The sequence below is a fragment of the Sphingomonas mali NBRC 15500 genome (assembly GCF_001598415.1).
In the GTDB taxonomy this organism is placed as follows: domain Bacteria; phylum Pseudomonadota; class Alphaproteobacteria; order Sphingomonadales; family Sphingomonadaceae; genus Sphingomonas; species Sphingomonas mali.
In genome coordinates this window covers 56,179-113,233 of the sequence record NZ_BCYX01000003.1, presented here as the reverse complement: position 1 = coordinate 113,233, position 57,055 = coordinate 56,179, and the positions used below count along the sequence as shown (strand labels likewise).

The window sequence follows — 57,055 nt, the reverse complement described above, 5'->3', positions numbered from 1 at the left end:
CCGCTGCCGCGCCATCCGGGTATCACCTTGTACCTGAAGGATGAGAGTAGCCACCCGACCGGCAGCCTGAAACACCGTCTGGCGCGCTCGCTCTTCCTGTACGCCCTCTGCAATGAGTGGATCGGTCCAGACACTTGCGTGATCGAGGCATCGTCCGGCTCCACCGCGGTCAGTGAGGCGTATTTCGCTAAAATGCTCGGACTGCGGTTCATCGCGGTCGTGCCTTCCGCGACCGCGGCGCCGAAGCTGGACGCGATCCGCTTCCATGGCGGAGAGATCCACTCTGTCGACGACCCGCGTACCGTCTATGACGTCGCGCACCGGCTAGCGAGGGAAACGGGTGGCCATTATCTCGACCAGTTCACCTTCGCGGAGCGCGCAACCGACTGGCGCGGCAACAACAATATCGCCGAGAGCATTTTCGCGCAGATGGCGCATGAGGAGCATCCCGTGCCGGCCTGGATCATCTGCGGAGCAGGAACAGGCGGTACCTCGGCAACTGTCGGTCGGTACATCCGCTATCAGCGACATACGACGCGGCTGTGTGTAGCAGATCCCGAGAATTCCGTTTTCCACCGTCATTATGCCAACCCCGCCGTTACCGAGCTTCCCGAAGGTTGCTCGAGCCGGATCGAGGGCATCGGTCGTCCGCGTGTGGAGCCAAGCTTCGTTCGCGGTGTAATTGATCGGATGATTGCCGTTAGCGACGCCGACTCGATCGGTGCGATGCGTGCGGTCTCACGGATGTTAGGGCGGCAGGTTGGCGGGTCGACCGGAACCAATATGGTGGGTTGCCTTGCGATCGCTGATGAAATGGTCGCGGCACGGGAGGAGGGCAGTATCGTCACGCTGTTGTGCGACAGCGGCGATCGCTATGCGTGCACCTATTATGACGACGCCTGGTTGGCAGAAAGATCGGTCGATTGGGGGCCGATGGCGGAGCGCATCACGTCATTCTTGCACGGCTGATCGGAGATAATCCTTTTCAGGTTTGCTGATCAGTTGAACGCGAACGCTCACGTTTGGGCAATCTGGATCGCGGTACGACTGCGGGCATAGTCCTGCGTGCCGTTGGTCAGCACTTCATCGTCGGGCAAGATTTCGGCGATCCTGATATCAGGCTGCGCCTTCAGCTGCTCATAAAGCGGCGCGAAGTCGGTCTCGACCGTCACGCGGAGCAATTCGTCGAAGCTGGGGATGACGAAATAATTCTGCTGGAAATCGTCGATCCGATATTCGGTCCGCATCACCCGCGCGAGGTCGAAGCCGATACGGTTGGGGCTGGGGTCGTCGAGCGCGAACTGGCTTTCGGCATAGCTCGACACGATCCCTGAGCCATAGATGCGCAGGCCCTCGGGCTCGGCGATCAGGCCGAATTCGACCGAATACCAATAGAGCCGTCCGAGATATTTCAGCGCGTCCAGCCCCAGGGCGCGCTGACCGCCCTGGCCATAGGCGACCAGATAATCGGCGAATACCGGGTCGGCGAGCATCGGCACATGGCCGAACACGTCGTGGAAGACGTCGGGCTCCTGGAGATAATCGAGCTGGTCGGGACGGCGGATGAAATTGCCGGCGACGAAACGACGATTGGCCATATGGTCGAAGAACGCGTCATCGGGGACGAGGCCAGGGACGGCGACGACCTGCCAACCGGTGAGCTTCATCAGCCGCTCCGACAGTTCCTCGAAATCGGGGATGCCGGGCTTGGACAGCTTGAGCACGTCGAGCCCGCGCAGATAGGCTTCGGACGCGCGGCCGGGCAGCAATTTTGCCTGGCGCGCGAACAGAGTATCCCAGGTGGCATGCTCTTCGGCCGTGTAGTGTGCCCAATCCTGGGGAATCGTCCAGTCGGGCGCGGCACCGGGCGACGGAGCATTGGCGACATGCGGTTCTGGTGGGCTCACTCGTCTTGATCCTTTTAGTGGCTCAGGCGTCCAGGTTCGGCTGCGTGTTGGCGCATTCCAGCCAGACCGCTCGCCTGACCGACATGTCAGCCGTAATCTTCTCGAGAAGAGCTGTCGCAGCCATGTCCGGCAGTGCCTCGATCTCGACACGAAAATGCTGTCCGGGAGGCTGTCGCTCGGCGCAAATGAAAAAGGGAACCCTGCCATGCCGGGCGATGAGGCCAAGCACTCTCATTAGGCTGTGCGGACATGCCTTGGCTATCACGTGCATCGTCGCGATATGTTCGCGGTCTACTTTTCTAAGTGCGGCTTCGTGCGCGCGTTTGGCGCGATAGGGTTCATTCATTTGACGTCTCGCGATTTCAAAGGAGCGGGCACCGACATGCGGTGTGCCCGACGCGCCGATGCAGCGAAGCCGGCGGCTGGTATTTGGAATCGCCGCGCCCGCGATTCCATGTGATCGCTGCGCTGGACTTACGTCGCTCCAACGACCCCGTCGCGGGAAAAGGCAGCTCCTTTGTCATGAGTTTCCACTTTCTGTCCTAAGGGAGACGCACGAGGCTCGGTTTTCCGTAAAAAAAGCTCGTGCCAAGGTGCTGGGTTCATCACCCAACTTGAGCGGGAGGACGTGCCGTCGCACAGCCTGAATTGAACCGGCCTCCGTCGCCGCCGCCCATAACCTCGGTCGCGGGTCAAGATCGCTAAAGCCCTTGGCGCTGCGCGTTCTGTAGATGTCGCCGGGATGCATTTCTTCTCGCCGCCGCACAGCCCCACCGAGGGTTACCGCCACGGGTATTACGCGGGTCGCGTTTTCGATCATAAATTCACGGTGGCGTCGTACCGGTTGCGCTCGCCGCTTGTCATGCTACTCCGGCGTCGTTCGTCGCCAAGTTCGAAAAGCAGTGGTTTGCGCGCACGCAAACCACTGCTTCGCCGCTAGGGATGCGGCGCGTCCCGATATTGGATAGACGATCGTTTGTGTCGCGGCCCCATTGCCAAGGCGCGTGCTTATCGTCGAAGACTGAGTGTGAAGCCAAAAGTACGCGGCGGCTGCAAAGCGAAGTCACCGCCCGTCGGGGTGTTCGCCTTCAGCGTGACAATCCAGCTATTCTCGACATTCTTCACAAACGCGCCAAGCGACCAGGCATCGTTCTTGCCGAAAAAGGTCAGGCTGAGATCGGTCTTCGTATAGCCCGGTCGCCGGCTGAACGCCGCGTGCGAGAACTCGCTCCAGTAAGACGTCGAGAAGAAGGTATCTGCCCGTGCCGCCAGGCGGCCACCGCCGAACCGCCAGTTATGCTCGTAGGACGCGGTACCGCTCAGGCCGGGGGCGGAAGGGACTTCCTCGCCCGTGACGTCGATCTCGGGTGCCAATACGATTGGCCCCCCTGGTGTGGGGATCGTCGTCGCTGGGATGATGAACCGTCCAAAGCGGGAATGGAGTGGCGAGAGCGTCAGGTCGAATTGATCGTCTCGAGTCGGCCGGTAGCTCATCTGCAGCTCCAGACCATAGACCGTGGTCTTGCCTTGGCTGTTGAACACGAGCGCGCTCAACCCGCCATAATGGGCGAAGCCGAGCGATGACACCTGGTAGTTGTCGTAGCTGTAGTGAAAGCCCGACACGTTGAACTGAAGTTTGTTGTCGAACAGCCGCGTCTTCACGCCGGCCTCGACCGCGCTGAGTCGCTCCGGTTTGAAGGTGTTGAACCCGGGTTCGTCGGGGGTGAAACCGCCCGCCTTATACCCGGTCGAGAAGGTCGCGTAGAGCAGGGCTGACGGTGCAAGGTCATATTGCGCGCCAACGCGGAAGTTGACCGCATCGGAATCGAGTACACCGCCGAACGGGCCGGAGGAGCCAGCGGGACTCGAAACAAACGTGTTGCGCTGCGTCTTATGATCCTTGGTGTACCGCACCCCGCCGATCAGGCGCAGTCCTTTAGTGACCGGCACGGTGGCATCGGCGAATGCGGCATAGGATTCGGTCTTCAGCTCGGGTTGGTCGTTGATGATGCCCTGGTTCGTCAGCACCGCGAGATTGGCGAGGTTCGTGTTGTAATAATACAGCCCGGCCACCCATTGCACCGGCGAGGCGGTGGGGGATGACAGGCGTAGCTCGGAGGTGAACTGGCGCTCGCGAACCCGCTGGCTGTTGACGAAGCCATAGGACTTGCCGCTCGAATCGAAGGTATAGTTGGAAAAGGTGGGGATGAAGGTCACCACCACGGGGCCGGTGTCGACCCGAACGGTCGAGAAGGCGGTGACGAACTTCTGGTTGAGTTGGCCGCGGATGCCATCGTCTACCGCATGACGCGAACCCTCGGGTTCGGACGCCGCGATCGACCCCGGGCCGACGCCACCGTCATGGGCATAGGATCCGCCGACAAGGATGCGGACCGCGCTGCTGGGGGTCCATAGCAGCTTCAACCGGCCGCCAAAGCGCTTCGCGTCGTCCTGGCCGGTGTCGTAGTAGCCGGTGTGCGATTCGCTGCCGAAAGCGGCGCGCATCGCGAACGTTTCCGACAAGGGCACATTGATCGCGGCATCGGTCCGGACCAGGCTGTAGTCACCGACTGTGACCTGGCCGCGATAGCCGAAGTCGTGCCCCGGATCGGCGGTCAGGATATTGGCGACCCCGCCAGTGGCATTGCGGCCGTAGAGCGTGCCCTGCGGCCCCTTTAGCACCTCGATACGATCGAGGTCGTAAAGCCCGCCGACGACGGCACTCGCCTGCCGAATATAGACGCCATCGATGTTGGTATTCACGCCCGGGTCCCCGGCCGCCGAATCTAGGCTCGTGCCGACCCCTCGAATGTTGATGTTGGCGCCCTTGTTATTGGCCTGAACAAAGACGCCCGAAACGTGGGAAAGCGCGTCATCGATCGTAGAGACGCCGCGGTCTCGCAGCTCATCGCCGCTGAGGACAGCGATCGTCGCCGGCGTACGTTGCGTGGTGTTCGAGCGGCGCTCGGCGGTTACGATGATATCGCGGACGCCTTGGTCGCTGTCAGTGGGCGCAGCCGCCGTCGTTGCCTGCGGCGGAGCGGCGTTGCTTGCCGGTACCTCGCTCTGGGCCTGGGCAGGCGTGTACATCAGGAGCGCGGCAAGGCCGGCGCTGCTCATCAAATATTGTCGGGTCATGTCCCCTCCTCCAATTCTGGTGCTCTTGCGGCAATCGTCACCATTGCTTGGCCAGGCGGCGAAACAAGACGGCGCTTTTCACGTGGCGATATCGAGGCGGCCAGATGGCGTCCTGGATCGGACGCGATCGCGCTCCTCGACGTACATTGCCGGCCGCAGCACATCGCGCTCCTCGTCCAGCCGCGCTTGTGGCGCCGGCGGGCCGTCCATACGGAAAGAACCGAGCAGTGCCTCCGATCGATCGCGAACCGCCGGTTCGAACTCCGGATGCGACAGGATGAACATGTCATTGTTCTGCACGCCGCGCAGTACCCAAGCGCCGGCCTCCAGCGGATCCATGCCGGGGCCATCCCTCTCGGGATCGGGGACGCGCCGGCGGAGGTCCTCGAGGAAATCCACTAGATCCTGCCCGGGCAAACGGGTGTCGCCGAGATGTGCCGGCCGGTTTCGGTTGGAATCGCGAATGTTGCTGTTGATCCCTCCCGGGCAATAGACAGAGACGCCGATATTGCTCTCGCGGAGTTCGGTGCGAAGCCCCTCCATCATACCGACGACGGCGAACTTGGTGGCCGAATAAACACCTGCTTTCGCAGCGACCAGGCCGCCCATCGAGGACACGCTGACAATATGGCCGCCTTCGCCGTGTGCGCGGATCAACGGCAGGAACGCGTAGATGCCATTGAACACGCCGTCGATGTTGACGCTGCGGGCCCAGTCCCAGTCGTCATAGGTCGCCTCCGCTAGCCCGGTGATGAGCCCGACCGCAGCATTGTTGACGAGGATGTGAACCTTGCCGAAGTGCGCTTTCACCTCTTCGGCGGCCGCTGCCATGCCGGGGCGATCGGCAACATCGACGCAGATCGGGTGCACGCGCTCCTCACGGCCCGCCAACAAGCGCATCGCGCGGTCGCGGTGTGAGGCGGTGCGGTAGGAAAAGGCGACCTTCATCCCGGCCTCGACAAAGGTGCGGACGATGCCCAATCCCAACCCGCTGCTGCCTCCCGTGACGAACGCGACCTTGCCGGTGACGTCGCGCATCGATTGCTGCATCGGACATTCTCCTTATGCGCAGACGCTCAGCTCGCGTCGGTCCATCCCGACGCGGCTCCCCTCGGCAAGATCTGGTGGATAGCGTCGATCATCCGTATCTCGCCATCGACCACCTTAAAAAGGTTCATGATGTAGAAGCAGCCGGTGTCGGGGCGCGGGTTCCGCGGGTCGTCGGCGAAATCGACCATCGCGATCGACACGGTGACTCCGCGTGCCTCGTCCTGGACCGGAAAACGCTTCTCGCGGACCTTGGGCCGTGCTGGACGCGTCCCGGTGATGATCGAGGCAATCGTGTGGACGGTCTTGTCGGGCGACAGCAGAATCTCGAGATTGTTGGTGGTCTTTTTGCCGTTGGCGTAGCGGTCGGCACGGTGATTGACGGCGACCAGGCTCCCGTCACTTTCCCCGAGAGCCACCCAATAAAGGTCGGCGGCCTCTCGCAGGCCTGTTCGTGTCGCACCGCGCTCGGGCGGGACCGGCGCCTCGTAGATCAAGTCCATGTTCACCAATTGGTCGACATCGGCGAAGAAACCGTGTGCGTTGGTGCTGACGATCGCTTCCGCCTCGGCGATCGCTCCGGCCTGGATACGCAGCCGCAGGGCGAGCGGTTGGAGGCCTTCGGTCTGGATCGCACCAATTACCACGACCTCGCCGCGCGCCTCGTCGCAGAGGATTGCCGGATGGCCGGGGATGGTGCGCGACGTCTGCCAAAGACCTTCGCCCGGGGCGACCGGTCGTGCATTTTCGGTAGCGTGATACCCGGCGGCGAGCGGCACGTCATCGGGCCGCCCGTCCACCAACGCACTGAGGTAGCAGCGCGCGAGCGACACCAGCGCTTCGCGCCCGGTACCGCTTGCCGGCGTCACCCTAAATACCCCCGTCGACGACTATGTTGGTACCGGTGATGAAGTCCGCGACCGGGCTCGCGAGGAAGGCGACGGTCGCGGCAATGTCGTCACCTCTGCCCACCCGGCCCGCAGACTGGCGGAAGATGTCGAGCGCCAGCGTGCGCTCGACATCCTGCCAGCGCTCGGCCAACTTCAGTTCCTGGACGATGCCTTGCAACTCGTTCTCCGAGCCCGGCGAGTGAATGATGCCGGCGCTGATCGAATTGGCGGTGACGCCCGTGCCCGCCATCGAGCGCGATAGGCTGCGCGACAAATTGATCTCCGCCGCTTTGGCCGCTTGATAATCGGGGAAGTTGGGCGGTTGGTGGAGCGCCACCGCACTAGCGATCTGGATGCAGCGGCCCCAACCGCGCTCGATCATGCCCGGCGCCAGGGTGTCGATCAGTCGCACCGTGGCGATCACATTGAGCTTGTAGGTATCGAGCCAGGCGTCCGATCCTTGGCCCAGCCAGCCGTCGCGCGCGAAGCCCTTCGGTCGGCCGCCGGCGTTGTTGACCAGGATATCGATGCCGCCAACCTCGCGCTCGATCGTGGCAACGAGTGCCGATACGGACGCGTCATCGGTCAAGTCGCCGGTCACCGCGTGGCTGATTCCTCCGGCATCGTTGATCGCAGCCGCCACGGCGCGCGTCCGCTCGGCGTTGCGGCCGTGAACGACTACGGTGGCGCCTTCCTTTGCCAGATAGTGGGCGATCGCCTCGCCAATGCCCGAGCTGCTGCCGGTCACCAACGCGCGCTTGCCGTCGAGCCTCAAATCCATGTGTTACCTCCGTTGGGCAGCACGCGCCGGCCGCCATTGCGATCATCGTCGAACCGCCGCCGTCAGGCCGCGCGGACGCCCTGTGCCGCCTTGTCGATTCCCGGTACCGCTGCAGCGAATCCGCCGAGCGGTGCGAGCCCCATGAGCAGCCGTCCGCTAATCTCCGCGGCCGGATCGAGACGAGTCGACCCGTGGGTGAGCGCTACGCGCGTGTCGCGGACGTAGCGCTGGATCGGGTTGGAAAGGCTGACGGTAAACGAGCCAAGGGCGATCTGGATCATATCGATCGCCTGACCGCATGCATTTCCGGCATGGACGAAATCCATCATGATCTCGGCCTCTTCGGCCGGGGTGAAGGGCTCGCCGGCCAGCGCCTTGCGGTCGATATAGTCCGCGCGGCCGAAGATCAGCGCCTCTGCCGCATTGATCATCGCGCGCGTCTTGCCAGCGACGACCTCGATCGACGGCGTGGCGGCGAGCGTCTCATAGGGCAGGTTGAACGGCTTCTTCTTCTCGCACTGCTGAACGAAGCAATCGAAGGCTCCGCGCGCCATCCCGAGCGGGATCGCCATCGTTTCCATCGCCACGATCAGCATCAGCCCGAGGCCATCGAGCTTGTAGCCGAGCCCGGCGAAGCGGCTCCGCAGCCCGTCCAGCCCCTTGGGCATGTTGGCGAGGTTGGCGACCCGGTGCTCGGGGACGAACACGTCTTCGGCCACGGTGATGCTGTTGCTGGAAGAGCCGCACAGGCCCATCACTTTCCAGTCGTCGACGATCTCGTATTGACCGCGCTCGAGCAAGACCATGCCACGGTCGTCATCGATTTGTGCGCCGACCACGACGAAGGCGGCGTGCTTGCAGCCGCTGCCGAAACCCCATTTGCCACCGGCTTCGACGATATAGCCGCCATCGACCTTGCGCGCCCGCTGGATTTTCTCGGAGAAGAGCGACGCGCTGGCGACTACCGGCCCCTTCCATTCGGGAACAAGGCCATAGACCTCCTTCACTGCCTGGTCGGGAAAGGTCAGCATGACGCGCGCGAAGCCCGACCCAATCATTGCGATCCAGGCCGCCGAGCCGTCGCCCCGCGCGATCTCGGCGACAATCTCGACCAAGTCGCGCGCGCCCAAAGCGAAGCCGCCATATTCGATCGGTACCGAAATGCGGAACACGCCGGCGTCGGCAAGGGCATTCAGCGTCGGCAACGGCAGGCAGCCGATCTTCTCGCCCTCCGTCGCGTGTTCGCGGATCAAGGGAACGAGACCCGCGACTCGGTCGCGAATTGCGCGGCCCTCGGGCGTGCCGAGGGGGGATTCATGAATGGAGGTCGGTCCGATGCCGCTCATCTGTGCCTCGCCTAATCGGTTGTCGTCTATCGCGATGGCCGGGAAATGCGCTTCGGCTGGAGCGCAAACCAGACGGCGTTATGGGGCGGTGTGTGTTGCCTTCGCGGGGGTAACGAGGAAGAGGATTCCCGCCGTCTGGTTTCCGGCGCCCGCTTGGCCGAACGTCATGGCGAAGAACTGCGGAGAAGAACTGCGGGTTCGCAACTAGGAGCAGGAAACATGACGAAGGCTTTCCCGGCGATCATGACGCAGGGAATCGATGAACCCTGTCGCTTCGAAGGCGAGGTGTTCGACCTGGAAGTGGTCGAAGGTACCGTCCCAACCGAACTGGACGGGCTTTTGGTGCAGGCGGTGCCGGACCAGGTCTTTCCGCCCGAAGTCGCGGTTATCCATCCGATGACCATAGCTGCCGGTGGCGACGGCTCGGTACGCGCGTTCCGCTTCAAGGACGGCCATGTCGACTTCCGCACCCGCTACGTCCGCACCGAACGGTATCTCCTGGAACGCGAGGCGCGGCGCTCGCTGTTCGGCAATTACCGTGATCCGTTCTCCGATGATCCCTCGGTCGCGGGCAAAAGCCGGACCACCGCGAATACCGCGCTTTTCTTCCATGCCGGCCGGTTGTTCTCCGCCAAGGAGGATGGCCTTGCCTATGAGATCGATCCCGATACGCTCGGCACGCGTGGCGCATGGACGGCAAACGGGGCGATCACCAGCAAGACCTTTACTGCCCATCCGAAGATCGACCCGCGCACCGGCGAGTTGTTCGCATTCGGTTATGCCGCCAAAGGCGAGACGACCCGCGACGTCGCTTATTATGTGTTCGATGCCGACGGCGCCTTGGCGCACGAGGCATGGTTCGAGGCGCCCCGATCGGCGATGATCCACGATTGTGCGGTGACAGACAATTACGTGCTGTTTCCGATGATGCCGATTACCAGCGACATGGCGCGGCTGCGCGCCGGTGGTCCGCATTTCATCTACGAAGCGGACATGCCGCAATATTTCGGCGTGATGCCGCGCAAGGGATGTGGCGATGAAATCCGCTGGTTCACCGCGCCGCCGGCTTTTCCCGGCCACACCGTCAATGCCTATGAGGAAGACGGCAAGATCGTCTTCGATCTTCTGGAGGCAGAAGGGAATGGTTTCGCGCCGGTCGTGGCCGATGCGGACGGCAACGCGCCGCCGCCCGGCAGCGTGCCCAATGCGCTGGTCCGCTGGCGGATCGATTATCATGCCAATTCGACTGAATTGACCGATCGTGAGGTCCTCGCGCCGGTCGGAGGGGAGGGCGCCCATATCGATCCAAGGCGCGACCTCCGGCCGTATCGCCACATGTTCGTACCGACGCTCGATCCCAAGCTGCTGACTACAGACGTCAATGGCCGTCCGGTGCCTGTAATGTTCAACCAGTTGAGCCATTTCGATCTTCACACGGGTGCGCGCACGAACTGGTACGCCGGCCCGGCGGCGACCTTGCAGGACCCGGTGTTCGTACCGCGGTCGGTGGATGCCGCGGAAGGAGATGGCTATCTTATCGCGCTGCTCAACCGTCCGCTCGAGCGGCGCAGCGAGTTGGTGATCGTGGAAAGCCTGAACCTCGCGGCCGGGCCCGTGGCACGGATCAGCCTGCCGCTCCGGATGCGGCTGGGTATCCACGCGACTTGGATCGACGGGTCATTGGTGCCCGAGTGGTTTTGATAAGGAGATAAGCGAATGACGCGGACCAGCCCCCTCGACCGCCAGGCAGCGATCGACCTGGTACAGAAATTCATGGGCCTGCTGATCGATCCAAACCGCTCGGACGAGGTTCGCCCCTTGGTGACCGAGGAATATATTCAGCACAATCCCAACATCGAATCGGGCGTCGAACCGGTGATCGCTTTCACCAAGTCCGACTATGCGCAACGCGCACGCACCGAGATGCGTCCCGCGCCGGAACCGCCGATGTTCGTTCACGAGCAGGACAAGATCGTGATGATCCTGCCGCGTGACCTGCCCGATCCAGAAGATCCGTCCAAAACCTATCGCACCTATTGGTTCGACATGTGGCGGATCGAGGATGGGAAGCTGGCCGAACATTGGGATGGCGCGCTGAAGGATCGCTGAGAGCGTAACGACGGACGAGCCCGACGTGGAACGGGCCGTGAGGAGAGAATAAGTGGCGGTACCGACCCGATGGCAAGCAACGGTGGCGAGCGCGTTGTGCATGGCGGTGGGCATGTCCGCCATCTTCATGGGCTCCTTTCCGGTCTTCCTTCAGCCGGTTTCGGCCGATCTCGGTTGGGGCCGGGCGGTTTTTCCGGAGGTGATCACTGTCTCCTCTATAGCCGCGGCGGTGCTCATGCCGTTTGGGGGGCGACTGGTCGACCGCATAGGCGTTCATCAACCGGTCGCCGTCGGGCTTGTCCTGGTGGCGCTGGCGATGCTGCTCTTCTCGATCGTCGAGAGCGTCGGCATCGCTTTTTGGGCGGGCGCTCTTGCGTTGGGCGCGGGCGCTGCGTTCGCCGGGCCGCCCGCCTTCGTCGGGCTGATATCGTCCTGGTATGACCGTAATCGCGCGCTCGCCATCGGAGTGGTGTTGTCGGTTGCCCCAGCTTGCTCGCAAGCGGTGGTCGCGCCGGTAACGCAGCACCTGATTGTGGCTCTCGGTTGGCGCGACAGTTATCGTGTGCTGGCTGCGCTGGTCGTCGCAATTGGCGTCCCGGTGAGTCTCGCCATGTTGCGTCGGCGCCCTTCCACCGACCATGCCGACGGGCCGGTCGCGTTGCCAGGGGCGAGTGCGCGCGACGCCGTCCGCACCCCTGCCTTCTGGCTGCTTGCGGTGGCAAGTTGCTTGTCCAGCGGAACCCTTCTCGGGCTCATTGTCCATATCGTTGCGTGGCTGACCGGTCGCGGCGTTGCCGGCGAAACGGCTGCGTTCGTTTTGTCTTCCGTGTTCTTGGCGGGCATGGCGGGCGCGTTCGTCGCGGGTTATGTCGCCGACCGCGCCCGCGGCATCCTTGCCCTGCAGGTCTTTTATGCGCTGCCGATCGCCGGATTGGGGCTGATGGCGGCAACGACCGCTCTACCCGTGCTCGTTGCGGGGGCGGTGCTGATCGGTCTCGGCACCGGTGCCACGACCGGTCTATCGCCCTATCTGACAACGCGCTATTTCGGCCTGCGTGCCTCGGCGGAAATCTTCGGTATGATCCTGGCAATGACGATGGTCGCTCTTGGGGTAGTCCCGGTGTTGATCGGCGCCGGCTACGATATCAGCGGAAGCTACGGTGCGCCGCTCGTGTGCGCGGCGATAGCGCTTGCCATCTCCACGATCAGCGTTGGGCTTGCCGACCGTGCCGGACGCCCGACGCGAGCGAACGGGCCGGTCGCGGAGACGCCTGTCGCATGACCGATCGGGATCCCGCCAAGCCGGACCGGCTCGCCGCATTGGTCGACAGTGTGGTCGGGCGCGCACCGATCAACAAGCGGCCGCTGCTGCTCGCTGACCAGTTGGAGGAACAGTTCCTGCAAGGTGGATGGCCGGAGGGATTGAGCCTTGGCGCCGAGCAGGCGATGGCCAACCGCTACGGCGTCGGACGTGATGTATTGCGCGAGGTCGTGCGGCTGCTAGAGGCGCGCAATCACGCCCGCATGCGGCGCGGCCCGAATGGGGGGCTGGAAGTCGTAAGGCCTGACCTGGAGGATCTGACCGCGCGCCTTGCCGGCTATGCTTATGTGTCACGCCTCGATCGAAACCAGGTTGTCGACGCATGGATCGCGCTGCAAGCGGCAGCGCTTAGGCATCTCGACGCCGCCTCCGCGGCAGAATGCCTGCGGTCGCTGCGCGGAGCGACGCTGCGCGTGCTCGGTGACGGGTTGATCAGCGCGGCCGACAGCGCCCTGTTGACGATCCTGGCCAGGATGGTCGGTGATCTCTTGCCGCCACTGCGCGACGAGACGGTCGATATCGCCGACGCCGCGCTCGCCGATTCAGAGTCGATATTGGATTGGATGCGGCAGGAGTGGGCAGGGGCGACCGCGCAAGTCGATGCCGGCCGCGCGGAGCCAGATTTCGTTCCGCCGCTGGCCCCGCACGCCTCGTGTTTCCAGCACCACGCAATGCTCCTGGTCCACAAGCTTATGACCACGATCTCGCCCGATGCATGGGCGCGCGGCGAACTGATCGGCAACGAATTCGACCTGGCGGACCAGTTCGGCGTCGATAAGAGCGTAGTGCGCCAGGCGATACGGCTGATGGAGGACGCCGAGACGGCAACCGCGCTGCCCGGCCGCGGTCGTGGGCTGATGACGCGCCTGCCCAGCACGGCCCCGCTCAGCCGTTTGCTTTGCGCATACCTGATCGCCCATCGCGTCGAGAGTGCCGATGGGGAGCGCGTGTTTGAGGCACTGCGCATCGAATCTGCCGGGCTCGCGAGCGACCGCGCCTCCCTTGAGGACCGGGCAACATTGCTGGCGATGGGCGATGATCTTGATCAGCTCTGCGCGCCGCTGCCGGTCGCCGCGCTCCAGGCGTTCGAGCGGCTGCAACAACACGCCGCCTACAATCGTCTGCTTGGCTTGTTTATTGACGGGGTGAAGGCGTTCCTTACCTGGCGGGGCGAAGCCTGGCCGTTGGCCTCGGATCTTATCGTCGAAACTTATCGGACACATACCAAGCGCGTCGTCGCCGCGATCTGTGCCGGGGATCGCATGGGTGCGCGGGGGGCCGAGGCGGCCAAGCTCGAAGCTTTGCGGAAGACGAGAGACGCACAGCTGACATGGTAGTAGCCCGCTCGCGTGCACTCAGGTCGCAGCACGCGCACAATCTCCTTGGATTTCGGATCGGGCAATGCGACCTGTCGCGCGGACGGTGCAAGGCGGGGATAGATGACGACTGCGGATCGCGTGCTCGCAGTGCTGGGCCTTTTCAGCCTGGAGCGCCCCGAATGGACGGTGGAGGCGATCGTCGCCGAATTGGGCCTGTCAGGGAGCACCGCTTATCAATATGTCCGGAGTCTCGCCCAAGCCGGACTGCTCGTGGCAAACAAGCCGGGCCGCTATACGATCGGCCCCGCCGCGCTCGAACTCGACCGGATCGCGCGCCATGTCGATCCTCTCGTTCGCCAGGCGCGCCCGGTCCTCGAGGAGCTTGTCGACGCCTGCGCACTGCCGGCAATCGGGCTCCTTTGCCGACTGTACCGGCGAGAAGTGATGTGCGTGGATCAGTATGTGCCGCACTCGCCGGGGCTCGACAGCAGCTACGAGCGCGGGCGGCCCATGCCGCTGACGCGTGGTTCGGCATCGCGCGTCATCCTCGCCAACCTGCCGCCGCGTGCCTTGCGCCGCTTCTATGAGAGCGCGGCTGCGGCGGTCGCTGCCGCCGGGCTCGGCGGCGATTGGGAAGAGTTTCGTCGGCGCGCGCAAGCGGCCCGCCGGGCGGGTGTTCTCACCGCCATCGGTGAACTCGACGCCGGCGCGCTCGGCATTTCGGCACCTGTTTTCGGTAACGACGCCTCTATCCTTGGCAGCATCAGCCTCGTGATTTCCGCCGCGCCAACGGCCGCGGACGCAGCACTCGTCACACATCTCGAACGATGCGTCCGTGCCGCCGGGACCACCATCAGCGAAGCCCTTCGCGGCGACTAACGAAGAACGGCGCGTCGACGTCGATGGCGATCGCGGCGTCTACCTTGCCCTCGGTGGCCCTCGGCGCCTGGAGCAAGTGATCGGCATTGTTGGCGACGATATCGAGATAAGGACGGTTGCTCCCCGCGAAACGCGTCCGCCGTCAAGCCGGCGGCGGCCGCCTGGCTGATTTGCCTGCTCGTTGACTGATCAATTTTCCGGATATATGGGAATTTTGTAAGTTTCGAGGCCAATCGGTACGGAGAGGGATCTGTTTCATGCCCATTTGCCTGGATCACTCAGGTCGCCCGCCAGATAGCCTCGTCGCGACCCTTCACTATCTCGAACTCGGCTGCTCGGATCCGCGTGCCAGTGGGGACTTCTACCGGCGTGCACTGGGCTATGCCTTGTCGAAGGAGGGCGACGCGGTCATCGCACGAGGGCCTGACCGGCAGCTGGCCCTCGTTACCGGCGTGCCACGATCGTTGGTTTCGGCCGGGTTCATGCTCCCCGATCGCGCCGAGCTCGACCGCCTGAGAGAGCGTATCGGTCGCGCCGGGTGGCCGGCCCGCGACGGCCCGACACGGTTCTTCGGCGATGCCGTCATCGTGCATGACCCTGACGGCAATTGCTTGGCGTTCGGCCTAGCCAATGGCGAGCCTTTGGCGGAAGCAGGCACGACCCTCGACGCCCGGCTGCAGCATGTGGTCGTGGCGAGCCGCGCGCCAGCGCGCATCGTTGCGTTTTTTCGCGATGTGCTCGGGTTCACGCTGTCCGACGATGTGCTGGCTGACGATGGCAGCGTGCGCACGTCCTTCCTGCGTTGCAGCCAGGAGCACCACAGCTTTGCGGTGTTTCTGGCATCGGAAGATCGCCTGGATCATCATTGCTACGAGACGCGGGACTGGAATGGCATCCGCGACTGGGCGGACCGTCTCGCGGACGAGCGGATACCGCTTCAATGGGGGCCGGGACGGCATGGACCCGGCAACAACCTGTTCATTTTTGTCCACGATCCGGACGGCAATTGGGTGGAGATTTCCGCCGAGCTCGAGCTCGTCGAGCACGCGCGTCCAGTCGGCCGATGGCCGCACGAAGAGCGAACCTTGAACAGCTGGGGACTCGGTCTGCTGCGCAGCTGACAGTCCAATCATCCGGGGAAGTTGCATGAAACTAGTCAGTCTTGCCGTGAACGGTCGCCACAGCGTGGGCGTGGTCGATGATGAAGAGATTGCCGACGTCGGAGCCGTGCTGGGCGGCGACCTGAAGTCGCTGCTGGCAGCCGACGGCTTGGCGCGGACACGCGACGCCGTTTCGCAAGCGGCGCGCATTCCGCTTGCCGACGCCGTGCTGCTCCCGGTGATCCCCAACCCGGGTAAGATCTTCTGCGTCGGGCACAATTATGAGACGCACCGCCAGGAGACAGGCCGCGACAAGACCGAGCATCCTTCGATCTTTGTCCGGTTCGCCGATAGCCAGATCGGCCACGGCGCGCCGCTGCTCTTGCCGGCGGTATCGACGATGTTCGACTACGAAGGCGAATTGGCGGTGGTGATCGGCCAGGGCGGCCGCGCGATCCCAGCGGAAAGGGCGTTGGAGCACGTCGCAGGGTATAGCTGTTACAACGACGCATCGGTGCGCGACTGGCAATGGCATACCCGCCAGTTCACCCCCGGAAAGAATTTTCCGGGAACGGGAGCGTTCGGTCCCTGGCTGGTAACGGCTGACGAGATCCCAGATCCCTCGCTCCTGTCCGTCACGACGCGCGTGAACGGCCGGGTGATGCAGTCGCAGCCGACGGCCGACATGATTTTCCCGATCCCGACCATCATCGCCTATTTGTCGCAGTTCACCGCGCTCTCCACTGGTGACGTCATTGTAACCGGCACGCCCGGCGGCGTCGGGGCCAAGCGGCAGCCGCCGGTCTGGCTCCAAGTCGGCGATCTCGTGGAAGTGGATATTCCGCAGGTCGGCCTGCTGACGAACCCTGTACAGGCTGAAAAAAGGGGGCAGGGCTGATGGACGAGTGCGTTTCCGCGGTTCTCGACCGACGGATAATCGATCCTGCTCGCTTCCGTCAGGTGCTGGGTGCCTATCCGACCGGTGTCTGCGTCGTAACCTCGGAAAGTAACGGCGTACGCCTGGGACTGGCGGTCGGCTCCTTCACCGCAATCTCGCTGCAACCGGCGCTGGTCGGCTTCTTTCCCGACAAGGGATCGACCACCTGGCGCAAGATTGCGGAGACCGGACGGTTCTGCGTGAATGTCCTCGCGGCCGACCAGACCGATCTATGCCGCCGTTTCGCGACTAGGGCCGACGACAAATATGGCGACCTGGTTCATGGTGAGAGCCCGGCCGGCCTGCCATTGATCGATGGCGCCGTCGCGTGGATCGACTGCCGCATCCACGATGTCGTCGATATCGGCGATCACTTCCTCGCGGTGGGAGAAGTACTCGATCTGCAGTCCGCCGAAAGCGGCGAGCCACTGATCTTTCTGCGCGGCGCCTATCACGGCGCGGTGCCGATCGCGGTTTCGTGATGCCGTCCGAGGAGCCGCTGTGCGAAGAGGCCGGGCTTGACCTCACGAGGCCTCGGCGGTCGATGCGCGACCGGTCGGCGCAGATCGCCATGCCCGAGGAGATCATCGAGGAAGCCAAGAACGGCCGCATGTTCATCCTGGTCGATGACGAAGATCGCGAGAACGAGGGCGATCTCGTCATTCCGGCGCAAATGGCGACACCGGAGAAGATCAACTTCATGGCGCGCCATGGGCGCGGTCTGATCTGCCTGGCGTTGACGAAGGCGCGCGTCGACCAGCTCGGACTCGAACCGATGAGCCGCAACAACGGTACGCGGCATGAGACGGCGTTCACCGTTTCGATCGAGGCGCGCGACGGCATCACGACCGGCATCTCCGCCGGCGATCGGGCGCGCACGATTGCGGTCGCGATCGATTCCGGCAAGGGTCGCGAGGAAATCGTTTCGCCTGGTCACGTGTTCCCGCTGGCGGCGCGCGACGGCGGCGTACTGGTGCGCGCCGGGCACACCGAAGCGGCGGTCGATGTATCGCGCCTGGCCGGTCTCAATCCGTCAGGCGTGATCTGCGAGGTCATGAACGATGACGGCACGATGGCACGGCTCGCGCAGCTCGTTGCCTTTGCCGGCGAGCACGGCCTCAAGATCGGCACGATCCGTGACCTGATCGCTTATCGCCGCCGCTTCGATCGCGTAGTCGACTGCGTTTCCAGCACGCCGTTCCAGTCGACCTATGGCGGCGAGTGGCGGCTCCTGACCTATCGTAATCGGTACGATGGGACCGATAATTTCGTGCTGCAAAAGGGCAATGTCGATCCTGGCAGGGAGACGCTCGTGAGGATGCACTCGGCGTCGCTCTTGTCCGACCTGCTCGGCGAAGCGGGCAAAAGGGTACGCGCGATCCCCCAGGCGATGGAGCAGATCGCCCGCGCCGGATCGGGTCTGATCGTCCTCATCGTACCGCGCAGCGCCAGCGGCACCAGCCTGCATACGGCTCCGCACGATGATCCCGACCTCGATCGGCGATCTTATGGGGTGGGCGCGCAGATTCTCGCCGACCTCGGCGTCCACGACATCGCGCTCCTGACGAGTTCGCATCACCCGCAACTTGTCGGTCTCGAAGCCTATGGCCTCAATATTGTCCGGCGGCAGCCGTTCGACGTGGCGGAGTAAAGAGCCGTCGTCACGGCCAGACAACGGGCTCCGGAATCATCGCCACTGGTTTCGATACCGCTTCTGCTCGATCACGGCGAACAACGCAGGCGAGGTGCCATGGCGATGCGACCTCGAGCGAGGTCCTCTCCGCAGCATCACGCGCACTGCGAGGACAAGGAGGGGAGTGATGGTGACAATACAGGCAGTCAATCGGAGCAATCGGGCGTGGTGCGCGTGCGGCGCGTCAGTGGCGGTCATCGCGCTTGCCTTATTTGCGGCCCCTGCCGTCGCTCAGGACGCCACCAACGCCCCCCGAAGCGAGACGACCAGTCAGCCGGCGCCCGCGAGCGACCAGAAAACGGGGCTCGAGGATATTATCGTCACGGCCGAGCGCCGTCCGAATGACGCACAGAAGACTGCCGCCTCGATCACGGTGCAAAACGGCGACGATCTCCTCGCTCGCGGCAAGTTCACGCTGCGCAACATTCTCGAAACCGTGCCCAACGTGTCCGGCGGCGAGTCCGAAGGCGCCACCAACGAGCCGACCGGAAGCGACAGCCCGGCATCCGGCATCACCATTCGTGGCGTCGCGTCCAACGGCGGGCCCGCGGGCGTCACGCTCTCCGGCATTCCCGCGACGGCGCTGTACGTCGATGACGTTTATAGCGGCATCGGCGGCAACTTCGATATCGACCGGGTGGAGGTGCTGCGCGGGCCGCAAGGGACCCTATATGGCCGCAGCGCCACCGCCGGGCTGGTCGCCATTCACACCCGCAACCCCGATCTGACCAGGTTCGGCGGTGACGCGACCGCCGAATACGGCAGCTACGATTTGTTGCACGTTTCCGGCGCGCTGAACGTGCCGATCGTCAGCGACAAGTTGGCGCTGCGTATCTCGGGCAATCGTTACCAGCGCGATGGTGTCGACGTGGAAACGGGATTCGGGCGGAGCCGCGTGACCGAGGGCAGGGCGAAGCTGCTCTTCCAACCCAATGAAGATGTGTCGCTGCTGATAGGCGCCGCCTTTCAGGACAAGCGACTCTATAATGGCGGCATCGCCGGTGTCCTGACGCAACCCGACCATATCGAGTATCAGCCGTTCGCGGTTGGCTCCGCCGATACCAAATATCGCCAGGTCTGGGGCGAACTCAATTGGAACCTCGGCGGCGTGCGGCTGACCTATCTGCCGTCCTACCGAACCTGGGATCAGGACGCCAAGGTCGTTGTGGTCGGACCCGGCGGCGGCGCGTTGAATTCGTTGGTGCGAACGCCGCACGACATTTTCATCACCCACGAATTGCGCTTGCGCTCGGACTCGGGCGCCCGCATCCAGTGGCAGACCGGTCTATTCTATTATTCCAACGACATACGTAACAGTAACCGCAATATCTGGCAGGAATCGAAAGGCCTGCTGTTCGAAGCCGATACCGCACGCCGTACCCGTGACATCGGCGTGTTCGCCGAAGCCACGATACCGCTGGCGAAGGGCCTGCGCCTGACGGGCGGCCTGCGCTACGACAAGACCATCGTACGCACGCAGGAGACGTATACGTCGAACCTCAACGTGTTTTGCAACACGCCGCTCGGCTTCATCACCGGCTGCACCATCGCGCCGCCCGATTCACCTTCGGCCGGGTTGCCCGAGGCGCTCACCAGCATCGCCGTGAGCGGCGACGCCGGGCGCCGCAAGTTCGAGAATGTGACCTACAAGGCGCGCCTCGAATATGACCTGTCGCCGACCAGCCTGCTTTACGCATCGGTGTCGACGGGCTTCCTTCCCGGCGACGTACAGATCGGCACCGGTGCCGGTAACCAACCCGTCGTCTATCCGTATAATTCCGAGCAACTGACCGCGTTCGAGCTGGGCAGCAAGAACCGCTTTTTCGATCGCCGGCTGCAAATCAATCTCGGTGTCTTCCACTATGACTATGCCGGCTACCAGGCGAGCATCCTGCTCGACCCGGCCAATCCGGGTTCGGCGGTCTTGTTCAACGTTCCCTTGCGGATGACGGGCGTCGAGGCCGAGGCGCTTTTCCAGGCGACGCCGGACGACCGGCTGGGGCTGAACTTCAGCTATATCGGCTCGCGCTTCCACGATTTGCCGGCCGGCTTCGCCAATGCCGTGGCTGAGCGCAAGCTGTGGGGATTTGCGCCGGCGAGCGCGACGGCGTCCTACGACCATGTTTTCCGCTTTGGCGGCTCGACCCTCGATTTCCGCGCCGAAGGCATCTGGCGGTCCGCTTATGACGCAAGCTCGACCTCGCCGGCGCTCGCGGCCCAGGGCGCGCTACCCTATGTTCGCCAGCATGCCTTCTTTCTCGGCAATCTGAGCCTGACCTGGGCGGCACCAAACGACCGTATCTCGGTGACCGGCTATGTCCGCAACGTGACCAACGAGCGGTACAAGACATATCTCAATCTGCAATCGATGGTCCCCCTTCAGGCGACCGGCACGCAATCCGACCCACGCACGTTCGGCGGTGTGATGACGGTGCGCTTCTGAACGCAAGGCGGATCGCCCCGAGTGCACGATCCGTATCAACGAAAAATCTCTTCTAGGTCGAGCAGCATGGATATGGATTTGTTTGCACCGGACGCGGTTCCGGCTGAGGTGCGCGCGTTCCTCGCGGCACAAGCCGAGCGCTTCGGCCACCTTCCCGGCCTGTGGGATTTGGGTATCGCGGCGGCGAGGAGCGGCGGCTTCATGCCGGGGGCCCCGCCGGCGCCGAACGCCTATGACATAGCGATCGGGGAGACGGTGTCGCTGCACGTCGTGCCGCATCCGGCGCCGCGCGCGGTGCTGCTCCATATCCATGGCGGCGGCTTCCTGCTGGGAGGGGCCGCCAACCAAGATCCTGCACTGACGCACGCCGCGACCAGCCTGGGCGTGACCTGTGTCAGCGTCGAATATCGTCTCGCGCCCGAGCATCCCTATCCTGCAGCCTGGGACGATTGCGAGAGGGCTGCGCTGTGGCTGGTCGAGCATGCTGCAGAGCGGTTCGGCGCGGACCTGCTCCTCGTCATGGGCGAATCCGCCGGCGCGCTGCTGGCGGTCGCTACGTTGGTGCGGCTGCGGGCACGTGGCTTATCGGGGCGGTTTGTCGGGGCGGCGCTGAGCTTCGGCGTGTATGATAGCGCGATGACGCCAAGTCAGCGCCTCGCCGAAACCGGCGTACTGAAAGGCCGCGACATCGCTCGGATCGCCGACGCCTACGCCCCCGATGGGGATCGGCGCCGCGATCCGGACGTGTCGCCGCTCTACGCCGACCTGTGCGACTTGCCGCCGGCGCTGTTCACGGTCGGCACGCTCGACGCCATGCTCGATGACTCGATGTTCATGTATTGCCGCTGGCTCGCGGCGGGCAATCGCGCCGAACTGGCGCTCTATCCGGGCGCGGACCACGCCTTTATCGAGACGCCGCATCCCTCGGCACGGCTGGCGGTCGACCGCATCCACGCCTTTCTCGGTGAGTGCCTGGCGCAAGCATGAGCCTGGCAAAATGAAGTTGATGCGGTGCCGCAGCATCACGATAAACGACGCGTATTGTCATTAAACGATTATTGTAGCATCTTTCGGTCGATCGGAGAGGAAGATGTCTGCATTGGCAAAACGCCAGGCGACCACAGTGATCGCACCGCCGGCCGCGCCAGAGGCGGCTAGCCTGTTGGCGGACGTGATCGGCGAATGGCAGCCCGCGGGAGAGAAAGGCGCTTGCCGCGTCGCTCGGCTCATCGAGGAGAATTTGATCGCGCGCGACTGGCCGCAAGGCCTAGCCTGCGGTTCCGAGCAGGCGCTGGCGGAAAGCTTCGGTGTCGGCCGGGCCGTGATCCGCGAAGCGATGCGGATCCTGGAAGTCCGCGGCACCGCGCGGATGGTGCCGGGTCCGAATGGGGGGCTACGCGTAACGCCTGTCGATCCCGCGCGCACCGCGGGGTTCGTCGTCGGTTTCGCTGCCTTCCACGATATTACCAAGGTTCAGCTTCGCGACACGGCGGATGCGCTGGCGCGTGCGCGGGCCGATCGTACCGGCGGGGCGGCGGCGCCCGAGGTCGAGCGGCAAGCGAGCCGGGCGATCGACTTCTTTGAAGATGTTCTGGCTGTCGTCGGCGAGCATTTGGACGACGGGGCAGGGAAGGAGCACGCTTCCTCGATCCTCCTTGCCCCCGAAGCGCTGCGGCGCTCCCGTGCCGGTCAAATCGCCGCGCTGTTGCTCCGCGAATGCTCGGTCGAAGAATGGCGGCACGGTCACCGCTTGGGTTCGGAAGAAGACCTTTGCTTCCGCTTGGGCGTCGATCGTGACTCGTTCCGCCAAGCGGTCCGGATCCTCGAAAGCGCGGGCGCGGCCGAAGCCAATTGCGGTCGTGGACGCGGACTGATCAGCAAATCGCCGCGTGCCGGCGCGGTGGCGCGTCTCGTTTCGTGCCTGTTCGCGAGCACCGACATCCTGCCCGACGCGGTGATGCTGGTTTTCGAGCGGCTAAATGCGGAGATCGTGGCCCTAGCGGCAGCGCGGGCGGAGGAGCCCGATTGCGCGGCGATCGAAGAGGCGCTCGACCAGCTCGCTCAGGCACTCGACGACGATGATTCGGATATCGCCCTTGGCTGCGTGTTCGAGGTCGAGGAAGCGATCGTAAGAACATGCGCAAACCCGTTGCTGCACCTCGTGGTGCAGAGCTTGCGCGCCTACCCGACCGCGCGGATGCCGCGAGACCCCCATCGCCTGCGCGACCTGAATCGCGAATACCTCCGGCTCAGCTGTCCGCTGCTCGGCGCGCTGCGCGCCAATGACGTGCGTGCCGCCGTCCGAGCGCAGCACGCGCGGACCGAGACCATGAAGATTTCCTCGCGTTCGGTGGGCCGGCCCGCTTTCGCACAGAAAGAACATTGATTATCATATATAGGTAATATATGACGTTTATGATTGGCGAGTGAAACACCTCGCATCCAGATAGGAGACGGACGATGCATGTGGGTTATGCGACAGGTTTCCAGCATCAGAGTGGCCCCAGCCTCAACGACAGGGTGTTCCTCCAGGAAGATCTGCGGATGGCGGTCGAGGCGGAGGATTTCGGGTTCGACTCGATCTGGGTGACGGAGCACCATTTCTCCGATTATTCGATTTCGCCGTCGCCGTTGCAGTCGCTGGCTTATCTCGCCGGGAAGACCAAGCGGGTGAAGCTCGGGACCCAGGTGATTGTCCTTCCTTGGAACGATCCCGTGCGCGTCGCCGAGCAGGCGCTCTGGCTCGATAACGTGACCGAAGGGCGGCTGCTGCTCGGCTTTGGCCGCGGCCTCGGCAAGATGGAATATGAAGGCCTTCGGGTCGACATCAATCAGACGCGTCAGCTGTTCCGCGAGCACGCCGAACTCATTATCGCCGCACTGGAAACCGGCGTGATCGAAGGCGGTGAGATCACCCAGCAGCCACGTCGCGAACTGCGTCCCCGCACGTATAAGAGCTTCGAGGGGCGCATCTTCGGCTCCGCCGGCTCGCCTGAATCGGTGCGCACCGTCGCCGAGCTCGGCATGGGCGTGCTCATCATCAATCCCGAACCGCGCGCGAATTTGGGCGTCGATTTCGACACGTACCACCAGGTCTGGGCAGAGAAGCAGCCGACGCGCAAGGCGCCGGCGCCGCTCCTGTCCGGGACCATCTTCGTCGATGAGAGCAGCGAGCGCGCGAAGACGCTGTCGGCGCAATATCACCGCGTCAATTTTCACGGCGCGGTACGCAATTACGGCATGGCCGAAGAGGATTTCGGCAACGCCAAGGGTAATGAATTTTACAAGAACATGCGCATCGCGCCGGACAAGATCGACGAGATGGCGGACAAGATGGGCGCGGTGATGCCCGCCGGAAATCCCACCGAGATCCTGCATATCCTCGAGCGCGTGAACAACGAGGTGAGCCTTCAGGGCTTCTTCCCGCACTTTCACTTTGGCGGCATGCCGCGCGCCGAAGCGGAGCGTAACATGCGCTTGTTCGCCGAAAAATGCTTGCCCGAGCTCAAGAGCTGGCCGTCGGAGAGTAGTTTCGAGCCCACCGCGCGGACGCTGGCAGCCGCCTGAGCCACGAACTCCGGCACGATTGGAGGGACGACGACTATGCGCGATCTGTCCGGCAGGGTGGCGTTCGTCACCGGCGGGGCGAGCGGCATCGGCCTGGGCATCGCCCAGGCGCTGCTCGACCGCGGGGTGAAGGTGATGCTCGCCGATCTGCGCGAGGATCATTTGCGGGCGGCGCGCGACCAGCTCAGTTCGACCCGCGAGGTCGAGACTTTGGTCGTCGACGTCATCGATCGTGCGGCGATGGCAGCAGCGGCGCAGCGAACCCTCGATCGCTTCGGCCGCTGCGATATCCTCGTCAATAATGCGGGCGTCGGCGCCAATCCGTCAGTGGACGTGATGCGTTACGAAGATTGGGATTGGGTGCTTTCGGTCAATCTGGGCGGCGCGGTCAACGGCGTGATGTCGTTCCTGCCGATGATGCTCGAGCGAGGCGATGGGCATATCGTCACCACTTCCTCGATGGCGGGGCTGCTGCCGACAGCCAATAACTACATCTACGCGGCATCCAAATATGCGGTGCGCGGCATGAGCGATTCGCTGCGCCTGACGCTTGCGCCGCGCGGCATCGGGGTGTCGGTGCTGTTTCCCGGGCTCACGCAGAGTCGTATGTTGCAGTCAGCAGAGAACCGTCAGCCGCAATTCCACACCGACGTGCCCCTCTCGGCGCCCGAAGGCGGCCCGGTGGAGATGCCGGCGGACGCAGGGATGCCTGCGCGTGAGGTCGGTGAAGCGGTGGTGGAGGGGATCATCGCCAACCGCGGCTATATCCTCTCGCACGCCGAATTCCGCGACGAACTCGCCGCGCATTTCGAGACAATCCTGGCCGCCTGCCCGCCGCCGCAATCGATCGATCCGGGCCGGCTGATGCTCGAACAGGCGCGGCGGCAACAAACGGCGGAGGCCGAGCGCGCGCTCGCTGCCTTGACCGCACGGGCGTGATGAGAGGGGGAAGTTGATGACGACCGCGGCCGCAACGGCGGAAAAGCCATTTGACGGGCTGACGCCGATTGCTCCACCCGAACCCGACCTCACGCCAGAGGAAATGCTCGCCCGGGCAGATGCGATGCGGGACGCGTTGCGCGAACGGCAGGCAGCCGCGGAGGCGGCCGGTAACATCTCGGCGGAAACGAACCGCGCATTGATCGATGCGGGATTCTACCGTGTGATCCAGCCGCGCATGTTCGGCGGATACGGCTTCGACCTTCCGACCTATGTTCGCCTCGTCACTGCGATCGCGCGTGGCTGCCCGGAGACAGGGTGGGTGCTCTCCTTGGTATTGGGTCACGTCCACCAGCTCGCGACCTTCCCGCTGGAGGCGCAGCAACAGGCTTATGGCGCCAAGGGTGAGTTTCGCGCGCCCGAGGTCGCGGCGCCGCAAGGGCGAGGGCGGTCGGTACCCGGCGGCTATCGGGTGAGTGGTGCCTGGGACTATGCTTCGGGCTGCGCGCATGCGACGCATATCCTGCTCGCCTTCCTCGTCGACGATCCGGCTCCAGGCGCGCCGGCCATGCGCATGGGGCTATTCGACCGCAACGACTATCAGATCGTACGCAACTGGGAGGTGATCGGGATGCAGGGGACGGGTTCCGACCAGGTGGTCATGGAGGACGTGTTCGTGCCGGCGTGCCGCGCCAAACCCTATCCGCCGATCGGGCTGTCGCTTCCGGCCGAGGCCTATGCCGACGCGCCGTTGTTCCACGGCCCGGCCAGGCCGTTCATCCTGACCGAATCCGCCGCGGTCGTGGTTGGCGCGGCGGAAGGCGCGCTCGACCTTTATGAGGAGAGTTTCCGCGTCCGCAAGGCGACAGGGCCAACCGGCGCGCCGCGGGTGGAATTGGCCGAATACCAGCTGAACTATGGCCGCTGCCGCGCGCTCATCGATACCGCCAAGGCGGCAGTCTTGCAGGCGGCGAGCGATTATATGGCGGCGGCGCAGCGTACCGCGGCGACCGGCGACGCGTGCGATGAGGACGATGCGCGGCGGATGGGATTGGTGATCCTCCAGGCTATTCACCTGGCGCACGAGGCGGTCGACATCATCTTTCGCACTGCCGGTTCGTCGGCCTCCAAGCGCGACGCGATGATCGGCCGATACTGGCGCAACATCGGCGTGTTGCGCGGGCATCTGGCGCACCAATCCGACAGCGCCGCAATCAATTATGGCCGAACGCATTTCGGTCTGTCGCCAGTGGGGATCGCCTGATGGACCGAGAGACGTTGATTGGCCGGATGGATGACTATCTGGCGGCGGTGGCGGCAAGCGACCCGACGGCGCTCTCCTGCGCGCCCGGCTTCCGCTACACGGAGAATGCCGCGACGATACTGCCGGGTGAGGGACTTTGGGGGTTGGGCGTGCGCTTCGGCGGCATCCAGTCGTTCGCCGATTCCGAAACCGGCCAGGTCGTGTGCATGGGTGTCGCCTTTGTTGGCGGACAGCCGCGGCCCTTCGCTCAGCGGTTGCGCTACAGCGACGGCGCACTCACCGAAGCCGAGGCCATCATCAGCACCGACGCGAAAGGTCATTTCGCGGACGTCGAGCAACTGCTGAAGCCCGACATCATCTACGGGGCGGTGGTGCCACCGCATCGCCGCACCGATCGGGCGGGGCTGCGCGACGCAGCCGACCGCTATTGGGAGGGGCTTGAGCAGAGCGACGGATTTATCCCGCGGTTCAACTATCGCTGCGACAAATATGACAATGGCGCGAAGACGACCAATACGTTGCGCACCCTCCTGTCACCGGACGGCAAGGTCCATAGCTGTGCGTCAGCGCTGAACGATACCCGTGCTGCTCGGCCCAAGGCGCGCGAGCGGCGCTATCCAGTACTCGATATCGAGCTGGGTATAGCCGCGAGTTTCGTCGCGGTGGATTTCCATCCGATTCCCGACCACCCTCGACCCGATGCCGGCGCGATGTATATGCTCGGCGTGTTCAAGGTGGTGGACGAGGAGTTGCGGATTGTTGATGAAATTCGCGAATTCCTGCCCTTGGGCACGCCGATCGGCTGGTGAGGCGGACGTGATGCTTTCAGTCACAGATGCGGATGGTTGGTTCGCGTGAGCAACGCACCCGCTCGCGACGGTCGGCACGAAACGAGTTCCGACAAGACGCTGTCGGTCATGGACCTGTTTACTCCCGAACGGCCCGAATGGACCGTCGACGAGGCCGCAGCTGCGCTTGGGCAGTCGGGCAGCACCGTATACCGCTATTTCCGCAGCCTCACGGCAGTGGGCCTGATCTTCAGCATCCGGCCCGGCCGCTACCTGCTTGGCCCGGGGATCGTCCGCTATGATCGTCAGTTGCGGCTGTCGGATCCGCTGCTGCGCGCTGCCGAACCGACGATCCTCGACTTGGCGCGCCACGTTCGCGGACCGGGCTTGATCTTCATCAGCCGAATCCACCGCAACCATGTGATGACCGTTCACGAGCATCGGCTTGACGCCGAGCCGTTCGCTGCTGGAACCTTCGATCGTGGTCGGCTCGCACCGCTGTTCAGCGGCGCCCCGGCGCTGTCCATGCTCGCGTTCATGGAAGTGCGCGCGGTCCGCGCGATGTTTCAAAAAAGCGGCAATGAAGAGGCTGACTGGCTTCTCATAAAGCGGCGCATGCGTGCGATCCGGGATCTCGGCTTTGCAATCGGCCGCGACGATCCCGATCTTGGGGTCATCCATGTTTCGGTGCCCGTCCGGCAGGACAGCGGTGCGGTCGTTGCGAGCCTCAACATTGCCGGCGCGAGTACGGCCTATGACGACACGGAGGCGGAGCGTGTCGGCACGATGCTCATGGAAGCCTCCGCACGATTGGCGGAGCGCGCGCGGACCCAGGCCGAAGCCTGACGTCGCTTTCAGCGTGGCCAGCGGATCACCACCACTCGTTTCCGTCAGCCTGGCACGGCAGAATGACGCGACAGCAGCGTCCTACGACTGGAAAGATCGATCGTGAGTCATCCCGTTCATCCCGGCAAGACCGCACTCGTGACGGGAGGCGCCAGTGGCATTGGTCTCGGCATCGCGCGGGTGCTGCTCGACGCTGGGCTGCACGTCATTGTCGCGGACGTCCGGGCCGATCATCTCGAGACCGCCCGCGCAGCGCTCGCCGAGGCGGGGGATCGCGCGCTGTTCCTTTCTCTCGACGTCGGCAATCGCGACGATTGGCAACGGGCGCGTGAGACTGTCGAGGAACGCTACGGCCGGCTCCATATCTTGTGTCTCAATGCGGGCGTCGGCCTGCTCGGATCGATGATCGACAGCGATGAGGCGGATTGGATGTGGTCGACCATTGTCAATCTCGCCGGCGTGACCAATGGTGTGGACGCGCTGTTGCCGCATATGCTCGCGCACGGCGAACCGGGGCATGTGATCGCGACCTCGTCGATGGGCGGGCTGATCGTCGCCAACGATGGCGGCATCTACTCGTCGGCTAAATTTGGCGTGGTGGCGCTCATGGAAGAGCTACGCCGCGCGCTGGCCGGCACGAGCGTCAGCGCCTCGGTTCTTTGCCCGGCGGCGGTCAACACCAACATTTTCGACCATGTTCGGATGCGGCCCGAGGCTTTTGCGGCAAAATCTGTCCCGGACGAGCGCATGTTGGAGGAGGCCGAAGCCTTTGCCCGGGGAATCCTGTCGCACGGCCGGTCCCCGTTGGAAGTGGGCGAAATGGTCCGCGCGGCGATTGCGGCCGACGCGCCCTATGTGTTCACCGATAGCGCGGTCCGGCCGACACTGGCCGCCAGATACAACGCGCTTCTCGCATCGGTGGGCGCGTGATGGGCGGTCCGCTTGTGCTCGCTTTGGGCGCGGACGCGCCGTTCCTGGGACCGCAACCCGACTATTTCGCGGCCGAAGCGGACGCCGGCATTGCCGCGGTGCGCGCGCAGATCGAGGCGATGCCGGTCCCATCCAACACTTATTTGCTGGCCGTCGGCACGGGCGATCCCGTCGCGATCGACGGAGCCGACTGGACAAGTGAGGTGCTCGCGCCGCTGCGGCGGGCATTTGCTTTCGCGACTGGCGCAGCCCGGAAGTTGCGTGCGAGCGGCGACCGCGGCTCGATCGTTTTTCTGCTCCCGTCGTCGGCGCTGCTATCTGACGGCCCGCCGTCGGCGCGATCGGTTCTGCTGCGCGCGTTGCTCGGTATGGCGGAGGCACTTCGGGCCGAGTTGGGCTCCTCTCCGGTGCGAACAAGCATCGTCTTCCATGCCGTTGGCGAGGACCCGATTGAGCTCGGTGCGCGGCTTGAGCACGCGGTGGCCGAACGGCCGATGTACAGCCTGTCGGCGGATCTCGATGGCGCACGGATCCGCGGCTATTTCGCCCCGCTATTCGCCGCGATCGATGCGGCCGGCGCCGGCCCGCCTTTACCGGACATCGGGCCGATGGCGATGGTCTACGACCTCGACCGGGTCGGCACCCGCCGCAGTTGAGCGGCCTGGCGCGTGCCAAGCGACCTAATCCTCCCGCTGGTTTAGCCGGGCAATCGCCGGGTAAATCGGAACAGCGAAGCCCACGGCGTGGGCCATCAAGGTAGGAGAGACGGTAATGCCGAGCGCCAACACTGAAGCGGACGTCGACGAGGCTGTCTTTCATTCCGTCCTGCTCGGCGATGCTGTCTGGCGGGGCCAAATCTTCGATGGCGACTGGCGGGAAGCCAAGCATACGCTGATCGTGCGCGAGCCGGCGACCGGCGCCACGCTCGGCGAGGTCGGCGCTTCCGAGCCGGCCGATATGGCCTATACGGTCGACCGCGCACGCCAGGGACAGCGCGAATGGGCCTCGTGGACGGCGGACCAGCGCGCCGCCGTGATGCGCAAGGCCGCGCAGCTGCTGGAGGACGATCGGCAAGAGATCGTCGACCTGATCGTTCGCGAGACGGGCGGCGTCCGTGGCAAGGGCGAGGTGGAGATCCAGGGAACGATCGACGAATGCTATCATTCGGCGGCGCTTCTGATCCAACCGGAAGGCGAGCTGCTGCCGAGCCCCAATCCGGCGCGCCTCAGCCTCGCGCGACGCGTGCCGATAGGGGTGGTCGGCGTGATCGCGCCGTGGAACTTCCCGATGCTGCTCGCCATGCGCTCGGTCGCCCCGGCGATCGCGCTGGGGAATGCCGTCATCCTCAAGCCCGATCCGCAGACGCCAATTTCGGGCGGCGCCGTGCTGGCGCGTGTGTTCGAGCTGGCGGGCGTGCCCAAGGGCGTTTTCTCTGTCGTGAACGGCGGCGCCGACGTCGGCGAGGCACTCGTGGAGGCGCCCGGAGTACGGATGATCACCTTCACCGGGTCGACCGCGGTCGGGCGACGGGTCGGCGAACTTGCCGGGCGCAACCTGAAGAAGGTGGCGCTCGAGCTTGGCGGCAAGAGCCCGTTCATCGTGCTCGACGACGCGGATCTCGATGCCGCCGCCTCGGCGGGTGCCTGGGGTTCATTCCTGCATCAGGGGCAGATCTGCATGGCGAGCGGTCGCCACATCGTGCATCGCAAGATCGCCGACGACTATATCGAATTGCTCGCGCGCAAGGCGAAGGCCTTGCCGGTCGGCGACCCCTATCGCGCGGAGGTTGCGATTGGTCCGATTATCAACTCCAGGCAGATCGAGCGCGTGCACAAGATCGTCGGTGATTCCGTTGCTGCCGGTGCGGAGCTGGCCGCGGGCGGTACCTATGACGGACTATTCTACCAGCCGACCGTCCTGGCGAAGGTGACAAGCGGCATGCCCGCCTATGAGTTGGAGATATTCGGCCCGGTCGCACCGGTGATCGTCGTTGCCGACGAGGAGGAGGCAATTCGGGTCGCCAACGACACCGAATATGGGTTGTCGGGGGCGGTTCAAACCGGATCCCTGGAGCGCGGCTTGCGGGTCGCCCAGCAGATTCGCTCGGGCCTGGTCCATATCAACGACCAAACGATCCACGACATGGCCGGTATCCCGTTTGGCGGGTCGGGCGCGTCGGGCAACGGCTCGCGCTTTGGCAGCACTACGAATCTCGACGAGTTCACCGAATGGCAGTGGATGACGATCGGCGGTCAGCCCGTCCGCTATCCGTTCTAGGCAAGGCGCGGTCGCTGTGAGATCGAACGGTGGCTGTCGCACGCACTACCGTTCATCTTGGCAGGAACGTCGCGGTTCGCGCTCGCTTAGGAATCCGGCCGGGAACCCCTAATGGCCGTCGTGCGAGACGAACCGCATGCCTGGCCGGTTTGCCGCCGCCGAGCCGATCGCATTCCGGTGACCGCCGGCATGCGGCTGGCGGAAGTGGAACGTCAAGTTGCATGTCGTCAGCGTCTGCGATCGGTTTGCTCCGCCGCTAGAGCGGCAATCCTACATAGTTCTCGGCAATCGCTGTCTGCATCGCTCGCGAACTTGCGACATATTCGAGTTCGGCGGTTTGCATGCGGTGCTCGAACGCGCCGTCCTCCGGGAAACGGTGCATCAGCTTCGTTAGGAACCAGCTGAACCGTTCAGCCTTCCAAATTCGCGCCAGCGCCCTTGGCGTATAATTGTCGAGCGCCACTTCATCGCCTGTCCGGAAATATCCGATCAGCGCCTCCGAAAGATATGCAACGTCGGAAGCCGCGAGGTTGAGGCCTTTCGCGCCCGTGGGGGGTACTATGTGGGCCGCGTCGCCTGCTAGGAAAAGACGGCCGTGGCGCATCGTCTCGAACACGTAGGAACGCAACGGAGCGATCGACATTTCGAGCGCTGGGCCGCGCGTCACACCATGTTCGCTGAGCGGATTGAAGCGCATTTCGAGCTCGTCCCACAGCCGCTCTTCCGGCCAATCGTCCAGCGTATCGGTCAGCGGCACCTGGATGTAGTAACGGCTGCGCGTCGGCGATCGCATCGAGGCGAGCGCGAAACCGCGATCGCCGTTGGCGTAGATCAGCTCGGGATGGCACGGCGGCACGTCGGCGAGGATGCCGAGCCAGCCAAACGGATAGATCCGCTCGAATTCGCGCGCTGCCCCTGCCGGGATTGCCCTGCGCGCGGCGCCGTGAAAGCCGTCGCAGCCGACGATGAATCCGGCGTCGATCCGTTCTACCTTGCCGCCTTTCTCATACGTCACCCAGGGGTGACGCGACTCGATTCCATGAAGCGCAACATTGGCAGCCTCGTAAATGACGGCGAGGCCGCGGTCCGGTGCGGCCTCCATCAGATCGCGCGTGATTTCGGTCTGGCCGTAGACGATGACATGGCGCCCCGTCAGTGCCTCGATGTCGATGCGGATCACGTCGTCATGGGTGGCAAGATTGAAGCCACCCTCTACCATGCCCTCCGCGTTGAGACGTTGATCGATCCCGAGCTCACGCATCAGGTCGGTGGTGACGGTTTCGAGCACGCCGGCGCGAATGCGACCAAGGACATGATCAGGAGACTGACGCTCGACGACAATGCAACCTATTCCGGCCGCGCACAGCAAATGACCGAGCAGCAACCCTGAAGGGCCAGCTCCAACAATCGCCACCTGAGTCTTGATCTCCATCACTCACCTTTTCCGATTATCGAATGCATTCAACCCGCAGTGGAGCGGGCGGTGACTGTCGCGCGACCGGTCGATGGCGATATTCACCGGCCGGATCATTGGTGGGTGCCGCCAACGAGATGCCGGGCGCAGATCCGTTTCTCGGCGGGCATTGTTTCGAGGAAGGCGATTTTCATGGGCGGCGCCCCCTCAAATCCGTCCTCGCCACTCTGCCTTCCAGCGCGTCGAGCTGTGCGAACAGGGCGTCATAAGCTTCCCGAACTTGGGCAACCGACGCCTTAAAATCGGGATCCAGAGGTTTGAGCGATACCGCCGGCCACGATGCCTGATGCATCGCCAGTGCCCGGCGGACGGCGTTCACGCTCTCGACGAGGTCCGCTTGCTCATGGGCGTCCTCGCCAGGCGGCGACCAACGTCTTGCCGTTGCCGACAGTTCGGCGACTCCGCTGGCGATCTCGCGGCGTATCGCCACCAGCTCGCGCTGCCAGTCCTTGCCTTGGGCAGCGACTGTGGCTGAAGCTTTCTGCTGCAGCCCGCGAAGACGCTTAGCAGCGATCCGAATCTCGTCCAGCGACATCACGCCCCCTCCGACGGCGATCGGGCGCTCGAGGACGGTAAGGCTGATGAGGCGGGTTTGCTGGAGGGCGGCATTTCGCCCGCGATCTGGGTCGTGAGCATCGCCGCCTCACGGACTATCCTCACGGCGAACGCAAGATTGGCGCGTGCCCATTCCTCAGTTGCGCCGATCCCTCCCATCATTGCCTCGACAAGCTGGTCGGCCTTTGCCTCCAGAGAGTCGGCTGCCTCCATCAACAGGCCTCGACGCGCGGTGGGGCAGAGCTGCGACCACTGAGCGAATGCCTCGCCTGCCCGAACGACCGCTTGTTCGACCGACGTCACGATGGCCGCCGAGGCGTTAGACGCTGCGGCTCCGGTCACCGGATCGAGGCGATCGGAGCTCGTCGGCCGGCCAGCGCGGACCGCGCGCGCCAGATTCTGGGCGTCGAGTTCGATCATCATGCTTTTCCTTTCGCGATCACGCCGGTTCGACGATGCGCTGGGTGTTCATCGCGATGCCGATGCCGGGTCCCGAGAACTGCACCAACTCAGCGCCGGTGATCTCGAGGATATCGAGGTCGGCCATTCCGTTCACGACGTGGAAGGAGAGGGGAAGTTGCTCGAATGTCGCGCGATGCCAGGCGAGCCTTCCCTTGCCGGTCCAGCGGCGGAACTCGAACTCGTCGAAATTGACGTTCGAAACCGAACCGCCGCTGTTCGCGGGTGCGGCGGCCGTCGTGACATAGGCCAGATCGGCGCCCTCACGTCCGCCTGGACTCGTTCGCGGCATATATTTGTAATACATCTGCGCGCCGCCGTTCGATCCGGGGAGCGCCTTGCGCGGGTTGGCTTCCTCGACAAGTTCCGACAATTCGATGTCGAAGAAGGTGTGGTCGAACCAGGCGGCATCGCATTGCGCGCGCCCCGCCTGTTCGTCCCAGTCGATCTCGCTGAAGCGCGCGAACATCTTGGGAAAGCCGAGTTCCTCGCGTCCCGTCATGATTGCGTCGGGTGAGCCTTCCCAGATTACCGGACACAAAACGCCGTCTATCCGCTCGATCTTGCCCTGATAGGTTACCGGGAAATCGACGGAAAGGATGCCGTAGCCGCGCCCGGCGAGCCAATAGAGGTTGTTGAACCAGGCGCAGCTGACCGAGACGATAGGCTCACCGCGCAGACTGAAGCCGGGCGGCAACAGCTTTTCGAGCTTGGCCGGGTCGGTCCGGTAACCGACATTGAGCCATTGCGCATTCATTCGCCCGGCTTCCTCGGCCGTCCACATGCGGCCATCGGGATGCTGCCGCGGCCCTGGCGCCGGGCCGAACATGACGGGCATCCGGTAGCGCGAGCCGGGATTGGGTACGAAAGTCACGGACATTGTCTCCCTTGATCAGCGGAAATCGAAACCGAGCCGGACGCCGAATGTCCGCGGCGGACGCAGGACGACGATCGGAACGCCGATCACGGGCTGAGCAAACGAGCTCGACATGACCGCCCGATTCTCGATGTTGTCGACGAATGCGCTGGCGCTGAACCGGTTGTTCGGCGCGCGCCAGGTCAGGCTGGCGTTCGAGACCATCGAGGCGCGCTGCCGTTCGCCAGGCAGATATTCGTCTCCGGCCCAATAGGCGCTTTGGATCTGCGTACCGACCTGCAGGTCGATCCGTCCTCCTCGGGCAAGATCGATGCTGTGGGTGTAGGAAGCGCTGAGCGTCCATTCCGGGGACTGCGACAGCGGACGCCCCGAGCAATCGACCGTTACTGCAGGCGAGCCTGCCACCGGGGTCGTCGGGCATGCGGTCACGGGCGGGCCGGTTACCGTCGTCTGACGATAGAGGAAGCTGCCGTACTTGGCATGGAGATACTGAGCGGTCGCGCTCAATCGATCGTTGGAGCTCGGTTGCCAGAGCAACTCGAGTTCGGCGCCGTAAATGTCGGCGCTGCCGGCATTTTCGGTGATGAGGTTGAAACCGCCTGGCAGGATCGGCCCCAGGTGCGTAACCTGCTTGTTCTTGTATCGCCAATAAAAGGCCTCGAGATTGAGCTGGACCTTGTTGTCGGCAAAGCGGTTCTTCGATCCGAGCGTATAGGCGGTCAGCGTCTCGGGCCGGTACGTGTTGGGCGCGAGCGAACCGAAGAAGCCGCCAGCCTTGAACCCCGTCGCCACGTTGGCATAGACCAGCGAGCGCGGCCCCGCGTCGAACTCCGCGCCCGCCTTCCACGTCAGTTTATCCTGCTTGAGGTTGCCGTCGAGCGCGGCGTAGCAGGTGCCGGTCGCCGCATCGTAAGGCGCGCAGGCGATCTGGTAGAAGGTGTTTGCGGGACCGGGGAAGCCTGCCGGCACGGGAGGGGGAGGGCCGCCGTTCAGCCCGGTCTGCGTCTTGTGTTCGTCGGTGTAGCGCAGGCCGCCCGTCAGGCGAAAGCCGTTGGCGATCGCGTAGGTCAGCTGTCCGAAAGCTGCGTAGCTCCGCGTGTTGAGGACCGGAATCGTCCGATTGAACGATACCCCCTGATTGGCGAACAGATCGAAATCGAGATCCTCGTTGAAAAAGTAGCCGCCGATCAGCCATTTGAGCGGTCCTTTTCCGCTGGAAGCGAGACGTGTTTCCAGAGATGTCGCACGCGAATCTTCGTGCGCGCTGACCGGGAAGCCGGCGGCATAATGCAGGTAATCGGCGATGTTACGGCGATAGGAAGGTATGACGGTCAGCGTGGCGCCGCCCAAGTCCCAATCCACGGTTGCCGAGGCGCCCCAATTCTTGAGCCTGGTGAAGCCGTCGTCTAGGAATTTCGGCAGAAGATCGGGATTGGCGCCGCCGGTGATCGCGAGCGAGGCGCCGGTCAGAATCGCGTTCGAACCGTCTTTGGACGCACCGAGATATGGATGATCGGGGTTGAGGAACGGTGAAATCACGCCGCCACCGCCCTTGCCGCCGATATGAGCGTAATCAGCCGAGAGGAGGACCGAAAATCGGCCGGTCGGCTTCACCTTCAGCTGTCCGCGAACGGCCTCGCTCTTGTCGTCGAGATAGCCATCGCTCAAATAGCCGTCCCGGCGGGTCAGGACGCCCGACACGCGAAGCGCCGCGTCGCTGCCCAGCGGCGTATTCAGCGCCAACTCCCCGCGCACGAGATTGTAATTGCCGACGGTCAGCTGACCTTCGGCAGACAATTGATCGTCAGGCTTGCGCGTAATGATGTTGATCGCGCCTGCCGTGGCGTTGCGGCCATAGATCGTACCCTGCGGCCCCTTGAGAACCTCGACGCGCGCCAGGTCGTAAAACAGACCATTGGGTCCGCTTGCACGCGCGATGTAGACGCCATCCAGGTTCATCGCGACCGCCGCCTCTGCATAAGGATTGCCGGCGAAGTTACCGACCCCGCGGATGGTCACCTGGACATTGCCGGCCCCGCTGGTCGACAGTTTGAGCGCTGGTACGAGCTTCGACAGGTCCTGCGGCTGCGCCACTCCGGCATCGGCAAGCGCAGCGCCATCGATCGCGGTGACCGCGAGCGCCGTGCGCTGGGGGTTCTCCTCACGCCGCTGCGCGGTGACAACGATGTCGGCGATGCCGTCGCTTGGCGCGGCCGTCGTGGTCTCAGTGGCGCCCGTAGGCGCGTCCTGCCCATAAGCGGGCAAGGCTGCCATGAAGGCAAAGATCGCCGCACCGCCAAGAAGTCCTTGTCGCATGTTCCCTCCCAATTGCCCGCTCTTCGGCGGGTAGAATCAAGCCGCGATCGGCTGGCCGATCGCGGCACTCCAAAGGTTCAAGATTTCGTCCGCCCGGCCGGTTGCGAAGACGTGACGGTCGGGCCGGATCAGCACGGCGTCCGCATTGATTTCGTCCAGCCAGCGATCGAACGCCGAACGAAAGGGGGCCAGGGGTACGCTCTCGAGATCGAGCAATTGCACGTCTAGCTCGGTCTCGGCGGGCAAATGGCGGCCGAGCAAGGCGGGCGCTCCGTTCAACAGCGTGTCGAACCGCTGACCGTTCGGCGCTTGAGGCTGCGGAAGCAGCGCGCCCGCCTGCGGCGTTTGCGAGATCAGGCCGCCACCATGAAGGTCGGGATAGGCTACCGAGACATCCTGTGCGCCTGCGGCCTTGCGTGCCAGCATATCGCGATCGCGCTGTGCGGCGGCATCGGGATCCAACATGCACACGACCTTGCCCATCGCGATCGCCGTTTCGATGATCGCGCGCACGTGCGGTTCGCGCTCGACCTGATACGTATCGAGGATCGACTCCCGCGCGCCGCCCAGCACAACCGCCGCGAGCTTCCAGGCCAGATTGGCGGCGTCGCGGATACCGGAACACATGCCCTGACCGGCGAACGGCGGCATCTGGTGCGCGGCATCGCCAGCCAGGAGGACACGCCCGTCACGCCACTTCTCCGCAACGAGGCCGTGGAAACGGTAGATCGCCTTGCGTTCGACCTGCATGCGGTCCGCGCAATTCCACGGCGCGACCAAGTCGCGGATCGTGGCATCGGCAAGCATCGTCTCAGGCACTTCGCCGGGCTTCAGCATGAATTCCCAACGAAACCGTTTGCCGCTCATCGCCATGTAGGTGACAGGACGTTGCGGGTCGCAAATCTGCTGGCAGACGATCGGCAGATCTCCCGGCTCGTCGAAGATCGTGTCCAGCACGAGCCAGGGCTCGTCGAACCGGTAATCGTCGAGCTTGATCCCGAGCGCTTCCCGAACCGGGCTCCACGAACCATCGCATCCGACCAGGTAGCGCGCGCGAACGCTCCGCCGCTCGCCATCGCGCAAGAGCGTCGCGGTGACGCCGTCGCCATCCTGCTCCAGTTCTTCGAAGGTCGTGCCGAGTTCGATCGTGGCGCCCAGCTCGGCGAGGCGCTCGCGCAATACCGCTTCGACAGCCGGCTGGTGCAGGGCGTAGGTTTCGGCCCAACCGAAAGCGCCGAGCGGCTTCACCGGAAAATCGAGCAGCAGATCGCCTGACGCGGTACGGAATTGATAGCGATCGGGGACTCGGCACAGAGGGAGAATGCGGCCAGCGACGCCGATCTCCTGGAAGATGCGCATGATCTCATGATCGAACACTGCCGCGCGCGGTAGCGGAAACGGGGTTGGCGACTTGTCGATTGCCAGCACCGACAAGCCGCGCAGGCTAGCCAAGGCGGTCAGTGCGTCGCCGACCGGTCCAAGGCCTACGACCAGCAGATCATAGTCATGGTTGCGGCTCATGCGGGCTCTCCGCCGGGAAGCGGCGGCATGGGCATGCCCCACTGAACGCCCATCAGTTCGGGAATGTGGCCAATCCCACCGCCATCCGCGGCGACCAACTGATCGCCATCGGTCCAATGCTCGATTTCATTGCCCCAAGGGTCGCGCCAGTAATCGAATATCTGACTGCCGAGGAAATGCCTGCCGATACCCCAATAATGGGTGTGCCCGGCGTGCTTGAGATGCTCGTGTCCAACCATCAGGTCGTCAAGATCGGCGACCTCGAACGCGGCGTGCATGTATCCCGGCGGGGCCGGCCGTTCGAGCAGGAAGATCGTGTGGTGGTCGCACGGCTGATCGCCGCGGTCGCACCGCATGAAGGCGCCGATCGCGACGCCGGGCTGCGGCTGTATCTCATCGGACGTTACCAGGCCGAACCGCTGCTTGTACCATTGTTCGGATCGCCGAAAGTTCGACACGCCGAGCACGACATGTCCCAAACGCTGGACGTGCGAGGGCCCCCGTTCCGCCCGGCGGAAGTCGTTACGGCGCGGGTAGGCGCCGCCCTCGTTCCAGGGCGCGCGGTCCGGCAACGCCACTGGCTGAGCCGGCGTCTGACCGGCTACGGCCTCGACCGTGAAGCCATCCGGATCGGTCAAACGAGCGACCATGCCGCCGCCCGGCGCGTCGAGCGGATGAATCTCAATGCCATCGTGCGCCGCGACTCGCCTTAACGCGTCAAGATCAGGCAGCCGGATGCCGAAACCGGCAAAGCCAGGCGTGTCCGCTATTTCGGTCGCATGGACGAAAGGCGATGCGCCGAAGCCTCGCATGAAGAGACGATCCGTTTCGATTTCGGCGTCGCGCATGCCGAAATCGAGCAGGAAAGAATGCATCTTGGAGAGATCGGGCGCGCGAAACCGGACGTAGGCGACGTCGTGCGCCTTGGCGATGCTGGTCATCATTGGTGCTCGAACACGGCGGCCGCGGCGTCGCGGCCAAGCATGTCGGCCTCGCGAGGATCGACCCCAAGCGCGCGCAGCAGCGCTGCTCCCATCGCCGCGGCGAGGGCGGCCGGCGGCGTCGCGGTCTCTCCCGACATTGCGTGCCGAACCGTCGCATTCACCATCGTGATGACGGTCAGCACGCCGGTTTCAAGATCGACACCCGACAGCCGTTGCTGCTTGAGGCCGTCCTGAATATCGGCGCTGACACCGGCGTTTAGCGGCGACGCGGAGGTGGTGCGCCGTTCGGCCATGCTCAGCATCGCCATCAGCCGCTCGGGATGGGCGCGGGCATATCGCAGGACCGTGCATAAGGCGCGAGCAATCCTCGTCGGCGCGTCGACGACATCACGATTGGCCGAGAAGATGTGGAATTCCACGTCACCTTGGACCAGCTCGTAAATGGCTGCGGCAAAGGCGTCCTTGTCGTTGAAATGATTGTAGAAGCTGCCCTTCGCTACCTCAGCGGCGTCGACGATGTCGTCCACCGTGACGCTCTCGACAGGGCGAGTCGCGAACAATGTCTGGCCGGCGGAAAGGAGAGCCGTGCGCGTACGCTCGCGCTGGCGATTGCCTCGCGCCGGCCGGCGCTGTGGGGTTGCGGTCATATCGATCCTCTCCAGGTTTGTACTAGACAGTCATGTTTGAACGAATTAGTCAACCCAGACATTTCGGTTAATTGATTTGAGAAAGGGAGAGGCGATGAAGCTCGCCACATTCACCGTTGCGGGCCAGTCGCGCCTGGGAAAGGTCGTCGGTGACACGGTCGTCGACTTGAGTGACGTCACGCACTCCTGCGGCGGCTCGATGCGCGCGCTGCTGGAGAATTACGACACGTTGCGCGACGCGATCGCGGCGGCGGAAGGCCCGACGTTTGCGTTATCGGACGTCACGCTCGAGGCGCCCATCTCCGACCCGCGTAAATTCCTTGCGATCGGCATGAATTACCAGGCGCATGCCGACGAAGCCGCGGCCGCGGGGATCCCTATTCCGACGAGCCAGCTGTGGTTCAACAAGCAGGTCACCTGCATCACCGGTCCGTTCGCCACGATCGACGTGCCGCGCGCGGCGCCGGACATGGTGGACTATGAAGCGGAGTTGGGCGTGGTGATCGGCAAGCGCTGTCGCCACGTCTCGCGCGATGATGCGCGATCGGTGATCGCCGGATATCTGGTTTGCAACGACGTGACAGCGCGAGACTGGCAGTTCCGCTCGCCGACCTACACATTGGGCAAGTCGTTCGACACGCATGGCCCGATTGGCCCGTGGATCACCACGGCCGACGAGGTCGATGATCCGCACGCGCTGACCTTGTCGCTGACGCTCAATGGCGAGGAGCGGCAACGCTCATCGACCAGCGACATGATCTACGACATCTATGATCAGATCGCCTATCTGACCCAGGTGATGACATTGGAGCCGGGGGATGTGCTGGCGACCGGTACGCCCGCCGGCGTCGGTATCGCCGAAAACCGCTTCATGAAGGCGGGCGATGTGGTCCGCGTCACCGTCGATGGTCTCGGGTTCATCGAGAATCGCTTCGCGAACGAAGCGTGACAGGCTTCCCACTACGCCTGCGCCGTGGCGCGTGCCTGACGGGAGCCCAACCATGGCGGTGACCGGCGCGATTGCCGCGCCGGACGCCGGGCACGCCCCCGCGACGGACAGCCGCGGACGTCCGGCACGCGCGGCGCTCGCCCATCTGCTCCTCGCGATTGCCTGCTTGCCGATCCTCGGCATGCTCGTCATCGCGCCTGTGCTCCCAGACATGCAGCGTGCCTTCGCCTCGGTTCACGGGGTTGCCTATCTCGTTCCGCTGGTGCTGACGGCGCCGGCGCTCATGATCGTGCTGGTCTCGCCTTGGTCGGGACGACTTGCCGCGCGGATCGGTCGCCGCAATGCCCTCGTCGCCGCGCTGATCTTCTACTTCGTCACGGCCACGGCGCCGCTCTGGCTGTCCTCCTTGTCGGCGATCATCATTTCCCGCCTTGGGGTTGGCGTCGCGGAGGCGGTGCTGATGACCGTATCGACGATGCTGATCGGAGATTATTTCGAGCCGCGGCGCCGCGATCGTTATCTCGCCTATCAGGTGATCTACACGTCTGTTTCCGCCGTCTTGTTCCTGATCGTCGGCGGACTGCTCGGCGAAGCGGGGTGGCGCGTGCCGTTCTTCGCCTATTTCGTTGCCTTGCTCCTGTTGCTGCCAACGCTCTTGTTCGTCTGGGAGCCGGCCCAAGTCGCTCGCCCGGACCTGATCGCGAACGGCCGCGAGCCGATGCCGTGGCGAGCGATCCTCCCGATCTGCGCGATGACGTTCATCGCCGGCGGCTGCATGAACCTCGTGTCGGTCGACCTGGGCTATCTGATCGAAGCGGTCGGCACCCGCGCCTCCGCCCTCAAGGGAATGGGCGCAGCTGTGAACAGCTGCGGCATCGCGATCGGCGCGGGTTTCTATTCGTTTTCGGCGGCGCGACCGCGGCGGACGCAACTTGGCATGGCCTTTCTTCTCTCCGCGGTCGGCTTCGTCGTGCTCGCGCAGGCATCCTCGTTTGCCGGCACTCTTGCCGGGGGTGGGGTCACCGGTCTCGCCAGCGGCTTCTATCTGGCGTGGCTGCTTGCGGCAGTGAACCGCTCGCTCAATTTCCAGACGCGCGGTCTTGGGGTCGGGCTTTGGATGACCGCTTATTTTCTTGCGACACTGCTCGCGCCGCTGGCGCTGGTCGCGATCGGCGCTGTGGCGGGCGGTCTTAAACCCGCCATGCTGGTTTTCGCAGCCGCGATGGCCGCACTGACGGCGACCGTCCCGTTCTTGCGCGTAGAAGGCGAGATGTAACGGCGACAAGCCTGTTCAAATCTCAATGTCGAGGTCTCGCATGGGTTTGTTCCGGCGTTCGAAAGAGATGGAGCATTGCTTAGTGACCGCGCGGGACCTCCACGAAAATCGAACTGGCCAGATGAAACAAGGCCGGGTGGCCGGCGCTATGTCCAGGCCCTGCGGGGCTAAAGGCCTCGGCACGTGCTCAAGTCGACTTCCATACCTGGCAGCTGATCAAGGGGGTGGCCCTGTCGACACTGCTCGGCGTCAGTTCCGAGCTCGCATTTTCGGGCGACAGCGATCTAGTCGAGGCCTTCCGGCGCTCGACCCAGGACAATGTCGGTCGCGTTGGCGACCAGATCACCATGCGCAATCTCAATATCCAGCCGACCATCACGATCCGGCCGGGATCGCCGGTGCGGCTGGTGGTGCACAAGGATCTTGTGCTTGCACCATGGCGTGAAGGAGGGCGCTAAAATGGCGGAGCTCAGGCTTGGGAAGCTGCCGGATCGGACGCCGATCAAACTGGCGATCGCTATTCCGCCAGACCTCAAGGCGGCATTGGACGATTACGCGGTCGTGTATCGTAGCACCTACGGACAGGAGGAATCGGTCAGCGACCTGATCCCCGCGATGCTGATTCAATTTCTCGCTGGCGACCGAGGATTCGCGAAGGCGCGTGAGGCCCTGAGGGCCGGCAGAGATGACCGGTAACGATGAGGCGCGGAGTGACGGCACGACGCCCGTTGCGGCGGGCGGAGGGTCGATCACACCATTCTTTTCGAACGACGAAGCGGCGAGCTTCCTGCGATTGTCGCCGCGCACGCTAGAGAAATACAGGGTCATTGGCGGTGGCCCGCCATTTTACAAATTGGGAAGGCGCGTCTTCTACAAACGCGTTGATCTCGAGGATTGGGCGGGGCGCAGGCTTTGCGATTCTACGTCCGATCCGCGATGGCGGGGGGAGGGGCGCTAGTTCGGGGGTAGAACCAGACATCCAAAACCAAGGCTGCGGGCTGTTCAGAGGCTAAAATACCCCTTTCTTCGGGAACCAGCCCGGACTAAGGGCGCTTTCCCGTTAGCAGGAATCAGCCGACGGGCTAGGATTACGATCCTTGCGGGCGTGGTGAAATTGGTAGACGCGCTGGACTCAAAATCCAGTTTCTGTAATGGAAGTGTCGGTTCGAGCCCGACCGCCCGCACCATCCTAAAAAAGCATTTTCTAGTCACGATACGCGCTGCGCTTCGGCCCATGTTCGCAAGTCCCTGATCGCGTAATAGACCCGCCTTGCGTAACGCCGATATCGCGGACCGCCACCGACGACGCGATGATATTTCAGATAGTCTATCGAAATAGTGAGAAACCGGGCGGCAGCTATCGTATCGATCAGTAACAGATCTTCGTTCGGCCGCATCGGGAGTGCGCCGATTACCACTGATCGCGCCGACCAGGCATCGAGGTCAGTCGGCGCGTAACGGATCGCGCGCCCGAATCTATAATAAGCCGGCCCATCGCCCAGGTTTCGATAGCAAGCGAGCGTATGCCGCTTCAGCCCCAAGCGCACCGCTGCAACCGTCGGGTCGACGAGCGGCAACGGGTCGACCGAAGCGCCGAACACGATACCGCCGGTCACAGAGTCACCGATCATTGGCCGCTCTCCACACAACATCGGGTTGGCGCCGCAGGGGGTGCGCGGAGACGACTGGTCCACCAGCGGCGATGGCCCCGAGCGGCACCGGAGCAGGGGTGGGTGCTGTCTCATTCGCGTTCACGATGGCAGCCCGGCGATTGCTGACGATTTCTGCCGCCGCGCGCACCTGCTCATCCTCGACGTGAACGTATCGCATAAACATCGCGACCGTCTTATGGGCGGTCAGCGTCATCCCGACCTTCAAGGGAATGCCGGAATTGGCGATATCCGTGGCGGCGCGATGACGGATGCCGTGCGTGCCGAGATGGGCGATGCCGCAAGCAGCGAGGATGCGCTTCCAGGCTTCCCAATAGCTGTGCTTGCTCATGGGGCGAGAAGGCTTGGTGATTGCCGGCACGACATAGGGGCAGTCGAGAAAACGCGGGGCCTTGCGTAGCAACTGATAGGCTTCCTCGCTGAGCGGCTTCGACATTGCGCCGTTCTTGCTGTCGGGCCAGACCAGCCGACGCTCGTCAAAGTCGATCCAATCCCATTCGAGGTTGATGATTTCCGACATCCGGGCTGCGAACGCGAATTGTAGCCGGATCGCCAGCGTGTAGGTCGGGTGCTCGAGGCCGAACGCGTCCGCGCGGTCGAGATAGGCGTAGAGCCTGACCAGTTCGGGATTCTTGATCAGCCGGGTGCGCTTGCCGTCCGGAAATTTCGGAATGAGACGGCAAGGGTTGGTGCCCTCGGCGCGGTGACCCCAAAGCTCCGCGCAATTGAACATCTTCTTGAGCAGCGAGAGGACGTGGTTGGCGGAGCAGGGAGACGCCGCACGATCGCTGTGCGCATTGGCCACGTCGACTCGCGTGACCTCCGCGACTTTGTATTTCCCGAGCGCCGGGATGATGTGATTCTTGATTAGGGAGCGGTTGCGCTTGACCGTGTTCGGCTTGTTGTGGGGAATCGAGTGCCGTTCGATGAATTCCTCGCACAATTCCCTGATGGTTGGATTGAGGCGCTTCTTCTGTTTCTCGAGCGACGGATCCTTGCCCTCGCGGACCTCGGCCAGCCATTTCTGGGCGATGGCGCGAGCTTGCTCGACGGTCAGTTCGCCATAGAGTCCGATCGCGGGTTTTCGCCGCTCACCGCCCAGGGTGCGATACTGCACCATGAAGACCTTGCGGCCTGATCGCGCGACTTTGCACAGAAAGCCGGGCGTCGCTTTGTCTCGCAGTTCGTAGTCGCGACTCAGTGGGTCTGCGCTTTCGACCACCTTTTTAGTGAGCTTGTGAACGGGCATCGATCGTCTCGAAAATGCCCAAGGATTCGCCGGATTCTAGGAGCCAAATAGGAGCCAAGCGGCGGAAAAGTCGGGCGTAGTTGATCCAACGCCAGAAAACGATAGCACTCGAAAAAACTTTGATATACAGATGTTTATCTTAGTCAGTCGTAGTCTGGCGAGAACCGTCGTACCCCAGATTCCTTGGCTCAAAATCCGGTTCCGAGAGGAGTGTGGGTTCGATTCCCACCGCCCGCACCATCTTCAAGCTATAATAGTGTCGCCCAGCCGGCCCTGCGCGACGACGTGAGTCATGAATCGGCCGTCGTGACGAACGTCCACGCTGCGAAAGGCCGGCCCGAAGATGTCGAGCGCTTCGGAGAGCGGTGGACTGGTCATGATGTGCAGGCCGGCGCTGTCTTCATAGGCCCATTCCATGAAATCGGAGCCCCGTGACATGACCGAGAAGCCGGTCTTCCCCGCGAAGCCGGAGCGGTTGAAGCTCGCGAGGTCCTCGGCAAGCAGCAATTCGACATACAATGCCCCGCCGGGGGCGATCCAACCGAGGACTCGACGCCACAAAGCGGCGATCGCCTCGCGGTCGGCGAGATAGCAATAGCCGCCCCAGAAATTCGTCAGGAGGTCGAACGAGGCCGGGGCGAATTGCGTTTCCGCCATGTCGCCGCAGATGAAGTCGGCGTCGGGCGTGGCCGCGCGAGCGCGCGCCAGTTGCGCCTGGCTAAGGTCGAGACCGGTCATGCGGGCTCGTCCGTGAAATTGCGAGAAATGCCATCCCTGGCCACAGGCGATGTCGATCCATCGCGGGTCCGGCCCGAACTGGGCGAGCAACCCGTCGAGCACCTCGAGGTTCAACGCATGCTTGGCGGGCCAGGCAGTCAGGTACAGTCCCGGGTAATCGCTGGCATAGGAGGGGCCATACAGCGCCGGTACGCGCTCCCGATAGGTCGAGGTCGGCTGGATTGCGGCTTGAGGCATGTCAACACTCCATCGCAGGTTCGGTGGCCGCGCCGACAATGTCTTCCGGCCGGTAGAGGAAATGATCGAGGTCGCCGCGCATGATCGGCTCGTCGGGGCTGGCATTCTGGATGCAGCACCAGTGGAAGCGGGCGATGTCGTGGGGCAGTGGACGGCCGTGCATTACTGCCTCCCGCCACCGCGACACAATCTCGGCGGATTGATCGGAAGGGATGCGGTGGCGGGCGTGATTGCCATAGAAATGGACGAACATGTCGCCCGGCCGGTAGAGCAAGGGGTGGTTCTGAAGGCCGTCGACATGGCCGATCCGCGCGCGGTCCGAGGGCGTTTCGTTGAGCACCGCGATCATCGCTTCCTGCTCGCCGATCCCGTCCCAGACGGCGCCGTGCGATACGAACCCGGTCTGCGCATAGGCCCGCTCCAGAAAACCGCGCGACCATGCCGACCGATGCATCAGGAACACACCGGTATTGATCGGCATCCGCGCCATGCCACGCTCGATCGGCACGCCGATCAGGCGGAAGAACGCGTCATGGGACTGCACGATCATGTCATGCGCGGTGTCGAGGAACCGGTCGAGCGGCCGGTGGTCGAAGATCAGCGTGTCGCTGTCCGCCCATAACACCCATTCATGATCCTCGAACGCGGCCAGGATCGCCGGAATCTTTGCCCAGCAGGCCGGGCGGTCGCGTGCGATCGGCACCTCCGAAATGAAATCATAGCCGTGGCGCAAACAATATTGCCGATGGTTCTCGACCGCGAGCACGCCTAGCAACTCATATTTGAGGCTCGTGTTGATCATTGGCACGTCGTTGAACGTGATCATCGCGATGGCGGAGGCAGGAACGCTCACTGGTGACCTCCACGGACCATGGGTTTGAGATAGACGTTGAGGCGCGGCCGCAAATCGCGGTCGATGCCCAGGCCGACAAAGGCGATCTCGATCGGAGCGTCGGGCTCCAGCGCGATGACGGGCGGCGCTGTCAGCCCATGACGGTCAGCATAACGCTCGATCCGCTGCGCCCAATCGGTCCGGCTACGTGGCACGCAATGGCCGCACAGGTCGAGCTTGACGTCGGCGAGCGAGCCGGTCGCGACACTCACGCCGACGCTGCCGACGATCGCCGAGACCGGGGTCGCCATCCCCTCGGTCGCATCCGATAGGAACGCCGGGAGTGCTTCGTGCATCAGCAGCGAAACGCCCAGCCCGGACAGCGGCGCCGATCCATTGGGCCGCCAGTAGAATTTCGCCCGCGCGTCGCCCGCGGTGCTGCCCTCCACACCCACGCTGATCAAAGCGCTATGGTCGGCGAGTGTCGTCAGCGTCGCGGCCGCTTGTGCCGCAGCGGGAGAGAGGTCGGCCAGCCACGCCAAGGCGCGCGCCCAGCGTGACGCCGGATCGCCCCACCGCGCGGTTGCGTAGATCGCCACGCCGCGTCCGTCGATCCCTGCCGCCAGCCAGGCGTCGCCGCCGTCGCGCAGATAGGGAATGCCGCGTCCCGACGGGGTCATATGCTCCAGTACGGACGTGCACAGACTAGCCATGTCGGGCGTAAGCCATTCGGCGAGTTGCGCCAGCGCCTCTCGGGATTGGCTGCTGCGTGACAGAGCATCTCGTCCGCCCAAATGCGGGTCGGCGATGAGGCGTACATTCGCCCTTGCGGTGCCAGGGCGAAGGCCAAGGCAAATCTGAATCGGCGAACCGTCATTGTTGAGCGTCGATCGCCAGCCGGCGGGGTCATGCGGGACCCCGATCCGAGCACAAAGGCGGTCGATCCTTTCCTCTGCGGCGCCGCAGAGAAAGGCGGCGCTTCGGATGAAGCCGGCGAGCGGATCGTGGCAGGGAAGGGAAGAGGGTGCCAATGCCGTCACGAAACCGCTCCTGACTGGATCAGGCGATCGGCCAGCAGCAACGCCAGCAACGCCTGGTTGCGGGCGAAGGTCGCCCAGGTCATGACATGGCCGTTCAAGATCAGCGAGCATCCGCAGGGAACGACGATCCCCCGCAGCAGCGCCGACGCGACCGCCGCGCTGAACAGGCACAGCAGCGCCGCCGCCGATACGATTGCCGGAGCGGCGAGCGGCGGCAGGAACGACAGTATCAGCAAGAGTCCGACGCCGATCTCACCGATCGCCAGTCCAAGAGCGGCCGGCGCAACCCCATCGTGAGGCAACAGCCGATATTGCGCGATCACGTGACGGATCGAGGATTGGCGCAACAGCTTCGACGCGCCCGACGTGACGAACAACAGGCCAAGGCACAGCCGGAGCGAGGTCGCGAAGAGGATGATCGGATCGGACATGATCGATTTCGGCGGCGATCGGGACGGCCGATGCCATCCCGATCGCTCGTCCGCTTTGGCTCAGGGTACCTGGTACAGGATGGCGGTCCCCAGATCGCCATTCGCGCCGTTCATGCCGGTCGCCCCCGGCGTTCCCGGATGCCCTTGCGCGTTGGCATTGCTGTCGCCGCCGCGACGTCCACCCGGGCCGGGCGCGCCACCGCCGCCGGCAGTGCCGCCGGTACCGCCCTGGCCGCCGCCCATATCGGCGGTATATTCGGGGGTCGGGATGCCGGCCGAATATCTGATCACGACGTTGCCGCCATTGCCGCCACGACCGCCGTCGCCGCCACGACCGCCATTGCCGCCATCGCCGCCGATGCCGCCGTCCTGGTCGTCCTCGCAGCCCTTGCCGTTGCCGCCCGGCCCCCCGGCGCCGCCCGCACCTCCACTGCCGCCGGAACCGCCATTGCCGCCATTGCCGCCACGGCCATTGACGTTGAAGCCAGTGATGAACTCGGTGACCGAAACGGTCAGCGAACCGCCATCCTGGCCGGCAAAGCCGTTGGTGCCGTTCGAGCCGTTGGTACCGCCATTGCCCGGGCCGCCAGGCTTGCCAGCGTCATCGCCGTCCCAGTGGCACACTGCATTCTGGCCTTCGGCGCCGGTGCCGCCGTCATGGCCCGGCGTCCCGTTGCTGCCGGGCGCGCCATTGTCGCCGTTGATGAAAATATTATACGCCATTTCAAATCCTTCCCGCAGAAAATGAGATTTTAGAGGTCGTTCGCGTCAGTGCGGACGGCGGATCACGTCGCCCGGGTGAAGCACGATCTGACGCCCCTTGCCGGTGAACCCCGCGGCGTGGATCGAGGTCTTGCTGCCGCCGCGCAGCTTGATCCGGCCGGTATTCTCGACCGTGATGTAGTTGGCGAAGAGCGCGCTGATATTGACGTGCAGCGTGGCGCCCGCGGCCACGTTGATGTTGTTGAACACGAACACCGGGATCCTGACCTTCAGGTTCGCGATCCACGAGTCGAGCGCGGGCTTCTGCTTAACATCGACGCTGGAGCTGTGGCCGTAGACATAGGCGCTCGCCAGCAAGTGGAGATCGTCCGATTCCGCCTGCGTATAGCTGGGCTGGACCGGGATGATGGCGGACGGCAGCATCGACGTCGCCACGGCGCGCGATGGGGCGATACTGAGCGCCGAGGCGATCGTCCGGACACCGACGGTCGGTTTGGCGAGCGCTTCGTCCGGATTGCCGAGCCACTTCTTCACGTCATCGAGGCTCTTCGGCTCCAGATATTTCAGGTTCGCCTTGAACTTGGTGTTGGAGGCATCGAGCACCAGTTCCTGATTGGCCGGAACGTCGATATCGGCGGGGTTCGCCGTGCCCAGGTCCAGGTTAAAGCTCTTTAGCCGTTCGGCTAACGTTATCTGAGGCATAACTTTCTCCTGACACATTATTTGTTGATGATTTAAAGTGACGCAGACGATCCATCGCAATTCGTCAGACGAAATGCGTCATCACGATTCAGTTATAATTGTTTGGCGACTCGGAAACTTCGTATTATCGCGCCAACGAAACATTTAATGACAAAAGACGGACGGCATCGTGGTTGCGAGACCAGGGTCCGCAACGGATATGTCTTTATTATGTCATTATATCGCGGGAGCTCTACTCCAGAGGAGCGGCAATTACCCGACGAGTCGCGTCATCGGCGAGGCAGATTCAATCACACTCCTTCCTTCAGCAGAAAGGGCGTTATCCTTCTGCCAAAATTCGCTGTGCGACCGAATTATTATTTTGGGAATATTCCGGAAATCTACTCTTCCGCGCTTTGGCTGTCCACGACCGGATGTCGTTAATCACCTATTTCCCTTTATTTTGAGCATGAAGCGCCCTTTTTATGAGACAGTCCGCGTTCTTCGATGATCGCGCATGCCGGGAGTCGATCGCCGCCGAAAATCGTGCCAAGCGAGCGACCGCGATAGGACGAGGAAGCCAAGGGCCACTTTTGGGCCTCGAAGCGATTGCTCCTCGTCTCGCTATTGGGTGTGACGCGATCGGTCGCCCCGGCTCGCTTATATCCGGCGCGCGATCATCGCCGCATAGCTGCCGAACCGCCAGTCGATCACTTGGCCGACGGTTTGCTCCGTGCGCCAGCTATCGGGCTGGGCCGGGCGCCATTCGACGGGTTCGGGCGACATGTTGAACACGCACAGCATGGACTCGTCCGCCGTCGATCGCTCGATCGCCAGGATCGTTTCGCTTGCCTCTATCACCCGCGCATCGCCGCGCATCAGCGCGTCGCTCGCGTGGCGGAATGCGAGCAGGTGCCGCGTCAGGTTGAGCAACGAATCCGGATCCTGGTTCTGGCGATCGACCGCCAGCCCGAGATGATCGGCGCCGATCGGCAACCAGGGCGCGCCCGAGCTGAACCCGGCATGGTCGTTGGCATCCGCCCGCCAGGGCATCGGCGTGCGCGCACCATCGCGCGACAGGGTCAGCGGCCAATTGGCGATCGCTTCGGGGTCGCGCAGCGCTTCGAACGGGATGTCGACCTGGGTCAGGCCGAGTTCCTCGCCATTATAGAGGAAGATATTTCCCCGCAGCGAGACGAGCAGCATGAGCTTCATCCGCGCGAAGGCGTCGCGATGCGCGGGACCGGCCCAGCGCGAAATGGCGCGGGGAGCGTCGTGATTCTCGAACGCCCAGCTCGGCCAGCCGGTGCCGGGCGCATCGGGCCATTGCGCAAGCGCGTCGCGGACCAGGCCCGGCGTCAGCTTCTCGGCGTAGAGGAAATTGAAGCCGTACGCCGAATTGAGCCGGCGATCGCCTTGCGTGAAGGCGTGCATTTCGGCCTCCGGGCTCGGACCGCCGACCTCCGCCACGGTGAAGGTCGCGCCGTAGCGGTCGAGCAGGGCGCGCAGACGCTCGAGGAATGTCGGGATTTCCGGCTGGCTCTGGTTGTGGATGTGCAGTTGGAAATCGAACGACCGCGTGCGCGGCCCCGGAGGTGCCGGCGGGTTGTCGGTCAAGGCGGGATCGTGCATCGAAAAGTTGATTGCATCGATGCGGAAACCGTCGACGCCGCGGTCGAGCCAGAATTTCGCGACGTCGAGCATCGCCTCTTGCACCGCCGGCAAATGCATATGGAGCTGCGGCTGCTCGGGCAGGAAATTGTGCATGTAATATTGCCGCCGCGGCGCGCTCCACGTCCAGGCGGGGCCACCGAATACCGACTGCCAGTTGTTGGGCGGCGAACCATCGGGCCGGGCGTCGGCCCAGACATACCAGTCCGCCTTGGGATTGGTGCGATCGGCGCGACTTTCCAGGAACCAGGGGTGGCGGTCGCTGCTGTGCGAATAGACCTGATCGATCAGCACCTTGAGCCCGAGCTCGTGGGCGCGCGCCACTAACGCGTCGAAGTCCGCTAGCGTGCCGAAGATCGGATCGACGTCGCAATAATCCGACACGTCATAGCCGAAATCGAGCATCGGCGAGGTGAAGAAGGGCGACAGCCAGATCGCATCGACGCCCAGGCTCGCGACATGGTCGAGATGCGCGGTGATGCCGGGCAAGTCGCCGATGCCGTCGCCGTTGGTGTCGGCGAAGCTGCGCGGATAGATCTGATAGATCGCCGCCCCGCGCCACCATTCGCGAGTGGTCTGGACGGAGGGCAGGCGGGCGGCGTCGTTCACTGGGCCTCGCAAATGATGAAGTCGAGAGGAGCGAGGCTGACCTTCAGGCTACCCGGCGCTGCGACTTTGGCTTCGCACGCGCCATGCAGCGCGGTGAAAGCGGTGGAGGCGTCGTCGACCAGCACGTTGGCGGTGAGCGGCGCGGTCGAGGTGTTGAACGCAATCAGCACTTCCTTGCCGGTGTCGGGGTCGAACCGCGACACCGCGAACAGGCCCGGCTTGTCGCCCCAGGCGCGCGGCACCTGGCGTCCGCGAGTCAGTGCGCGATGGCTGGTGCGGATGCGGGCAAGCTCGGCGATCGCCTTGAAGATCGGATTGTCGGTGCCGAAGCTGGGCGTGGCGGTGGTCTTGGTCGTGCCGAGCAGCTTGGTATCGTTGTACACCGCGACCTTGCTGCCGAACATGTCCTCGCGCGCCAACTGGTCGTTGCCCTTGCTGACGAAGCCCTGTTCGTCGCCATAATAGATCGTTGGCACGCCGCGCAGCGTCAGCAGCATCGCATGGCCGAGGATGACGCGCTTCAGCACCTCGTCGTCGCTCGCCTGGGGCATGCCGGCTTTCACGAACATCGAGAAGCGGCCCATATCGTGGTTGCCGAGGAACGTCGGCAGCGTCCGCGCGGTGGCCTCGCCATTCGCATAAGCGGGGTCGCCGAAGAACATGTGGAACAGCTCGCTCGTCGGGGCGCCGCGGGCGACCGTATCGGCCACCGCGCGCTCGAAGGCGAAGTCGAGCACGGCGGGAAGCTTGTCGACCCGCGTGTGCGCCGCGAGACGAGCGACGTCGAGGTCGCCGGTGAAGACTTCCCCGAAGATATGGAAGTTGGAGATGCCCTTCGCCTTGGCCCGCGCGAGCATCGCCGGGACGAACGCCTGCCAGAAGGCCGGGTCGACATGCTGCGCGGTATCGATGCGGTAGCCGTCGATCCCGAAATCGTCGATCCACTTGCCGAAAATGTCGATCATGCCCGCGATCACGCGCGGATTTTCGGTCATCAGATCGTCGAGACCGGAGAAATCGCCGAGCTGGGAATCCTCGGTCGAGAAGGTCGAATCGCCGCGATTGTGGTAATAGATCGGATCGTTGAGCCAGGCGGGGACCTTGGCCTTCTCCTCGCCCTTGGGGAGGTAAGGCGTATAGGCCCAGTTAGGATCGGTCAGCCTGGAGAAATTCTCCGGCGTGGCGATGCCGTCGCCGAGAAAACCGGGGTTGATCGCGGGGCCGTTCACGCCGCCCTTGCGCGTGTACGGATAGTCGGCACGGCCGCGATAGGCGCAGGGCTTGTCCGCCTCGCACTCGCGATATTTGATCACGTCCGCGGTGTGGTTGGCGATGATGTCCATATAGACCTTCATCCCGCGCGCATGCGCGGCGTCGACCAGGGTCTTGAAGTCGGCATTGGTGCCGAAATGCGGATCGACCCGAGTGAAATCGGTGATCCAATAGCCATGATAGCCGGCGGACTCGTTACCCTTGGGTCCCTGGACCGGTTTGTTCTTGAAGATCGGCCCGACCCAGATCGCGGTCGCGCCCAGCGCCCGGATATAGTCGATCCGTTTGAGCAAGCCCTTGAGGTCACCGCCGTGATAGAAGCCCTTGGCGGTCGGATCGAACCCGGTGACGAGCCGATCGCCGTTCAGGCCGCCGGTGTCGTTCTTCGGATCGCCATTCTCGAACCGGTCGGGCAGGACGAAATAGATCACTTCGTCCTCGGGCAGGCGATCGCGGTAGGACGAGGGAGCGGCTGCGACCGGCGCCGGGCCGGAAGCGGCGGCGCGACCGGGCTTCGCGGTCGCGGGCTGTGCCATGACGAGGGGCATCGACAAGGCAAGAGCCAGGCGTGCGGCATTCTTCATGCGGTTATGCTCCGGGGAGGGGCGGCGCAATGCTGCGCGATGAAATCGACATGGCTGGGCATGCGGCTTGCTTCGCGCGCGTAGAGTTCTTCGATAGCGCCCAGATATTCGGTCAGGTCGGCCTTGGAGATGGCGTCCGCGAGCGGATGATAGCCGGCAGGTTCGACGCCCTGACCGGCAAAGACCTGGAGCCAGCCAGCTTCGGTGAACAATTCTTCGTTTTCACGAAAGATGTGCCCATTCGCGCGATAAAGCTCGATCTTTGCGTGCAGGCTGTCCGGCGGCGCGATTTGGCGGCGCATCTGCCAGAAAGGCTCGTCGCGACCATTGGCATAATAATGGAGGACGATGAAATCGCGAATGCGCTCGATCTCGAAATCGGTCTGGCGGTTATATTCGACGCGGTCCGCCTCGCGAATCTCGCGCCCGGGCAGTAGTTTCAGCAACCGCGAAATGGCCGACTGGATCAGATGGATGCTGGTTGACTCCAGGGGCTCCAGAAAACCCGAAGACAGGCCGATCGCGACGACGTTGCGATTCCACGCCAGACGACGCTTGCCTGCAATGAAGCGTAACGCACGCGGCTCGGCGAGCGCGGCGCCATCCAGCCCGGCGAGCAAGGTCGCTGTCGCCTCGTCATCGCTCATGAAATCGCTGCAATATACATGGCCATTGCCCGTGCGATGCTGCAGCGGGATGCGCCATTGCCATCCCGCCGGCCGCGCAGACGCACGTGTATAGGGGGTGAAGTCCGCCGCGCGCTCGCTCGGTACGGCAAGCGCTCGATCGCAGGGAAGCCAATGACTCCAATCCTCGAAACCGGTCTTGAGCTCCTGTTCGATAAGCAGCCCCCGAAATCCGCTGCAGTCGATGAACAGGTCGCCCGTGATGCGCTCACCGGAGGCGAGCTGAATTGCCGCGACGTCGCCATCTTCGCCGTGCCGATCGACTTTGACGATCCTTCCTTCGACGCGATCGACACCACCCGCCTCGGCCAATTGGCGAAGAAGAGCGGCATAGAGGCCAGCGTCGAAGTGATAGGCGTAAGGCATCGCTGGAATTGCGTTGCCGGTGATCGGGCCGCCACGGTGCATTCTGCCAGCGCGTGCGGCGATTTCGTTCAGGGAATAGGCGTCGAGCGCCTTCGCCAATCCGAGACGGCGCGCGCGGAGCCAATAATGCTGGAACGTGATAAGACCGACGTCGCGCCCCACGGCGCCGAACGCGTGCATGTAGCGGTGGCCAGGACGCATCCAGTCGACGAATTCGATGCCCAGCTTGAACGTGCCCTGCGTCGACCTGACGAAAGCATCTTCATCCAGGCCGAGCGCGTTGTTGTAGAGCAGAATCTGCGGAATCGTCGCTTCGCCGACCCCGACCGTTCCGATGTCGTCGGATTCGACCAGGCAAATACGAAAATTGCGATCCAGAAAGCGCGCCAGGGCGGCCGCGGTCATCCAACCAGCGGTGCCGCCGCCTGCGATCACGATCGTGACTGGCTGGTCCTGCTGCACGCTGTGATCCCGGATCGAGAACTGTCGCGCCGGGGGCGGGGCCTAAGACCCCGGCCCCCGACAAGCCTTAGAACTTGTACGTGATACCGAGATAATAATCGCGGCCGTAACGCTGATAGTCGATCACTTGGCGCGGATCGTTGTTCTGATAGGTCACGAACGGTCGATCGGTCAGGTTCTTGGCCTGCGCGAGGATCGAGAAGCCCTTCAGCGCGCCGGACTGGAATTCATAGCCGATCTGGGCATCCAGAATCCCTTCCGCTTTGGCTTGGCGATAGGTCGGAGCGGCCGACAGGCCGGCGACTTCGCCGAGGAAGGTCGACCGGTACCGATAGCTGGCCCGGGCCTGGAAGCCCCATTTCTCGAAATAGAGTTCCGCGCTGCCGACCCAATCCGACAGGCCGGGCAGGGTGATCGGCTGGGTCGGATTGCTGCCATATTTGATGCTGCTGTAATTGTACGATGCGCTGCCGAAGAAGCCGAAACCGTCGAGCGCGCTGGTCAGGTTCTTGAACGGCAGTGACAGCGTTGCTTCCATGCCGAGGATCTCGCCGCGCCCGGTATTGTCAGGCGAACTCGACAGGCCTGTCGTCCAACCGTTCGCCACAACGATAGCGCGATCGGCAGGGGTCAATTGCCCGAGAGCCCCGGTGAAGTCGAACGGCAGCGAGTTGTTCGGATCGACGAACTTGGTCAGGTGCTTGAAATAGCCCGCGACAGCAACATAGCCGCCGCCGGCGAAATACTTTTCGACCGACAGATCGATGTTGGTCGACTGATAGGGGCGCAGCGCGACATTGCCGCCGTTGGAACTGAACGGGCTGTTGAGGGCGACCGGGTTGCCGATATTGGTCGGCGTGACGGTGAACTCCTGGTTGATCCGCTCCTGGTCGAGGCGCGGCCGCACCATCGTCTGGGCGGCACCCAGCTTGATATAGGTCGCCGGCATGATTTCGAGCGACATGGTCGCACTGGGTAGGACGTTGGTATAGCTGACTTTGCCGCTTACCGGGACGATGGTGACGACGCCGTTCGAGAAGTTCGAAATCGTGCCGTCGGAGCTCTGGTTGGTATGCACGACCTGCACGCCGATCGAGCCCTTCAATGCCTTGCCGCCGACGATACCGTCGATGTTCAGCTTGGCGTAGCCGGTCCAAACGTTCTCGATGACGTCGTTGTCGCGCACCAGCGAACCTGGGCGGTTGTCATAGAAGGAGGCGAACGAGTTGTTGTAGAGATAGAGCGGATCAAGCGTGAGCATCTGG

The 57,055-nt window shown here is 63.7% G+C and carries 52 protein-coding genes, 1 tRNA gene and 2 pseudogenes (2 of these 55 running past the window's edge); 28 read left to right on the top strand and 27 right to left on the bottom strand.

Translation table 11 applies throughout. From position 1 onward, the window contains the following. Positions 1–969 carry the 3' portion of a PLP-dependent cysteine synthase family protein gene (locus tag SMA01S_RS04435; protein WP_245649149.1) on the top strand. The gene continues 96 nt to the left of window position 1, outside the view, so only the last 969 of its 1,065 coding nucleotides appear in the window; its start codon lies off the left edge, out of view; the stop codon is at positions 967–969. 47 nt (positions 970–1,016) lie between these two features. Here the strand turns inward: SMA01S_RS04435 and phhA are convergent, their stop codons facing one another. From phhA to SMA01S_RS04400, 7 genes are all read right to left on the bottom strand, one after another. After that, entirely contained in the window at positions 1,017–1,907 is an 891-nt protein-coding gene (gene phhA, locus SMA01S_RS04430; protein ID WP_066817820.1) for a phenylalanine 4-monooxygenase, read from the bottom strand. 22 nt (positions 1,908–1,929) lie between these two features. Further along, positions 1,930–2,253, bottom strand: coding sequence for a hypothetical protein (locus SMA01S_RS04425; protein WP_157093794.1), 324 nt, complete (start codon positions 2,251–2,253; stop codon positions 1,930–1,932). 662 nt (positions 2,254–2,915) lie between these two features. Beyond that, positions 2,916–5,045, bottom strand: coding sequence for a TonB-dependent receptor (locus tag SMA01S_RS04420; protein WP_066817814.1), 2,130 nt, complete (start codon positions 5,043–5,045; stop codon positions 2,916–2,918). 78 nt (positions 5,046–5,123) lie between these two features. Next, the gene (locus tag SMA01S_RS04415) at positions 5,124–6,095 is read right to left on the bottom strand and encodes an SDR family oxidoreductase (RefSeq protein WP_218016831.1); all 972 of its coding nucleotides are present in this window, start codon (positions 6,093–6,095) and stop codon (positions 5,124–5,126) included. 26 nt (positions 6,096–6,121) lie between these two features. Further along, positions 6,122–6,961, bottom strand: a complete 840-nt coding sequence (locus tag SMA01S_RS04410) for a DUF8021 domain-containing protein (RefSeq protein WP_084250055.1) — start codon at positions 6,959–6,961, stop codon at positions 6,122–6,124. A 1-nt stretch (position 6,962) separates the two neighbouring features. After that, on the bottom strand, positions 6,963–7,763 hold the full coding sequence (locus SMA01S_RS04405) for an SDR family NAD(P)-dependent oxidoreductase (RefSeq protein WP_066817811.1): 801 nt from the start codon (positions 7,761–7,763) through the stop codon (positions 6,963–6,965). A gap of 62 nt (positions 7,764–7,825) precedes the next feature. Beyond that, the gene (locus SMA01S_RS04400; protein ID WP_066817808.1) at positions 7,826–9,109 is read right to left on the bottom strand and encodes an acyl-CoA dehydrogenase family protein; all 1,284 of its coding nucleotides are present in this window, start codon (positions 9,107–9,109) and stop codon (positions 7,826–7,828) included. 219 nt (positions 9,110–9,328) lie between these two features. On the opposite strand from SMA01S_RS04400, the gene SMA01S_RS04395 reads away from it, so the two are divergent. The 21 genes and pseudogenes from SMA01S_RS04395 to SMA01S_RS04300 all read left to right on the top strand — a co-directional run bounded on the left by SMA01S_RS04395 (position 9,329) and on the right by SMA01S_RS04300 (position 31,521). Next, on the top strand, positions 9,329–10,810 hold the full coding sequence (locus tag SMA01S_RS04395; protein ID WP_066817805.1) for a carotenoid oxygenase family protein: 1,482 nt from the start codon (positions 9,329–9,331) through the stop codon (positions 10,808–10,810). A gap of 15 nt (positions 10,811–10,825) precedes the next feature. Beyond that, positions 10,826–11,218: a nuclear transport factor 2 family protein gene (locus tag SMA01S_RS04390; RefSeq protein ID WP_066817802.1), complete on the top strand. Its 393-nt coding sequence runs from the start codon at positions 10,826–10,828 to the stop codon at positions 11,216–11,218. 52 nt (positions 11,219–11,270) lie between these two features. Beyond that, a complete protein-coding gene (locus tag SMA01S_RS04385; RefSeq protein ID WP_218016830.1) occupies positions 11,271–12,500 on the top strand; it encodes an MFS transporter in 1,230 nt (409 codons plus the stop codon). Next, positions 12,497–13,876, top strand: coding sequence for a GntR family transcriptional regulator (locus SMA01S_RS04380; protein WP_066817796.1), 1,380 nt, complete (start codon positions 12,497–12,499; stop codon positions 13,874–13,876). The genes SMA01S_RS04385 and SMA01S_RS04380 overlap by 4 nt, the downstream gene beginning before the upstream one ends. 102 nt (positions 13,877–13,978) lie before the next feature. Next, complete coding sequence (locus tag SMA01S_RS04375) at positions 13,979–14,737, top strand: IclR family transcriptional regulator (RefSeq protein ID WP_066817794.1); 759 nt, start codon at positions 13,979–13,981, stop codon at positions 14,735–14,737. A gap of 257 nt (positions 14,738–14,994) precedes the next feature. After that, positions 14,995–15,858 carry a VOC family protein gene (locus SMA01S_RS04370; RefSeq protein WP_066817792.1) on the top strand — a complete coding sequence of 288 codons (864 nt, stop codon included), beginning with the start codon at positions 14,995–14,997 and terminating at the stop codon, positions 15,856–15,858. Between the two features lie 25 nt (positions 15,859–15,883). Continuing rightward, positions 15,884–16,735 carry a fumarylacetoacetate hydrolase family protein gene (locus SMA01S_RS04365; RefSeq protein ID WP_066817790.1) on the top strand — a complete coding sequence of 284 codons (852 nt, stop codon included), beginning with the start codon at positions 15,884–15,886 and terminating at the stop codon, positions 16,733–16,735. Continuing rightward, positions 16,735–17,256 carry a flavin reductase family protein gene (locus tag SMA01S_RS04360; protein ID WP_245649148.1) on the top strand — a complete coding sequence of 174 codons (522 nt, stop codon included), beginning with the start codon at positions 16,735–16,737 and terminating at the stop codon, positions 17,254–17,256. Before SMA01S_RS04365 ends, SMA01S_RS04360 begins: the two co-directional genes overlap by 1 nt. Positions 17,257–17,318: 62 nt before the next feature. Further along, positions 17,319–18,425 carry a 3,4-dihydroxy-2-butanone-4-phosphate synthase gene (ribB, locus tag SMA01S_RS04355; RefSeq protein ID WP_066818678.1) on the top strand — a complete coding sequence of 369 codons (1,107 nt, stop codon included), beginning with the start codon at positions 17,319–17,321 and terminating at the stop codon, positions 18,423–18,425. A gap of 169 nt (positions 18,426–18,594) precedes the next feature. Beyond that, complete coding sequence (locus tag SMA01S_RS04350; protein WP_084250053.1) at positions 18,595–20,910, top strand: TonB-dependent receptor; 2,316 nt, start codon at positions 18,595–18,597, stop codon at positions 20,908–20,910. A 72-nt stretch (positions 20,911–20,982) separates the two neighbouring features. Then, positions 20,983–21,897, top strand: coding sequence for an alpha/beta hydrolase fold domain-containing protein (locus tag SMA01S_RS04345; RefSeq protein ID WP_218016829.1), 915 nt, complete (start codon positions 20,983–20,985; stop codon positions 21,895–21,897). Between the two features lie 103 nt (positions 21,898–22,000). Continuing rightward, positions 22,001–23,296 carry a GntR family transcriptional regulator gene (locus SMA01S_RS04340; RefSeq protein ID WP_066817786.1) on the top strand — a complete coding sequence of 432 codons (1,296 nt, stop codon included), beginning with the start codon at positions 22,001–22,003 and terminating at the stop codon, positions 23,294–23,296. Between the two features lie 74 nt (positions 23,297–23,370). Continuing rightward, complete coding sequence (locus tag SMA01S_RS04335) at positions 23,371–24,477, top strand: LLM class flavin-dependent oxidoreductase (protein WP_066817783.1); 1,107 nt, start codon at positions 23,371–23,373, stop codon at positions 24,475–24,477. 36 nt (positions 24,478–24,513) lie between these two features. Next, positions 24,514–25,416 carry an SDR family oxidoreductase gene (locus tag SMA01S_RS04330; RefSeq protein WP_066817780.1) on the top strand — a complete coding sequence of 301 codons (903 nt, stop codon included), beginning with the start codon at positions 24,514–24,516 and terminating at the stop codon, positions 25,414–25,416. Between the two features lie 16 nt (positions 25,417–25,432). Next, positions 25,433–26,680 (top strand): acyl-CoA dehydrogenase family protein, encoded by a 1,248-nt coding sequence (locus tag SMA01S_RS04325; protein WP_066817777.1) that lies wholly within the window; start codon positions 25,433–25,435, stop codon positions 26,678–26,680. After that, positions 26,680–27,489 (top strand): DUF8021 domain-containing protein, encoded by an 810-nt coding sequence (locus SMA01S_RS04320; RefSeq protein WP_066817775.1) that lies wholly within the window; start codon positions 26,680–26,682, stop codon positions 27,487–27,489. The genes SMA01S_RS04325 and SMA01S_RS04320 overlap by 1 nt, the downstream gene beginning before the upstream one ends. A gap of 45 nt (positions 27,490–27,534) precedes the next feature. Then, positions 27,535–27,705: pseudogene (locus SMA01S_RS25355) on the top strand (helix-turn-helix domain-containing protein); the annotation flags it as partial. After that, positions 27,706–28,314: an IclR family transcriptional regulator domain-containing protein gene (locus SMA01S_RS04315; protein WP_245649147.1), complete on the top strand. Its 609-nt coding sequence runs from the start codon at positions 27,706–27,708 to the stop codon at positions 28,312–28,314. It begins immediately after the preceding pseudogene. Positions 28,315–28,416: 102 nt separating this feature from the next. Then, a complete protein-coding gene (locus tag SMA01S_RS04310; protein WP_218016827.1) occupies positions 28,417–29,244 on the top strand; it encodes an SDR family oxidoreductase in 828 nt (275 codons plus the stop codon). A 23-nt stretch (positions 29,245–29,267) separates the two neighbouring features. Further along, on the top strand, positions 29,268–29,900 hold the full coding sequence (locus SMA01S_RS04305; protein ID WP_218016826.1) for a hypothetical protein: 633 nt from the start codon (positions 29,268–29,270) through the stop codon (positions 29,898–29,900). Positions 29,901–30,015: 115 nt separating this feature from the next. Further along, positions 30,016–31,521, top strand: a complete 1,506-nt coding sequence (locus tag SMA01S_RS04300) for an aldehyde dehydrogenase family protein (RefSeq protein ID WP_066817769.1) — start codon at positions 30,016–30,018, stop codon at positions 31,519–31,521. Between the two features lie 256 nt (positions 31,522–31,777). Here the strand turns inward: SMA01S_RS04300 and pobA are convergent, their stop codons facing one another. From pobA to SMA01S_RS04260, 8 genes are all read right to left on the bottom strand, one after another. Then, entirely contained in the window at positions 31,778–32,947 is a 1,170-nt protein-coding gene (gene pobA / locus SMA01S_RS04295; protein WP_066818669.1) for a 4-hydroxybenzoate 3-monooxygenase, read from the bottom strand. A 178-nt stretch (positions 32,948–33,125) separates the two neighbouring features. Next, positions 33,126–33,530 carry a hypothetical protein gene (locus SMA01S_RS04290; protein WP_066817766.1) on the bottom strand — a complete coding sequence of 135 codons (405 nt, stop codon included), beginning with the start codon at positions 33,528–33,530 and terminating at the stop codon, positions 33,126–33,128. Next, positions 33,530–33,970, bottom strand: coding sequence for an aldehyde dehydrogenase family protein (locus tag SMA01S_RS04285; protein WP_169804181.1), 441 nt, complete (start codon positions 33,968–33,970; stop codon positions 33,530–33,532). The genes SMA01S_RS04290 and SMA01S_RS04285 overlap by 1 nt, the downstream gene beginning before the upstream one ends. Before the next feature lie 19 nt (positions 33,971–33,989). Next, positions 33,990–34,889 carry an acetoacetate decarboxylase family protein gene (locus SMA01S_RS04280; RefSeq protein WP_066817762.1) on the bottom strand — a complete coding sequence of 300 codons (900 nt, stop codon included), beginning with the start codon at positions 34,887–34,889 and terminating at the stop codon, positions 33,990–33,992. 12 nt (positions 34,890–34,901) lie between these two features. Further along, positions 34,902–37,202 carry a TonB-dependent receptor gene (locus SMA01S_RS04275; protein WP_245649146.1) on the bottom strand — a complete coding sequence of 767 codons (2,301 nt, stop codon included), beginning with the start codon at positions 37,200–37,202 and terminating at the stop codon, positions 34,902–34,904. 36 nt (positions 37,203–37,238) lie between these two features. After that, the gene (gene mhpA, locus SMA01S_RS04270) at positions 37,239–38,723 is read right to left on the bottom strand and encodes a bifunctional 3-(3-hydroxy-phenyl)propionate/3-hydroxycinnamic acid hydroxylase MhpA (RefSeq protein ID WP_066817760.1); all 1,485 of its coding nucleotides are present in this window, start codon (positions 38,721–38,723) and stop codon (positions 37,239–37,241) included. Then, positions 38,720–39,667, bottom strand: coding sequence for a VOC family protein (locus tag SMA01S_RS04265; RefSeq protein ID WP_245649145.1), 948 nt, complete (start codon positions 39,665–39,667; stop codon positions 38,720–38,722). The genes mhpA and SMA01S_RS04265 overlap by 4 nt, the downstream gene beginning before the upstream one ends. Next, positions 39,664–40,314 carry a TetR/AcrR family transcriptional regulator gene (locus SMA01S_RS04260; RefSeq protein WP_066817757.1) on the bottom strand — a complete coding sequence of 217 codons (651 nt, stop codon included), beginning with the start codon at positions 40,312–40,314 and terminating at the stop codon, positions 39,664–39,666. Before SMA01S_RS04260 ends, SMA01S_RS04265 begins: the two co-directional genes overlap by 4 nt. A gap of 94 nt (positions 40,315–40,408) precedes the next feature. Between SMA01S_RS04260 and SMA01S_RS04255 the strand changes: the two genes are divergently transcribed. From SMA01S_RS04255 to SMA01S_RS04235, 6 genes and pseudogenes are all read left to right on the top strand, one after another. Further along, positions 40,409–41,263 carry a fumarylacetoacetate hydrolase family protein gene (locus SMA01S_RS04255; RefSeq protein WP_066817754.1) on the top strand — a complete coding sequence of 285 codons (855 nt, stop codon included), beginning with the start codon at positions 40,409–40,411 and terminating at the stop codon, positions 41,261–41,263. Between the two features lie 52 nt (positions 41,264–41,315). Further along, complete coding sequence (locus SMA01S_RS04250) at positions 41,316–42,539, top strand: MFS transporter (RefSeq protein WP_066817751.1); 1,224 nt, start codon at positions 41,316–41,318, stop codon at positions 42,537–42,539. A gap of 161 nt (positions 42,540–42,700) precedes the next feature. Beyond that, positions 42,701–42,997, top strand: a pseudogene (locus SMA01S_RS04245) (TrbI/VirB10 family protein); the annotation flags it as partial. Between the two features lies 1 nt (position 42,998). Then, on the top strand, positions 42,999–43,235 hold the full coding sequence (locus SMA01S_RS04240; RefSeq protein ID WP_066817745.1) for a DUF2274 domain-containing protein: 237 nt from the start codon (positions 42,999–43,001) through the stop codon (positions 43,233–43,235). Next, positions 43,225–43,497: a helix-turn-helix domain-containing protein gene (locus tag SMA01S_RS24080; RefSeq protein ID WP_084250051.1), complete on the top strand. Its 273-nt coding sequence runs from the start codon at positions 43,225–43,227 to the stop codon at positions 43,495–43,497. The genes SMA01S_RS04240 and SMA01S_RS24080 overlap by 11 nt, the downstream gene beginning before the upstream one ends. A 141-nt stretch (positions 43,498–43,638) precedes the next feature. Further along, positions 43,639–43,726: transfer RNA gene (locus SMA01S_RS04235), tRNA-Leu, on the top strand. A gap of 21 nt (positions 43,727–43,747) precedes the next feature. Here the strand turns inward: SMA01S_RS04235 and SMA01S_RS24985 are convergent. The 12 genes from SMA01S_RS24985 to SMA01S_RS04175 form a co-directional block, all read right to left on the bottom strand. Continuing rightward, the gene (locus SMA01S_RS24985; RefSeq protein WP_084250050.1) at positions 43,748–44,170 is read right to left on the bottom strand and encodes a helix-turn-helix domain-containing protein; all 423 of its coding nucleotides are present in this window, start codon (positions 44,168–44,170) and stop codon (positions 43,748–43,750) included. Then, complete coding sequence (locus SMA01S_RS04225) at positions 44,160–45,458, bottom strand: tyrosine-type recombinase/integrase (RefSeq protein WP_084250049.1); 1,299 nt, start codon at positions 45,456–45,458, stop codon at positions 44,160–44,162. The genes SMA01S_RS24985 and SMA01S_RS04225 overlap by 11 nt, the downstream gene beginning before the upstream one ends. A 243-nt stretch (positions 45,459–45,701) precedes the next feature. Next, positions 45,702–46,433: a class I SAM-dependent methyltransferase gene (locus SMA01S_RS04220; protein WP_066817742.1), complete on the bottom strand. Its 732-nt coding sequence runs from the start codon at positions 46,431–46,433 to the stop codon at positions 45,702–45,704. 1 nt (position 46,434) lies between these two features. After that, positions 46,435–47,286 carry a glycosyltransferase family protein gene (locus tag SMA01S_RS04215; RefSeq protein ID WP_157093792.1) on the bottom strand — a complete coding sequence of 284 codons (852 nt, stop codon included), beginning with the start codon at positions 47,284–47,286 and terminating at the stop codon, positions 46,435–46,437. Next, positions 47,283–48,305 (bottom strand): hypothetical protein, encoded by a 1,023-nt coding sequence (locus SMA01S_RS24450; protein WP_157093791.1) that lies wholly within the window; start codon positions 48,303–48,305, stop codon positions 47,283–47,285. The genes SMA01S_RS04215 and SMA01S_RS24450 overlap by 4 nt, the downstream gene beginning before the upstream one ends. Next, positions 48,302–48,736, bottom strand: coding sequence for a MauE/DoxX family redox-associated membrane protein (locus SMA01S_RS04205; protein ID WP_066817735.1), 435 nt, complete (start codon positions 48,734–48,736; stop codon positions 48,302–48,304). The genes SMA01S_RS24450 and SMA01S_RS04205 overlap by 4 nt, the downstream gene beginning before the upstream one ends. A gap of 60 nt (positions 48,737–48,796) precedes the next feature. Beyond that, positions 48,797–49,459: a hypothetical protein gene (locus SMA01S_RS04200; RefSeq protein ID WP_066817733.1), complete on the bottom strand. Its 663-nt coding sequence runs from the start codon at positions 49,457–49,459 to the stop codon at positions 48,797–48,799. Positions 49,460–49,504: 45 nt separating this feature from the next. Next, positions 49,505–50,161, bottom strand: coding sequence for a hypothetical protein (locus tag SMA01S_RS04195; RefSeq protein ID WP_066817731.1), 657 nt, complete (start codon positions 50,159–50,161; stop codon positions 49,505–49,507). 639 nt (positions 50,162–50,800) lie between these two features. Next, entirely contained in the window at positions 50,801–52,420 is a 1,620-nt protein-coding gene (locus SMA01S_RS04190; protein ID WP_084250047.1) for an alpha-glucosidase, read from the bottom strand. Then, positions 52,417–54,228, bottom strand: a complete 1,812-nt coding sequence (locus SMA01S_RS04185) for an alpha-amylase family glycosyl hydrolase (RefSeq protein WP_066818657.1) — start codon at positions 54,226–54,228, stop codon at positions 52,417–52,419. Before SMA01S_RS04185 ends, SMA01S_RS04190 begins: the two co-directional genes overlap by 4 nt. A gap of 44 nt (positions 54,229–54,272) precedes the next feature. Next, a complete protein-coding gene (locus tag SMA01S_RS04180) occupies positions 54,273–55,790 on the bottom strand; it encodes a tryptophan halogenase family protein (protein WP_281179140.1) in 1,518 nt (505 codons plus the stop codon). 67 nt (positions 55,791–55,857) lie between these two features. Beyond that, positions 55,858–57,055 carry the 3' end of a TonB-dependent receptor gene (locus tag SMA01S_RS04175; RefSeq protein WP_084250083.1) on the bottom strand. The gene runs 1,616 nt beyond the window's last position, so only the last 1,198 of its 2,814 coding nucleotides appear in the window; the start codon falls outside the window, past its right edge — the gene reads right to left on this strand; its stop codon occupies positions 55,858–55,860.

What these genes read in the sequence shown, in the direction of transcription:
- SMA01S_RS04195 (WP_066817731.1), bottom strand. Translation starts at nt 50,161, where the DNA reads ATGCCTCAGATAACGTTAGCCGAACGGCTAAAGAGCTTTAACCTGGAC.
- SMA01S_RS04320 (WP_066817775.1), top strand. Translation starts at nt 26,680, where the DNA reads ATGGACCGAGAGACGTTGATTGGCCGGATGGATGACTATCTGGCGGCG.
- SMA01S_RS04345 (WP_218016829.1), top strand. Translation starts at nt 20,983, where the DNA reads ATGGATTTGTTTGCACCGGACGCGGTTCCGGCTGAGGTGCGCGCGTTC.
- SMA01S_RS04325 (WP_066817777.1), top strand. Translation starts at nt 25,433, where the DNA reads ATGACGACCGCGGCCGCAACGGCGGAAAAGCCATTTGACGGGCTGACG.
- ribB (WP_066818678.1), top strand. Translation starts at nt 17,319, where the DNA reads ATGCGCGACCGGTCGGCGCAGATCGCCATGCCCGAGGAGATCATCGAG.
- SMA01S_RS04415 (WP_218016831.1), bottom strand. Translation starts at nt 6,095, where the DNA reads ATGCAGCAATCGATGCGCGACGTCACCGGCAAGGTCGCGTTCGTCACG.
- SMA01S_RS04240 (WP_066817745.1), top strand. Translation starts at nt 42,999, where the DNA reads ATGGCGGAGCTCAGGCTTGGGAAGCTGCCGGATCGGACGCCGATCAAA.
- SMA01S_RS04275 (WP_245649146.1), bottom strand. Translation starts at nt 37,202, where the DNA reads ATGCGACAAGGACTTCTTGGCGGTGCGGCGATCTTTGCCTTCATGGCA.
- SMA01S_RS04350 (WP_084250053.1), top strand. Translation starts at nt 18,595, where the DNA reads ATGGTGACAATACAGGCAGTCAATCGGAGCAATCGGGCGTGGTGCGCG.
- SMA01S_RS04365 (WP_066817790.1), top strand. Translation starts at nt 15,884, where the DNA reads ATGAAACTAGTCAGTCTTGCCGTGAACGGTCGCCACAGCGTGGGCGTG.
- SMA01S_RS04255 (WP_066817754.1), top strand. Translation starts at nt 40,409, where the DNA reads ATGAAGCTCGCCACATTCACCGTTGCGGGCCAGTCGCGCCTGGGAAAG.
- SMA01S_RS04380 (WP_066817796.1), top strand. Translation starts at nt 12,497, where the DNA reads ATGACCGATCGGGATCCCGCCAAGCCGGACCGGCTCGCCGCATTGGTC.
- SMA01S_RS04285 (WP_169804181.1), bottom strand. Translation starts at nt 33,970, where the DNA reads ATGATCGAACTCGACGCCCAGAATCTGGCGCGCGCGGTCCGCGCTGGC.
- SMA01S_RS04360 (WP_245649148.1), top strand. Translation starts at nt 16,735, where the DNA reads ATGGACGAGTGCGTTTCCGCGGTTCTCGACCGACGGATAATCGATCCT.
- SMA01S_RS24985 (WP_084250050.1), bottom strand. Translation starts at nt 44,170, where the DNA reads ATGATCGGTGACTCTGTGACCGGCGGTATCGTGTTCGGCGCTTCGGTC.
- SMA01S_RS04375 (WP_066817794.1), top strand. Translation starts at nt 13,979, where the DNA reads ATGACGACTGCGGATCGCGTGCTCGCAGTGCTGGGCCTTTTCAGCCTG.
- SMA01S_RS04370 (WP_066817792.1), top strand. Translation starts at nt 14,995, where the DNA reads ATGCCCATTTGCCTGGATCACTCAGGTCGCCCGCCAGATAGCCTCGTC.
- SMA01S_RS04425 (WP_157093794.1), bottom strand. Translation starts at nt 2,253, where the DNA reads ATGAATGAACCCTATCGCGCCAAACGCGCGCACGAAGCCGCACTTAGA.
- SMA01S_RS04395 (WP_066817805.1), top strand. Translation starts at nt 9,329, where the DNA reads ATGACGAAGGCTTTCCCGGCGATCATGACGCAGGGAATCGATGAACCC.
- SMA01S_RS04220 (WP_066817742.1), bottom strand. Translation starts at nt 46,433, where the DNA reads ATGCCTCAAGCCGCAATCCAGCCGACCTCGACCTATCGGGAGCGCGTA.
- mhpA (WP_066817760.1), bottom strand. Translation starts at nt 38,723, where the DNA reads ATGAGCCGCAACCATGACTATGATCTGCTGGTCGTAGGCCTTGGACCG.
- SMA01S_RS04200 (WP_066817733.1), bottom strand. Translation starts at nt 49,459, where the DNA reads ATGGCGTATAATATTTTCATCAACGGCGACAATGGCGCGCCCGGCAGC.
- SMA01S_RS04225 (WP_084250049.1), bottom strand. Translation starts at nt 45,458, where the DNA reads ATGCCCGTTCACAAGCTCACTAAAAAGGTGGTCGAAAGCGCAGACCCA.
- SMA01S_RS04335 (WP_066817783.1), top strand. Translation starts at nt 23,371, where the DNA reads ATGCATGTGGGTTATGCGACAGGTTTCCAGCATCAGAGTGGCCCCAGC.
- SMA01S_RS04185 (WP_066818657.1), bottom strand. Translation starts at nt 54,228, where the DNA reads ATGGCACAGCCCGCGACCGCGAAGCCCGGTCGCGCCGCCGCTTCCGGC.
- SMA01S_RS04405 (WP_066817811.1), bottom strand. Translation starts at nt 7,763, where the DNA reads ATGGATTTGAGGCTCGACGGCAAGCGCGCGTTGGTGACCGGCAGCAGC.
- SMA01S_RS24080 (WP_084250051.1), top strand. Translation starts at nt 43,225, where the DNA reads ATGACCGGTAACGATGAGGCGCGGAGTGACGGCACGACGCCCGTTGCG.
- SMA01S_RS04265 (WP_245649145.1), bottom strand. Translation starts at nt 39,667, where the DNA reads ATGATGACCAGCATCGCCAAGGCGCACGACGTCGCCTACGTCCGGTTT.
- SMA01S_RS04400 (WP_066817808.1), bottom strand. Translation starts at nt 9,109, where the DNA reads ATGAGCGGCATCGGACCGACCTCCATTCATGAATCCCCCCTCGGCACG.
- SMA01S_RS04390 (WP_066817802.1), top strand. Translation starts at nt 10,826, where the DNA reads ATGACGCGGACCAGCCCCCTCGACCGCCAGGCAGCGATCGACCTGGTA.
- SMA01S_RS04280 (WP_066817762.1), bottom strand. Translation starts at nt 34,889, where the DNA reads ATGTCCGTGACTTTCGTACCCAATCCCGGCTCGCGCTACCGGATGCCC.
- SMA01S_RS04290 (WP_066817766.1), bottom strand. Translation starts at nt 33,530, where the DNA reads ATGTCGCTGGACGAGATTCGGATCGCTGCTAAGCGTCTTCGCGGGCTG.
- SMA01S_RS04205 (WP_066817735.1), bottom strand. Translation starts at nt 48,736, where the DNA reads ATGTCCGATCCGATCATCCTCTTCGCGACCTCGCTCCGGCTGTGCCTT.
- SMA01S_RS04330 (WP_066817780.1), top strand. Translation starts at nt 24,514, where the DNA reads ATGCGCGATCTGTCCGGCAGGGTGGCGTTCGTCACCGGCGGGGCGAGC.
- SMA01S_RS04250 (WP_066817751.1), top strand. Translation starts at nt 41,316, where the DNA reads ATGGCGGTGACCGGCGCGATTGCCGCGCCGGACGCCGGGCACGCCCCC.
- SMA01S_RS04420 (WP_066817814.1), bottom strand. Translation starts at nt 5,045, where the DNA reads ATGACCCGACAATATTTGATGAGCAGCGCCGGCCTTGCCGCGCTCCTG.
- SMA01S_RS04300 (WP_066817769.1), top strand. Translation starts at nt 30,016, where the DNA reads ATGCCGAGCGCCAACACTGAAGCGGACGTCGACGAGGCTGTCTTTCAT.
- SMA01S_RS04260 (WP_066817757.1), bottom strand. Translation starts at nt 40,314, where the DNA reads ATGACCGCAACCCCACAGCGCCGGCCGGCGCGAGGCAATCGCCAGCGC.
- SMA01S_RS04340 (WP_066817786.1), top strand. Translation starts at nt 22,001, where the DNA reads ATGTCTGCATTGGCAAAACGCCAGGCGACCACAGTGATCGCACCGCCG.